At 63.5% G+C, this 55,847-nt stretch carries 54 protein-coding genes and 1 tRNA gene (1 of these 55 running past the window's edge); 35 read left to right on the top strand and 20 right to left on the bottom strand.

Translation table 11 applies throughout. The features are described 5' to 3' along the window. Positions 1-67 precede the first annotated feature (67 nt). From ACK3BK_RS01620 to ACK3BK_RS01610, 3 genes are all read left to right on the top strand, one after another. Positions 68-1,033 carry an L-carnitine dehydrogenase gene (locus ACK3BK_RS01620; RefSeq protein WP_186667459.1) on the top strand — a complete coding sequence of 322 codons (966 nt, stop codon included), beginning with the start codon at positions 68-70 and terminating at the stop codon, positions 1,031-1,033. A 10-nt stretch (positions 1,034-1,043) separates the two neighbouring features. Further along, complete coding sequence (locus ACK3BK_RS01615; protein ID WP_186710236.1) at positions 1,044-1,520, top strand: thioesterase family protein; 477 nt, start codon at positions 1,044-1,046, stop codon at positions 1,518-1,520. Between the two features lie 365 nt (positions 1,521-1,885). Further along, positions 1,886-2,143, top strand: coding sequence for a hypothetical protein (locus tag ACK3BK_RS01610; RefSeq protein ID WP_411383626.1), 258 nt, complete (start codon positions 1,886-1,888; stop codon positions 2,141-2,143). Between the two features lie 100 nt (positions 2,144-2,243). Here the strand turns inward: ACK3BK_RS01610 and ACK3BK_RS01605 are convergent, their stop codons facing one another. Together ACK3BK_RS01605 and ACK3BK_RS01600 are read right to left on the bottom strand one after the other, a co-directional pair. Continuing rightward, the gene (locus ACK3BK_RS01605; protein WP_411383625.1) at positions 2,244-3,350 is read right to left on the bottom strand and encodes a GlxA family transcriptional regulator; all 1,107 of its coding nucleotides are present in this window, start codon (positions 3,348-3,350) and stop codon (positions 2,244-2,246) included. Positions 3,351-3,740: 390 nt separating this feature from the next. Further along, positions 3,741-5,117, bottom strand: coding sequence for an L-serine ammonia-lyase (locus tag ACK3BK_RS01600; RefSeq protein WP_411383624.1), 1,377 nt, complete (start codon positions 5,115-5,117; stop codon positions 3,741-3,743). Positions 5,118-5,559: 442 nt separating this feature from the next. Between ACK3BK_RS01600 and ACK3BK_RS01595 the strand changes: the two genes are divergently transcribed. The 3 genes from ACK3BK_RS01595 (at position 5,560) to choV (ending at position 8,761) form a co-directional block, all read left to right on the top strand. Continuing rightward, on the top strand, positions 5,560-6,507 hold the full coding sequence (locus tag ACK3BK_RS01595; protein WP_151925524.1) for a choline ABC transporter substrate-binding protein: 948 nt from the start codon (positions 5,560-5,562) through the stop codon (positions 6,505-6,507). Between the two features lie 230 nt (positions 6,508-6,737). Continuing rightward, positions 6,738-7,586, top strand: coding sequence for a choline ABC transporter permease subunit (gene choW, locus ACK3BK_RS01590; RefSeq protein ID WP_186667578.1), 849 nt, complete (start codon positions 6,738-6,740; stop codon positions 7,584-7,586). Next, positions 7,583-8,761, top strand: coding sequence for a choline ABC transporter ATP-binding protein (gene choV, locus ACK3BK_RS01585; RefSeq protein WP_186667456.1), 1,179 nt, complete (start codon positions 7,583-7,585; stop codon positions 8,759-8,761). The genes choW and choV overlap by 4 nt, the downstream gene beginning before the upstream one ends. A 100-nt stretch (positions 8,762-8,861) precedes the next feature. Here choV and hisF read toward each other — a convergent pair whose 3' ends face one another. The 6 genes from hisF to ACK3BK_RS01555 all read right to left on the bottom strand — a co-directional run bounded on the left by hisF (position 8,862) and on the right by ACK3BK_RS01555 (position 13,749). Then, positions 8,862-9,632 carry an imidazole glycerol phosphate synthase subunit HisF gene (hisF, locus tag ACK3BK_RS01580; RefSeq protein ID WP_008091498.1) on the bottom strand — a complete coding sequence of 257 codons (771 nt, stop codon included), beginning with the start codon at positions 9,630-9,632 and terminating at the stop codon, positions 8,862-8,864. 10 nt (positions 9,633-9,642) lie between these two features. Continuing rightward, entirely contained in the window at positions 9,643-10,380 is a 738-nt protein-coding gene (gene hisA / locus ACK3BK_RS01575; protein WP_023382794.1) for a 1-(5-phosphoribosyl)-5-[(5-phosphoribosylamino)methylideneamino]imidazole-4-carboxamide isomerase, read from the bottom strand. A gap of 28 nt (positions 10,381-10,408) precedes the next feature. Further along, the gene (locus tag ACK3BK_RS01570) at positions 10,409-10,669 is read right to left on the bottom strand and encodes a DUF2164 domain-containing protein (protein ID WP_186667454.1); all 261 of its coding nucleotides are present in this window, start codon (positions 10,667-10,669) and stop codon (positions 10,409-10,411) included. After that, the gene (gene hisH / locus ACK3BK_RS01565) at positions 10,670-11,308 is read right to left on the bottom strand and encodes an imidazole glycerol phosphate synthase subunit HisH (RefSeq protein WP_054891709.1); all 639 of its coding nucleotides are present in this window, start codon (positions 11,306-11,308) and stop codon (positions 10,670-10,672) included. It abuts the gene before it with no gap. Beyond that, a complete protein-coding gene (gene hisB / locus ACK3BK_RS01560) occupies positions 11,308-11,901 on the bottom strand; it encodes an imidazoleglycerol-phosphate dehydratase HisB (RefSeq protein ID WP_054891708.1) in 594 nt (197 codons plus the stop codon). Before hisB ends, hisH begins: the two co-directional genes overlap by 1 nt. A gap of 189 nt (positions 11,902-12,090) precedes the next feature. Then, a complete protein-coding gene (locus ACK3BK_RS01555) occupies positions 12,091-13,749 on the bottom strand; it encodes an OFA family MFS transporter (RefSeq protein WP_411383623.1) in 1,659 nt (552 codons plus the stop codon). A 409-nt stretch (positions 13,750-14,158) separates the two neighbouring features. On the opposite strand from ACK3BK_RS01555, the gene ACK3BK_RS01550 reads away from it, so the two are divergent. From ACK3BK_RS01550 to ppk2, 7 genes are all read left to right on the top strand, one after another. After that, complete coding sequence (locus ACK3BK_RS01550) at positions 14,159-16,408, top strand: AsmA family protein (protein WP_411383622.1); 2,250 nt, start codon at positions 14,159-14,161, stop codon at positions 16,406-16,408. Continuing rightward, positions 16,405-17,472 carry an A/G-specific adenine glycosylase gene (mutY, locus tag ACK3BK_RS01545; RefSeq protein ID WP_186710232.1) on the top strand — a complete coding sequence of 356 codons (1,068 nt, stop codon included), beginning with the start codon at positions 16,405-16,407 and terminating at the stop codon, positions 17,470-17,472. Before ACK3BK_RS01550 ends, mutY begins: the two co-directional genes overlap by 4 nt. After that, complete coding sequence (locus ACK3BK_RS01540; protein ID WP_054891704.1) at positions 17,469-17,741, top strand: oxidative damage protection protein; 273 nt, start codon at positions 17,469-17,471, stop codon at positions 17,739-17,741. The genes mutY and ACK3BK_RS01540 overlap by 4 nt, the downstream gene beginning before the upstream one ends. A gap of 122 nt (positions 17,742-17,863) precedes the next feature. Continuing rightward, a tRNA-Phe gene (locus ACK3BK_RS01535) sits at positions 17,864-17,939 on the top strand. An 864-nt stretch (positions 17,940-18,803) separates the two neighbouring features. Continuing rightward, the gene (locus ACK3BK_RS01530; RefSeq protein WP_411383621.1) at positions 18,804-19,403 is read left to right on the top strand and encodes a hypothetical protein; all 600 of its coding nucleotides are present in this window, start codon (positions 18,804-18,806) and stop codon (positions 19,401-19,403) included. A gap of 451 nt (positions 19,404-19,854) precedes the next feature. Further along, positions 19,855-20,079 (top strand): hypothetical protein, encoded by a 225-nt coding sequence (locus ACK3BK_RS01525; RefSeq protein ID WP_411383620.1) that lies wholly within the window; start codon positions 19,855-19,857, stop codon positions 20,077-20,079. Positions 20,080-20,281: 202 nt separating this feature from the next. Further along, positions 20,282-21,265, top strand: a complete 984-nt coding sequence (gene ppk2, locus ACK3BK_RS01520; protein ID WP_238343321.1) for a polyphosphate kinase 2 — start codon at positions 20,282-20,284, stop codon at positions 21,263-21,265. Positions 21,266-21,319: 54 nt separating this feature from the next. Here ppk2 and ACK3BK_RS01515 read toward each other — a convergent pair whose 3' ends face one another. The 3 genes from ACK3BK_RS01515 to ACK3BK_RS01505 form a co-directional block, all read right to left on the bottom strand. Then, positions 21,320-21,517, bottom strand: coding sequence for a hypothetical protein (locus tag ACK3BK_RS01515; protein WP_186667450.1), 198 nt, complete (start codon positions 21,515-21,517; stop codon positions 21,320-21,322). A 185-nt stretch (positions 21,518-21,702) separates the two neighbouring features. After that, entirely contained in the window at positions 21,703-22,809 is a 1,107-nt protein-coding gene (aguA, locus tag ACK3BK_RS01510; RefSeq protein ID WP_186710231.1) for an agmatine deiminase, read from the bottom strand. A 197-nt stretch (positions 22,810-23,006) separates the two neighbouring features. After that, on the bottom strand, positions 23,007-25,907 hold the full coding sequence (locus ACK3BK_RS01505; RefSeq protein ID WP_411383619.1) for an aminotransferase: 2,901 nt from the start codon (positions 25,905-25,907) through the stop codon (positions 23,007-23,009). A 277-nt stretch (positions 25,908-26,184) separates the two neighbouring features. On the opposite strand from ACK3BK_RS01505, the gene ACK3BK_RS01500 reads away from it, so the two are divergent. From ACK3BK_RS01500 to ACK3BK_RS01450, 11 genes are read left to right on the top strand one after another with little or no spacing between them, the layout of a single operon-like run. Beyond that, the gene (locus tag ACK3BK_RS01500; RefSeq protein WP_411383618.1) at positions 26,185-26,937 is read left to right on the top strand and encodes a WbqC family protein; all 753 of its coding nucleotides are present in this window, start codon (positions 26,185-26,187) and stop codon (positions 26,935-26,937) included. Next, positions 26,934-27,662 (top strand): class I SAM-dependent methyltransferase, encoded by a 729-nt coding sequence (locus ACK3BK_RS01495; RefSeq protein ID WP_054891698.1) that lies wholly within the window; start codon positions 26,934-26,936, stop codon positions 27,660-27,662. Before ACK3BK_RS01500 ends, ACK3BK_RS01495 begins: the two co-directional genes overlap by 4 nt. Beyond that, positions 27,659-28,510, top strand: coding sequence for an NAD-dependent epimerase/dehydratase family protein (locus ACK3BK_RS01490; RefSeq protein ID WP_186667446.1), 852 nt, complete (start codon positions 27,659-27,661; stop codon positions 28,508-28,510). The genes ACK3BK_RS01495 and ACK3BK_RS01490 overlap by 4 nt, the downstream gene beginning before the upstream one ends. Continuing rightward, complete coding sequence (locus tag ACK3BK_RS01485; RefSeq protein ID WP_411383617.1) at positions 28,507-29,484, top strand: ATP-grasp domain-containing protein; 978 nt, start codon at positions 28,507-28,509, stop codon at positions 29,482-29,484. Before ACK3BK_RS01490 ends, ACK3BK_RS01485 begins: the two co-directional genes overlap by 4 nt. Further along, a complete protein-coding gene (locus ACK3BK_RS01480; protein ID WP_411383616.1) occupies positions 29,465-30,184 on the top strand; it encodes a metallophosphoesterase family protein in 720 nt (239 codons plus the stop codon). The genes ACK3BK_RS01485 and ACK3BK_RS01480 overlap by 20 nt, the downstream gene beginning before the upstream one ends. Further along, complete coding sequence (gene rffA / locus ACK3BK_RS01475; RefSeq protein WP_411383615.1) at positions 30,181-31,326, top strand: dTDP-4-amino-4,6-dideoxygalactose transaminase; 1,146 nt, start codon at positions 30,181-30,183, stop codon at positions 31,324-31,326. Before ACK3BK_RS01480 ends, rffA begins: the two co-directional genes overlap by 4 nt. Positions 31,327-31,350: 24 nt before the next feature. Continuing rightward, a complete protein-coding gene (gene rfbC / locus ACK3BK_RS01470; RefSeq protein WP_186667442.1) occupies positions 31,351-31,896 on the top strand; it encodes a dTDP-4-dehydrorhamnose 3,5-epimerase in 546 nt (181 codons plus the stop codon). Next, positions 31,893-32,753 (top strand): dTDP-4-dehydrorhamnose reductase, encoded by an 861-nt coding sequence (gene rfbD, locus ACK3BK_RS01465; protein ID WP_411383614.1) that lies wholly within the window; start codon positions 31,893-31,895, stop codon positions 32,751-32,753. Before rfbC ends, rfbD begins: the two co-directional genes overlap by 4 nt. Before the next feature lie 37 nt (positions 32,754-32,790). Beyond that, positions 32,791-34,605 (top strand): ATP-binding protein, encoded by a 1,815-nt coding sequence (locus ACK3BK_RS01460; protein ID WP_186710216.1) that lies wholly within the window; start codon positions 32,791-32,793, stop codon positions 34,603-34,605. Then, positions 34,602-36,005, top strand: a complete 1,404-nt coding sequence (locus ACK3BK_RS01455) for a sigma-54-dependent transcriptional regulator (protein ID WP_186710214.1) — start codon at positions 34,602-34,604, stop codon at positions 36,003-36,005. Before ACK3BK_RS01460 ends, ACK3BK_RS01455 begins: the two co-directional genes overlap by 4 nt. Continuing rightward, on the top strand, positions 36,002-36,457 hold the full coding sequence (locus ACK3BK_RS01450; RefSeq protein WP_411383613.1) for a YiiD C-terminal domain-containing protein: 456 nt from the start codon (positions 36,002-36,004) through the stop codon (positions 36,455-36,457). Before ACK3BK_RS01455 ends, ACK3BK_RS01450 begins: the two co-directional genes overlap by 4 nt. Before the next feature lie 29 nt (positions 36,458-36,486). On the opposite strand, the gene cysQ is transcribed toward ACK3BK_RS01450, so the two are convergent. Both cysQ and nudE read right to left on the bottom strand, forming a co-directional pair. Beyond that, a complete protein-coding gene (cysQ, locus tag ACK3BK_RS01445) occupies positions 36,487-37,314 on the bottom strand; it encodes a 3'(2'),5'-bisphosphate nucleotidase CysQ (protein WP_411383612.1) in 828 nt (275 codons plus the stop codon). Then, complete coding sequence (nudE, locus tag ACK3BK_RS01440) at positions 37,311-37,877, bottom strand: ADP compounds hydrolase NudE (protein WP_054891688.1); 567 nt, start codon at positions 37,875-37,877, stop codon at positions 37,311-37,313. Before nudE ends, cysQ begins: the two co-directional genes overlap by 4 nt. 65 nt (positions 37,878-37,942) lie before the next feature. On the opposite strand from nudE, the gene yrfG reads away from it, so the two are divergent. Further along, positions 37,943-38,605 (top strand): GMP/IMP nucleotidase, encoded by a 663-nt coding sequence (gene yrfG, locus ACK3BK_RS01435; RefSeq protein ID WP_411383611.1) that lies wholly within the window; start codon positions 37,943-37,945, stop codon positions 38,603-38,605. 139 nt (positions 38,606-38,744) lie between these two features. On the opposite strand, the gene lysM is transcribed toward yrfG, so the two are convergent. Further along, positions 38,745-39,185, bottom strand: coding sequence for a peptidoglycan-binding protein LysM (gene lysM, locus ACK3BK_RS01430; RefSeq protein WP_054891686.1), 441 nt, complete (start codon positions 39,183-39,185; stop codon positions 38,745-38,747). Between the two features lie 175 nt (positions 39,186-39,360). Between lysM and fdhD the strand changes: the two genes are divergently transcribed. The 6 genes from fdhD (at position 39,361) to ACK3BK_RS01400 (ending at position 45,755) form a co-directional block, all read left to right on the top strand. Continuing rightward, on the top strand, positions 39,361-40,191 hold the full coding sequence (gene fdhD, locus ACK3BK_RS01425; RefSeq protein ID WP_411383610.1) for a formate dehydrogenase accessory sulfurtransferase FdhD: 831 nt from the start codon (positions 39,361-39,363) through the stop codon (positions 40,189-40,191). Positions 40,192-40,196: 5 nt separating this feature from the next. Beyond that, positions 40,197-42,542, top strand: coding sequence for an FdhF/YdeP family oxidoreductase (locus ACK3BK_RS01420; RefSeq protein WP_186710716.1), 2,346 nt, complete (start codon positions 40,197-40,199; stop codon positions 42,540-42,542). 250 nt (positions 42,543-42,792) lie between these two features. Continuing rightward, positions 42,793-43,197 (top strand): hypothetical protein, encoded by a 405-nt coding sequence (locus ACK3BK_RS01415; protein ID WP_411383609.1) that lies wholly within the window; start codon positions 42,793-42,795, stop codon positions 43,195-43,197. Between the two features lie 281 nt (positions 43,198-43,478). Then, complete coding sequence (locus tag ACK3BK_RS01410) at positions 43,479-43,961, top strand: glycine zipper domain-containing protein (protein ID WP_186667431.1); 483 nt, start codon at positions 43,479-43,481, stop codon at positions 43,959-43,961. Positions 43,962-44,176: 215 nt separating this feature from the next. Then, on the top strand, positions 44,177-44,980 hold the full coding sequence (locus tag ACK3BK_RS01405; protein WP_186667430.1) for a CheR family methyltransferase: 804 nt from the start codon (positions 44,177-44,179) through the stop codon (positions 44,978-44,980). 118 nt (positions 44,981-45,098) lie between these two features. Then, on the top strand, positions 45,099-45,755 hold the full coding sequence (locus tag ACK3BK_RS01400; protein ID WP_186710718.1) for a response regulator: 657 nt from the start codon (positions 45,099-45,101) through the stop codon (positions 45,753-45,755). On the opposite strand, the gene ACK3BK_RS01395 is transcribed toward ACK3BK_RS01400, so the two are convergent. The 3 genes from ACK3BK_RS01395 to hslO all read right to left on the bottom strand — a co-directional run bounded on the left by ACK3BK_RS01395 (position 45,745) and on the right by hslO (position 48,945). Beyond that, entirely contained in the window at positions 45,745-46,179 is a 435-nt protein-coding gene (locus ACK3BK_RS01395) for an acyl-CoA thioesterase (RefSeq protein ID WP_411383608.1), read from the bottom strand. The genes ACK3BK_RS01400 and ACK3BK_RS01395 overlap by 11 nt on opposite strands. 139 nt (positions 46,180-46,318) lie before the next feature. Then, positions 46,319-47,866, bottom strand: coding sequence for a phosphoenolpyruvate carboxykinase (locus tag ACK3BK_RS01390; RefSeq protein ID WP_411383607.1), 1,548 nt, complete (start codon positions 47,864-47,866; stop codon positions 46,319-46,321). 179 nt (positions 47,867-48,045) lie between these two features. Further along, entirely contained in the window at positions 48,046-48,945 is a 900-nt protein-coding gene (hslO, locus tag ACK3BK_RS01385) for an Hsp33 family molecular chaperone HslO (RefSeq protein WP_186667426.1), read from the bottom strand. Between the two features lie 116 nt (positions 48,946-49,061). On the opposite strand from hslO, the gene ACK3BK_RS01380 reads away from it, so the two are divergent. Next, entirely contained in the window at positions 49,062-49,865 is an 804-nt protein-coding gene (locus ACK3BK_RS01380) for a phosphatase PAP2 family protein (protein ID WP_411383606.1), read from the top strand. A gap of 20 nt (positions 49,866-49,885) precedes the next feature. On the opposite strand, the gene ACK3BK_RS01375 is transcribed toward ACK3BK_RS01380, so the two are convergent. Further along, positions 49,886-50,287, bottom strand: coding sequence for an RNA-binding S4 domain-containing protein (locus tag ACK3BK_RS01375; RefSeq protein ID WP_186667424.1), 402 nt, complete (start codon positions 50,285-50,287; stop codon positions 49,886-49,888). Between the two features lie 109 nt (positions 50,288-50,396). Between ACK3BK_RS01375 and ACK3BK_RS01370 the strand changes: the two genes are divergently transcribed. Together ACK3BK_RS01370 and rimK are read left to right on the top strand one after the other, a co-directional pair. Beyond that, the gene (locus ACK3BK_RS01370; RefSeq protein ID WP_063542222.1) at positions 50,397-50,879 is read left to right on the top strand and encodes an ATP-dependent zinc protease; all 483 of its coding nucleotides are present in this window, start codon (positions 50,397-50,399) and stop codon (positions 50,877-50,879) included. After that, positions 50,876-51,781 (top strand): 30S ribosomal protein S6--L-glutamate ligase, encoded by a 906-nt coding sequence (gene rimK / locus ACK3BK_RS01365; RefSeq protein WP_015268602.1) that lies wholly within the window; start codon positions 50,876-50,878, stop codon positions 51,779-51,781. The genes ACK3BK_RS01370 and rimK overlap by 4 nt, the downstream gene beginning before the upstream one ends. Before the next feature lie 52 nt (positions 51,782-51,833). Here the strand turns inward: rimK and ACK3BK_RS01360 are convergent, their stop codons facing one another. Both ACK3BK_RS01360 and ompR read right to left on the bottom strand, forming a co-directional pair. After that, a complete protein-coding gene (locus ACK3BK_RS01360; protein WP_186667423.1) occupies positions 51,834-53,147 on the bottom strand; it encodes an ATP-binding protein in 1,314 nt (437 codons plus the stop codon). 98 nt (positions 53,148-53,245) lie between these two features. Then, entirely contained in the window at positions 53,246-53,986 is a 741-nt protein-coding gene (gene ompR / locus ACK3BK_RS01355; protein WP_054891673.1) for a two-component system response regulator OmpR, read from the bottom strand. Positions 53,987-54,214: 228 nt separating this feature from the next. Between ompR and ACK3BK_RS01350 the strand changes: the two genes are divergently transcribed. After that, a protein-coding gene (locus ACK3BK_RS01350; RefSeq protein ID WP_186667421.1) for a Tex family protein crosses the window boundary here: on the top strand, positions 54,215-55,847 show its 5' portion. The gene runs 692 nt beyond the window's last position; 1,633 of the gene's 2,325 nt are visible here — the first part of the coding sequence; its start codon is at positions 54,215-54,217; its stop codon lies beyond the right edge, outside the window.

The raw sequence follows: 55,847 nt of genomic DNA, 5'->3' as shown, positions 1-55,847 counted from the left end.
CCGGTGTTCGCGGGCAAGCCCGCTCCTACAGGGCCCGCGCCAACCTCAAGCACATAGAGAGACTGATATGCCTTTCATCACCCACATCAAGACCTTCGCCGCACTCGGTAGCGGCGTCATCGGCAGCGGCTGGGTCGCTCGCGCCCTGGCCCATGGCCTGGACGTGATCGCCTGGGACCCGGCGCCCGGCGCCGAACAGGCCCTGCGCAAACGCATCGCCAACGCCTGGCCAGCCCTGGAAAAACAAGGCCTGGCACCCGGCGCCGCACAAGCGCGGCTGAAGTTCGTCGCCACCATCGAAGAGTGCGTGCGCGACGCCGATTTCATCCAGGAAAGCGCCCCCGAGCGCCTGGACCTCAAGCTCGACCTGCACGCCAAGATCAGCGCCGCGGCCAAGCCCGATGCGATCATCGGCTCCAGCACCTCGGGCCTGCTGCCCAGCGAATTCTACGAGTCGGCCACCCACCCCGAGCGCTGCGTGGTCGGCCACCCATTCAACCCGGTGTACTTGCTGCCGCTGGTGGAGATCGTCGGCGGCAAGCACACCGCGCCTGAAGCCATCGAAGCCGCAAAGACCATCTACACCGCGCTGGGCATGCGCCCGCTGCATGTGCGCAAGGAGGTCCCGGGCTTCATCGCCGACCGCCTGCTCGAAGCGTTGTGGCGCGAGGCCCTGCACCTGGTCAACGACGGGGTTGCCAGCACGGGCGAGATCGACGATGCGATTCGCTTTGGCGCGGGTCTGCGCTGGTCGTTCATGGGCACCTTCCTCACCTACACCCTGGCCGGTGGCGATGCCGGTATGCGTCACTTCATGTCGCAGTTCGGCCCGGCGCTGAAGCTGCCCTGGACCTACCTGCCAGCACCAGAGCTGACCGACAAGCTGATCGACGACGTGGTCGACGGCACCTCCGAGCAACTGGGCGAACGCAGCATCGCGGCGCTGGAGCGCTATCGTGACGACACCCTGCTGGCGGTGCTGGACGCTGTGAAGAACAGCAAGGCCAAGCACGGCATGGCCTTTGGCGACTGAGGAGACTGCGATGCCCGCCCTGATCACCTACCGCACCCCGGTTCAACAGGACTGGGTCGATTACAACGGGCACCTGCGCGATGCCTTCTACCTGCTGATCTTCAGCTATGCCACCGATGCGCTGATGGAGCGCATCGGCCTGGACGCCGACAGCCGTGGCCAGAGCGGCAACTCGCTGTTCACCCTGGAGGCGCACATCAACTACCTGCACGAGGTGAAGCTCGGCACCGAGGTCTGGGTGCAGACGCAGATCATCGGCTTCGACAAGAAGCGCCTGCACCTGTACCACACGCTGCACCGTGCAGGCTTCGACGAAGCCCTGTCGGCCAGCGAGCAGATGCTGCTGCACGTGGACCTGGCAGGGCCGAAGTCGGCGCCATTCAGCGAGCGCAGTGCCGCGTTGCTGCAAGGGCTGGTGGATGAGCAGCAAGACCAGGCACCCGCCGAGTTCGTGGGCCGGGTGATCGGTTTGCCCGCACGATCCTGAGCCCGCCCAGGTCCTTGTAGGAGCGGGCTTGCCCGCGAACACGGGCTTAGCCCGTGCCAGGCAGCGCGGTGTCTTTTTCGCGGGCAAGCCCGCTCCCACAGAATGAAGTGCCCCCCCGAAAAAAACCCCGGAAGCCGTGAGCGTCCGGGGCTGAGAGCGAGCAACATCCACTGTGCGTGAAGTGAGGGTGACCAAACCCTCGGTGCCGTGAATGACTCCAGTGTGCTCACTTCCCTTCTGCCTGATTTAGCCGGGAACGACCTGTTCTTAGCCAAAGCGGCCATCGCGACGGTCTACCCTTGCGAGGTTGTCGTACTGGTCACAGAATCAGTCGTAAATCACGGCACCAGACAAGGACTACAACCATGATGCATGCGGATTTGATCGACCAGGACGACCTGCTGGGCCACCTGCGCGCACGCGGCTTCGACATTCCGGCCGGGGCCAGCGCCGAGCAGGCCTGCGAGGTGGTGGTGCGCGGGCTGACCGAGCCCAATGCCCGGGCGTTGAAGGGAATGGTGGAGCAGATGTACACCGGCAGCGCGACCATCCTCCCGGCGGTACGTCAGGCGATCGACAAGCAGCTGTTGCCAGCGTTGGCGCAGTTCAACCAGCGCGGCTGATTCTGGATCTTTACTGAATTCTTCGCGGGCAAGCCCGCTCCTACAAGGCCGATACAGGTCCTGTGGGAGCGGGCTTGCCCGCGAAGAATTCAGCGCTGCCTCAAAGTCTCACACTGGCAAAGGTCGACTCGTTGCGCGCCTGGCTCAGGGCCGCCATCGGCCCGCTGTGCGGTGACAGCGCCATGGCCTGCGGAATCGGCATCATCGCCACCTGCTGCGCGGTATTGGAGCCCACACGCTCGTCACGCGGCGGAATACCGAAGTACTCGCGGTAGCACTTGGAGAAGTGCGGCGTCGACACGAACCCGCACACCGACGCCACCTCGATGATCGACATCGGCGTCTGCTTGAGCAGCTGCCGTGCCCGGATCAGCCGCAGCTTGAGGTAGTAGCGCGACGGCGAGCAGTGCAGGTACTTCTGGAACAGGCGCTCGAGCTGGCGCCGCGACACGTTGACGTACACCGCCAGCTCGTCCAGGTCGATCGGCTCTTCGAGGTTGGCCTCCATCAGCGCAACGATTTCCTGCAGCTTCGGCTGGTTGGTGCCGAGCATGTGCTTGAGCGGCACGCGCTGGTGGTCCTGCTCGTTGCGGATGCGCTCGTAGACGAACATCTCGGAGATGGCTGCCGACAGCTCACGACCATGATCGCGGCTGATCAGGTGCAGCATCATGTCCAGGGGCGCAGTGCCACCGGAGCTGGTGAAGCGGTTGCGGTCGAGGGTAAACAGGCGGGTGCTCATGTTGACCCGCGGGAAGGCTTCCTGCATCGCTGCCAGGCACTCCCAGTGCACGCTGCAGTCGAAGCCGTCGAGCAGGCCGGCACAGGCCAATGCCCAGCTGCCAGTGCACACCGCACCAAGCCTGCGCGACTGACGCGCCTGGGCCTGCAGCCAGGTGACATGTTCACGGGTCACGGTGCGCTGGATGCCAACGCCACCGCAGACGATCACAGTGTCCACCGCCGGTGCGCTGTGCATCGCCGCGTCCGGGGTGATCTGCAGGCCATCGCTGGCCCAGACCTGGCCGCCATCGACGGTCAGCGTATGCCAGCGGTACAGCTCGCGCCCCGACAGCTGGTTGGCCATGCGCAGCGGCTCGACCGCCGAGGCGAGCGAAATCAGGGTGAAGTTGTCCAGCAGGAGAAAGCCGATGGACTGGGGTGCTGTGCGGTTCTGGGTTGGGTTCCCGGAGGTGTACGACGTCATCGCGGTTTCTCCTCACACAATGCAGGGTGTGCCTCAGGCGGGCACCGTTTCTTGTAATGGCCCCGATTCGTATGCAGGGGCTTTGCCAATCTCAACGCAATCGCCGTGCCTGAAATTGAACGGCTATCCAAAAAAACCCAAAAACGACGTTGGCGCGCGAGTTGTAGGGCTTTTCCGAGAGCGCTGGACGATCATCGCAAACAGGCGTGCCAGCGCCTCTGCGTGTAACGGCTGAGCAGTTCGGTAGCACTTGTGGGAAGGCTGCCCAGAAGCGACATTCATAAGTGTCACCGACAATGACACCACTGGTAGCGACAGCCGACAGCCGGTCGGAACCGGCTGCTGCACAATAATGCGGCACAACCGCCGCAGGAGGGCCAGATCAGCGCATCAGCATTCGATGACGCTGACTGCCAACCCGCCGCGAGAAGTTTCCTTGTACTTGTCGTGCATGTCGGCGCCGGTGTCGCGCATGGTGCGGATCACCTGGTCGAGGGAGATGAAGTGCTCGCCGTCACCACGCAGGGCCATCTGTACGGCGTTGATCGCCTTCACCGCAGCGATGGCGTTACGTTCGATGCAAGGCACCTGGACCAGGCCTCCGACCGGGTCGCAGGTCAGCCCGAGGTTGTGCTCCAGGGCGATTTCAGCAGCGTTTTCCAACTGTGCCGGCGTGGCCCCCAGCACTTCGGCCAGACCCGCTGCAGCCATGGCGCAGGCCGAGCCGACCTCGCCCTGGCAGCCCACCTCGGCGCCGGAGATGGAAGCGTTCTTCTTGCACAGGATGCCTACCGCCGCTGCACCGAGGAAGAACTCCACCACATTGGACTCGTCCACCGCGTCGGAGAAGCGCATGTAGTAGTGCAATACCGCCGGGATGATGCCGGCCGCGCCGTTGGTGGGTGCGGTGACCATGCGCCCACCGGCGGCGTTTTCTTCGTTGACCGCCAGGGCGAACAGGTTCACCCACTCCATGGCACTCATGGTCGAGCCGATCACGTTGGGCTTGCCGATCTCCTGCAGGCTGCGGTGCAGCTTGGCTGCGCGGCGCCGCACATTGAGCCCGCCGGGCAAGATGCCTTCGTGCTTGAGGCCGTTGTTCACGCACTCCTGCATGGCGCCCCAGAGCTTGAGCAGACCGGCGCGAATCTCGGCTTCGCTGCGCCAGACCTTCTCGTTCTCCATCATTAATTGCGACACGCGCATGTCGTTTTGCTTGCACAGGCGCAGCAATTCGGCGGCGCTGTTGAAATCGTAGGGCAGCACCGTCTGGTCGGCGTCCAGTACGCCGCTCGCGGCCTGCGCGGCATCGACCACGAAGCCGCCACCCACCGAGTAGTAAGTGTCGCGATGCAGCTCGCCCTCGGCACCTTCGGCCACCAGGGTCATGGCATTGGGGTGGTAGGGCAGGTTCTCGTCGAGCAGCAGCATGTCGCGGGCCCAGATGAATTCGATGGGCAGGCGGCTGTCGAGCTGCAATATGCCGGTTTCGCGCAGGTCGGCAATGCGTGGGGTCATCTGCGTCGGGTCGATTGCGTCGGGCCATTCGCCCATCAGCCCCATGATCGTGGCGTTGTCGGTGCCGTGACCGATGCCGGTGGCCGACAACGAGCCGTACAAACGCACCTCGATACGCCGAACCCGCTCCAGCTCGCCGCGCTCGCGCAGGCCCTGGACGAACAGCGCTGCGGCGCGCATGGGGCCGACGGTGTGCGAGCTGGAAGGCCCGACGCCGATCTTGAACAGGTCGAACACGCTGATGGCCATTGTCGAATCACCTCTTGATGGGCTTGTCTCTGCGCGCCATGTGGCGGCGCAGCCAGCTGCTAGGCTGATAGCGGCGAGTTGCCGCGAATGCACGCATCATCGGGCTTTTACCCCACCCCTCGCCGTCTGCAACCGACGTACTTTTGTCCGGCAGCGCCCTGTTGCGACAGCCATCATTTCGCCGCTTTCAGGCGAACCGGTGACGCAAAGACACGGGCCGAGGTGTGGAAAAATCCGTAAGCGACATTGCCCGTACTGGATGCGACCTGTCCTGCACTGGTTACGACTCCACCAGTAGGCGATTGCCGAACGCTGGGGGATTATCGAAAGCGACTCGTATTGCACGGCCACGCAACCTGCCCTCTGCAGGCCAGATCGATCGACGCCCCAGAATGCGACGACGATTACGCGAACCCGAAGAAAAAATCACAGGAGTCCACCCATGAAAGGTTCACCCTCGCTGTTGTTGGTTGCGTTGCTCGCAGCACCTGTGTTCGCCCAAGCGGCCGAACCCGAACAGTGTCAAACGGTTCGCTTCTCCGATGTCGGCTGGACCGACATCACCGTGACCACGGCAACCACCAGCGTTGTCCTCGAAGCGCTGGGCTACAAGACCCACACCACCATGATCTCGGTGCCGGTGACCTACAAGTCGCTGGCCACCGGCAAGGACCTCGACGTTTTCCTCGGCAACTGGATGCCGACCATGGAAAACGACATCAAGCAGTACCGCGACGCTGGCACCGTCGAGACGGTCCGCGCCAACCTGGAAAACGCCAAGTACACCCTGGCAGTGCCCCAGGCGCTGTATGACAAGGGTCTGAAGGATTTCAGCGACATTCCCAAGTTCAAGAAGGAACTGGACGGCAAGATCTACGGCATCGAACCGGGCAACGATGGCAACCGCACCATCCAGAGCATGATCGACAAGAACGCATTCGGCCTGAAGGACGCCGGTTTCAAGATCGTGCAGTCGAGCGAGGCCGGCATGCTGTCGCAGGTCGATCGGGCGCAGAAGCGCGGCGAGGCCATAGTGTTCCTGGGCTGGGAACCGCACCCGATGAATACCCGCTTCAAGATGCAGTACCTGACCGGGGGTGATGAGTTCTTCGGTCCAGAATTCGGCAAGGCCACCGTACTGACCAACACCCGCAAGGGTTATGCGCAGGAATGCAGCAACGTCGGCCAGCTGCTGAAGAACCTGGTGTTCGAGCTCAAGGATGAAAGCACCATGATGGGCTATGTCCTGGACGACAAGATGAAGCCCGAGGCGGCCGCCAAGAAGTGGCTCAAGGACAACCCCGGCAAGCTGGAGACCTGGCTGGCCGGCGTCACCACCGTGGATGGCAAACCAGGCCTGGAGGCAGCCAAGGCCAAGTTGACGCAGTAGCTGTCGGCTCTGGATGAACAGTCTTGAGACGAAGGTCAGGCAAGGCGAAAACAGCCGAGGAACGGCCGGGGTCGCGCTCGACTTTACGGGTTTCAAATGGGTACTCCGAGGCTGTTTTCAACGCAGCATCACCGAGTATCAAGGCTTTTCATCCAGAGCCTAGGCACTACCTCGGGGTGGGACCGTGCTCACCCCGGACTGATTTCAATCATTGCAGGTGGAAGCTCGCTATCATGCTTATCGATCAAAAAATACCTCTGGGGCAGTACATCGCCTCATTTGTCGAATGGTTGACCCAGAACGGCGCCAACTACTTCGACGCTATCGCCCAAGGCCTGGAGTTCATGATCCATGGCGTCACCAGTGCCCTGACCTGGTTCAACCCCTTCGTTCTCGTCGCCCTGTTCGCCGCCCTCGCGCACCTGATCCAGCGCAAGTGGGCGCTGACCGTCTTCGTCGCCCTGTCGTTCCTGTTGATCCTCAACCTCGGCTACTGGCAGGAAACCATGGAAACCCTGGCGCAAGTGAGCTTCGCCACGGTGGTCTGCGTGGCCATCGGTGTGCCGCTGGGCATCATTGCCGCGCACAAGCCGATGTTCTATACCGCTATGCGTCCGGTGCTCGACCTGATGCAGACCGTCCCCACCTTCGTCTACCTGATCCCGACCCTCACCCTGTTCGGGCTGGGCGTGGTTCCGGGGCTGATCTCCACCGTAGTGTTCGCCATCGCGGCCCCTATCCGCCTCACCTACCTGGGCATCTGTGATGTGCCCCAGGAGCTGATGGACGCCGGCAAGGCCTTCGGCTGCTCGCGTCGCCAACTGCTGACGCGCATCGAACTGCCGCACGCCATGCCGAGCATCGCCGCAGGCGTTACCCAATGCATCATGCTGTCGCTGTCGATGGTGGTGATCGCCGCCCTGGTCGGCGCCGATGGCCTGGGCAAACCGGTGGTCAACGCCCTCAATACCGCCGACATTTCGCTCGGCTTCGAAGCGGGCCTTGCGATCGTGTTGCTGGCGATCATGCTCGACCGTATCTGCAAGCAACCGGAACTGCCGGCAAGGAGTGAAGCATGAGCATCATTCGCTTCGAAGATGTCGACGTCATCTTCTCCAGCAAGCCGCGCGAAGCGCTGTCGCTGCTCGACCAGGGCAAGACCCGCGAGCAGATCCTCAAGCAGACCGGCCTGGTGGTCGGCGTCGAAAAGGCCAACCTGGACATCGAGAAAGGCGAGATCTGCGTGCTGATGGGCCTGTCGGGCTCGGGCAAGTCGAGCCTGCTGCGCTGCATCAACGGCCTGAACACCGTCAGCCGCGGCAAGCTGTTCGTCGAGCACGAAGGCAAGCATATCGACATCGCTCACTGCTCCCCGGCAGAGCTGAAGATGATGCGCACCAAGCGTATCGCCATGGTGTTCCAGAAGTTCGCCCTGATGCCATGGCTGACCGTGCGCGAGAACATCAGCTTCGGCCTGGAAATGCAGGGTCGCCCCGAGAAGGAGCGGCGCAAGCTGGTGGACGAGAAGCTCGAGCTGGTGGGCCTGACCCAGTGGCGCAACAAGAAGCCGGACGAGCTGTCCGGTGGCATGCAGCAACGCGTGGGCCTGGCCCGGGCGCTGGCGATGGACGCCGACATCCTGCTGATGGACGAACCCTTCTCCGCGCTGGACCCCCTGATCCGCCAGGGCCTGCAGGACGAACTGCTGGAGCTGCAGCGCAAGCTGAGCAAGACCATCGTCTTCGTCAGCCACGACCTGGACGAGGCCCTGAAGCTGGGTAGCCGCATTGCGATCATGAAGGATGGCCGGATCATCCAGTACAGCAAGCCGGAAGAGATCGTGCTGAACCCGGCCGACGAATACGTGCGCACCTTCGTCGCCCACACCAACCCGCTCAACGTCCTGTGCGGCCGCAGCCTGATGCGCAGCCTGGACAACTGCAAGCGGATCAACGGATCGGTGTGCCTGGACCCGGGTGGCGACTCGTGGCTGGACCTGGGCGAAGGCGGCTCGATCAAGCGCGCGCGTCAGGGGCAGAATGGGCTGGACCTGCAGAACTGGGTGCCGGGGCAGGATGTGGAAAGCCTGGGCCGTCTGCCAACGCTGGTGCACGCCGATATCGGCATGCGCGAAGCACTGCAGATTCGTTATCAGACCGGCAACAAGCTGGTGCTGCAGGAGAACGACAAAGTGGTCGGGATTCTGGGCGACAGCGAGCTGTATCACGCGCTGCTGGGCAAGAATCACGGCTGAAACCATCGCGGGGCAAGCCCGCTCCTACAAAATACTACGCGGCCTTTGTAGGAGCGGGCTTGCCCCGCGATTGGGCCGCATAGCGGCCCCCTTCACTGATTCAGCGCACCACGATCCCGCGCGACGCCATGTAGGCCTTCGCCTCTGGCACCGTGTACTCACCGAAGTGGAAGATGCTCGCCGCCAGTACCGCACTGGCATGCCCTTCCAGAATCCCGTCGGCCAGGTGCTGCAGGTTGCCCACGCCACCGGAGGCAATCACCGGAATCCCCAGCGCGTCGCTGATGGCACGGGTCACGCCCAGGTCGAAGCCATTCTTCATACCGTCCTGGTCCATGCTGGTCAGCAGGATCTCGCCGGCGCCCAAACCTTCCATCTTCTTCGCCCACTCCACCGCATCCAGGCCGGTAGGCTTGCGCCCGCCATGGGTGAAGATTTCCCAGCGCGGCGTTTCGCCTGGGCCGGAGACTTTCTTGGCGTCGATGGCCACGACAATGCACTGCGAACCGAAACGGTCGGCAGCTTCACCGACGAACTCCGGGTTGAACACCGCGGCGGTGTTGATCGAAACCTTGTCGGCACCAGCGTTGAGCAGGTTGCGGATATCCTGCACGGTACGCACGCCACCCCCGACGGTCAGCGGGATGAACACCTGGCTGGCCATGCGCTCGACGGTATGCAGGGTGGTATCACGGCCATCGACACTGGCGGTGATGTCCAGGAAGGTGATCTCGTCGGCGCCCTGCTCGTTGTAGCGACGGGCGATTTCCACCGGATCACCCGCATCACGGATGTTCTCGAACTTGACGCCCTTGACCACCCGGCCGTTGTCCACGTCCAGGCAAGGGATGATGCGCTTGGCCAGTGCCATGGTTCAGTCCTCAGCCTTGGTAGTTGTCGCAGAAGGCCTGGGCCTCGGCGACATCGAGGGTGCCTTCGTAGATGGCACGCCCGGTAATGGCGCCGATGATGCCCGGGGCCTTGGCGTCCAGCAGGGCCTTGATGTCACCCAGATTATGAATGCCTCCCGAGGCGATCACCGGGATCGAGGTGGCTTCGGCCAGGGCCTTGGTGAAGGGCACGTTGCAGCCCTGCATCATGCCGTCCTTGGCGATGTCGGTGTAGACGATCGCGGAGACGCCGTCGGCCTCGAAACGCTTGGCCAGGTCGATGACCTGCACCGAGCTCACTTCGGCCCAGCCGTCGGTGGCGACGAAGCCGTCCTTCGCGTCCAGGCCGACGATGACCTTGCCCGGGAACGCCTTGCAGGCCTCGGCGACGAACTCAGGCTGCTTGACCGCCTTGGTGCCGATGATCACGTAGCTGACACCAGCCTTGACATAGTGCTCGATGGTTTCCAGCGAACGGATGCCGCCGCCGATCTGGATCGGCAGGTTCGGGTAGCGCTTGGCGATGGCGGTGACCACTTCGCCGTTGACCGGCTGGCCCTCGAAGGCGCCATTGAGGTCGACCAGGTGCAGGCGGCGGCAGCCACCCTCCACCCACTTGGCAGCCATGCTCACCGGGTCGTCGGAGAATACCGTCGAGTCTTCCATGCGGCCCTGGCGCAGGCGCACGCAGGCACCGTCCTTCAGATCGATAGCGGGGATAATCAGCATCTTGGAAACCTGTTCTAATCGGTGGAGTTCAGGGCTTCTCGAGCGCCCACAGGTCGCTTTCGATGCTCTCGAACCGCTCCTTGAGGTGCAGTTGAACATCGGCAATCGCCCTGTTGTAGTAATGGGGTGCAATTTCCTTGCTGAACAACTCGAGGACCTCGGCCACCTCGAACGAACCAAGCGTCAGCTCGAAGCGCTCTTCAAGGAAGCGCTTGAGCACATCGAGCGCCTCGCGCTCCTGCTCGGGGGCCAGGGTGATGACCGGGGCCTTGGTCTTCGACCTGCTCATTTACCAGCGCCCGTCCCAGGCGACGAAGTTCTGCAGCAGCTGCAGGCCGTGCGTGTGGCTCTTTTCCGGGTGGAATTGCACGGCGAAGCGCGAGCCGTCGGCCAGCGCAGCGGCGAAGTCGACGCCATAGTGGCCACGACCGACCACCTGGCCCGGCTTGCCGGCATTGATGTAGTAGCTGTGCACGAAATAGAAACGCGCGCGGTCCGGGATGTCGTGCCACAGCGGGTGGTCGATGCACTGGCTGACCTCGTTCCAGCCCATGTGCGGCACCTTCAGGTGCTCGCCGTCTTCCTCCAGGCCTTTGCCGAAGAAGCGCACCTGGCCGGGGAACAGGCCGATGCAGTCGACGCCTTCGTTCTCCTCGCTGTGCTCGAGCAGCGCCTGCATGCCGACGCAGATGCCGAGGAAGGGGCGGTCCTGGCTGACTTCACGCACCAGGCTGTCGAAGCCCAGGCGACGGATCTCGGCCATGCAGTCGCGGATCGCGCCGACGCCTGGAAACACCACGCGATCGGCTTCGCGGATCACCGCAGCGTCGCTGGTGACCAGCACCTTGCCAGCGCCCACATGCTCGAGGGCCTTGGCCACCGAGTGCAGGTTGCCCATGCCATAGTCGATGACGGCGACAGTCTGCATCACAGGCATCCCTTGGTCGACGGCATCTGGCCGGCCATGCGCTCATCGAGCGTCACGGCCATGCGCAGGGCGCGGCCGAAGGCCTTGAACACGGTTTCGATCTGGTGGTGGGTGTTGTGACCGCGAATCGTGTCGATGTGCAGGGTCACCAGGGCGTGGTTGACGAAGCCCTGGAAGAACTCCTGGAACAGGTCGACGTCGAAACCGCCCACCGAGGCGCGGGTGAACGGCACATGCATCTGCAGGCCGGGACGGCCGGAGAAGTCGATGACCACGCGCGACAGCGCTTCGTCCAGCGGCACGTAGGCGTGGCCGTAGCGGAAGATGCCCTTCTTGTCGCCGATGGCCTTGGCGAAGGCCTGGCCGAGGGTGATACCGACGTCTTCGACGGTATGGTGATCGTCGATATGCAGGTCGCCCTTGCATTCGATGTCCAGATCGATCAGCCCGTGCCGGGCGATCTGGTCGAGCATGTGTTCAAGGAAAGGCACACCGATATCGAATCGGGCCTTGCCGGTGCCATCCAGGTTGATCGAGGCCTTGACCTGGGTTTCCAGGGTATTGCGCTCGACGGAAGCCTTACGTTCGACCATCACCAGCTCCGCAAAATCATTGGGCGAAAAGGGCTCCATTATAGGCCCAGAATGCGCCGGCTTGAAACGCGGATGACGTGTGGCAGCACAAAGCATTCGCGGGCAAGCCCGCTCCCACAAGGGCAACATCACCTTGCAGGAGCGAGCTTGCCCGCGAAAGGGCCCTTTCAGGCCCGGCAAATCAGTGCATCAGTGGAACAGCACTGCCGTCTTCTGCAGAGTGATCCACACGCCCCAGGCCAGCGGAATAACCACCACGGCCCAGGCCAGCAGCACCAGCGGCAGGCTGCCCGGAGCGGCATGCCACTCCAGCGCCTGCGCGCCATCGGCGCCCTTGTCGTGGCTCAGCGCGCGCTCGGCAGCGAGCTCGGCGTCGGTCATGAAGTACTTGTCGGCCACCGGGCGCACCAGCAGGTTGCAGATGAAGCCCAGCACCAGCAGGCCGGCGAGGATGTACAGGGTCATGTCGTAGGCTGCCGCGCGCGGCACACCTGCCGCCAGCTGCGATTCGCGCAGGTAGGTGATCAACACCGGGCCCAGCACGCCGGCCGCAGCCCACGCGGTCAGCAGGCGACCGTGGATGGCGCCGACCATCTGCGTGCCGAACAGGTCGGCCAGGTAGGCTGGAACGGTGGCGAAACCGCCGCCGTACATCGACAGGATGATGCAGAACGCCGCCACGAACAGCGCCACGTTGCCGATATGGCCCATGTTCGGCACCAGGGTGTAGAGGCCCACACCGATGGCGAAGAAGGCGAAGTAGGTGTTCTTGCGCCCGATATAGTCGGAGAACGACGCCCAGAAGAAACGCCCGCCGATGTTGAACAGGCTGAGCAGGCCGGTGAAGCCGGCAGCGATGGCAGCGATCTGCGCCAGTTGCGCGGCGTTCAGCTCGCTGAAGCTCAGGTCGTTGCCCAGCAGCTTGCCGCCGAACACTTCCTGCAGCAGCGGCGAGGCCATGCCGAGGATGCCGATACCGGCCGAGACGTTCAGGCACAGGACCAGCCAGACCAGCGCAAACTGCGGGGTCTTCCAGGCTACGCTGACGTGCACGTGGCGGTCGGTGACCATGGCGTTGGCCTTCTTCGCCGGCGGCGTCCAGCCTTCAGGCTTCCAGCCGGTCGGCGGCACGCGGTACGCCAGGGCGCCAGCGGTCATGAACACGAAGTAGATGGCCGCCATGGCGACGAAGCTCTGCCATACGCCGACTTCCTGGCCGTTGGCGAAGTGCCCCATCAGCGCAGTGGCCAGCGGTGCACCGACCATGGCGCCGCCGCCGAAGCCCATGATCGCCATGCCAGTGGCCATGCCGCGCTTGTCCGGGAACCACTTGATCAGCGTGGAGACCGGCGAGATATAGCCCAGCCCCAGGCCGATGCCGCCGATCACACCCGAACCCAGCCACATCAGCCACAGCTGATGGGTCTTCACCCCGATTGCCGAGATCAGCAGGCCACCGCACCAGCACAGCGCCGATACCAGGCCGGCCTTGCGCGGGCCGGCGTGTTCCAGCCAGCCACCCAGCACGGCGGCCGAACAGCCGAGGAAGACGAAGAACAGGGTGTAGATCCAGCTGAGCATCGAGATCTGCCAGTCGCAGTCGGCGCTGAACAGGCGGGCGATGAAGCCCATGTCAGGCGAGCAAGCGACCGGTGCGGTGATGCCGATGGCCTGGGACAGGGGCAGCCAGAACACCGAGAAACCATAGGCCATGCCGATGCACAGGTGAATGGCCAGGGCGGCCGGTGGAACCAACCAGCGATTGAACCCCGGCCGGGCGATGATGCGCTCCTTGGACAGGAAGCCCGGCGCGCTCGCCACTGCTCCTGCCGTAATGCTGCTATTCATGGATTCGATCCTTTTATAGGTAGACTGCGCTTTCGGACCGGATCCTTGGCTTTTTCGCGGCACACAAGGCGAAATTGGCACCGTTTTCGGCGTCGTTGCCCCGCGACAATAGGTCGCGGTCACTCCGGAAGCTGCGCAAGGTTACCAGCATAAGATGACGGTGAGATCAATCTGACATCGTTATTTTTCATAAAACTGAACCGGTACAGGTCGGATGCGCAACCGTTTGCGATCTGCAGCGACCTTTTCGTAGGCTTCCATGGGAGCGGGCTTGCCCGCGAATGAGGCCAAAGCAGACCCAAGCGTGGAACTGCCCTGACCATAACTGTCGAAGCGATACTCAGAAGCGATGGTCACGGCGCTATACTCTGCCGCTTGAATTCACCTATCGGACTACAAGGACTCGCCCATGAAAGCGTTCGGCAAATTCCTGGGGCTGGGACTTCTCGGGTTGTTGCTGATCATCGTGGCGCTGGGCTTCGCCCTGACCCACCTCTTCGATCCCAACGACTACAAAGACGAAATCCGCCAGCTGGCCCGCAACAAGGCCCACGTCGAGCTCACCCTCAACGGTGACATCGGTTGGAGCCTGTTCCCATGGCTGGGCCTGGAACTGCACGAGGCGAGCATCGCCACGCTGAACAACCCCAAGCAGCCGTTCGCCGACCTGCAGATGCTCGGCCTGTCGGTGCGCGTACTGCCGCTGCTGCGCCGCGAGGTGCAGATGAGCGATGTGCGCATCGAGGGCTTGAACCTTACGCTGCTGCGCGACGAACACGGTCATGGCAACTGGGAGGATATCGGCAAGCCGCTCCCCGACCCGAACGCCAGCCCTGATGCGCCGACCCCGGCTGCCGATGGCACCCCGACAGCGACCCAAGCGCAAGCCAGCAACGAACGCACGGTGAAACTGGACATCGACAGCCTGACCGTCAACAACGCTCGGGTGCAGTTCACCGACGAGCAGAGCGGCAAAAGCTATGGCGCCGAAAGCATCCAGTTGAGCAGCGGCCCCATCCACGACGGGGTCAACACCCCGATCAAGGCCAGCGCCTTCCTCAGCGCCAGCGAGCCGAACATCAAGGCCCGTACCGAACTGGTCGGCGATCTGCGCTTCGACCGCAAGCTCAAGCGCTACAGCCTCGAAGACATGCGCCTGTCTGGCGAAACCTCGGGCGAGCCGACCGCTGGCAAGACCGTGACCTTCGCCGCCCAAGGCCAGGTGCTGGTCGACCTGGGCGCCAACGTCGCGTCCTGGAGCGGCCTGAAGGTCTCGGCCAACCAGCTGCGCGCCCTCGGCGAGCTGAGCCTGCGCGACCTGGACAAGGCACCACAACTCAGCGGCGGGCTGTCCATCGCCCAGTTCGACCTGCGCACCTTCCTCGACGGCATCGGCCATCCGCTGCCGGCAACCGCCGACCCGACCGCCTTCGCCAAGCTGGAATTGGTCGGCCGCCTGCAAGGCACCCAGAACTCCATCGCCATGGAAGACCTGGCGGTGAAACTCGACCAGAGCACCTTCACCGGCCGCGTCGCCGTCGAAGACTTCGCCAAGCAAGCCTTGCGCCTCCAGCTCAAGGGCGACACGCTCAACGCCGATCGCTACCTGCCGGCCAAGAGCGAAGAAGCCAAGGGTGCCAAGGCCGCACGCCAGGCCGAGGTCAAGCAGCAGGAGGCCAGTGCGATCGCAGGTGCCGGTACCTCGCCACTGCCCAGCGCCCCCACTCAAGTAGCCTGGAGCACCGACAAGCTGCTGCCGGTCGATCGCCTGCGCGCCCTCGACCTGCAGGCCGACCTGTCGTTCGGCACCCTGACCCTCGACAAGCTGCCGATCACCGATGCACAGCTCAAGGCCAACGGCCAAGGCGGCCTGGTCACCCTGGAGACCCTGCGCGGCGGCCTGTACAACGGCACCTTCGAGGCCAAGGGTACGGTCGATGTGCGCCCTGCCGTGCCGCAACTGGGGGTGAACACCCGCATCAACCGGGTGCCGGTCGAGCACTTCATCAAGCGTGAAAGCCCCGATCAGGCGCCGCCGGTCAAAGGCCTGCTGACCTTGTCGAGCGACCTGACCGCCACCGGCAACAGCCAGAAGGCCCTGATCGACACGCTCAACGGCAACGCCAGCTTCACCATCAACGACGGTGTGCTGGTCAACGCCAACCTCGAACAGCAGTTGTGCCAGGCTATCGCCACCCTCAACCGCAAGCAGCTCAGCGGCGAGCCACGGGCCAAGGACACGCCCTTCCAGGAGCTGCGCGGCACGCTGGTGGTGCGCAATGGCGTGGCCAGCAACCCCGACCTCAAGGTGCGCATCCCGGGCCTGACCGTGAACGGACAGGGCGATCTGGACCTGCGCGTGCTGGGCATGGACTACGGCGTCGGCGTGATGGTCGAAGGCGACCAGCGCGCCATGCCCGACCCGGCCTGCCAGGTCAATGAGCGCTATGTCGGCGTCGAAGTGCCGCTGCGCTGCCGCGGCCCGCTCGAGCTGGGGGCCAAGGCCTGCCGCCTGGACCAGGACGGCCTGGGCAAGGTTGCCGCAAAACTTGCCGGCAACCGCCTGAAAGACAAGATCGACGAAAAGCTCGATGAAAAACTCGGCGACAAGGTGAGCCCAGAATTGAAAGATGCGCTCAAGGGGCTGTTCAAACGATGAGCCCCCAGCAGTTCTCCAGCGCCGTGCTGACGTGGTTCGATCAGCACGGCCGCCACGACCTGCCCTGGCAACAGGGCATCACTCCCTACCGGGTGTGGGTGTCGGAAATCATGTTGCAGCAGACCCAGGTCAGTACCGTGCTCAACTACTTCGACCGCTTCATGCAGGCCCTGCCCACCGTGCAGGCTCTGGCCGAAGCGCCGGAGGACGAAGTACTGCACCTGTGGACGGGCCTGGGCTACTACACTCGCGCGCGCAACCTGCAGAAGGCGGCGAAGATCGTCGTCGCCCAGCATGACGGCGAGTTCCCACGCAGCGTCGAGGCCTTGACCGAGTTGCCCGGTATCGGCCGCTCCACCGCAGGCGCCATCGCCAGTATCAGCATGGGCATCCGCGCGCCGATCCTCGACGGCAACGTCAAGCGCGTCCTGGCGCGCTTCACCGCCCAGGCCGGTTACCCCGGCGAGCCCAAGGTGGCCAATGCGCTGTGGGCCGCAGCCGAGCGCTTCACGCCCATGACCCGGGTCAACCACTACACCCAGGCGATGATGGACCTGGGCGCCACGCTGTGCACCCGCAGCAAGCCCAGTTGCCTGATCTGCCCGCTGCAACAGGGTTGCGAGGCGCACCTGCTCGGCGACGAGAAACGCTACCCAGAACCCAAGCCGCGCAAGGCCCTGCCCCAGCGCAAGACGCTGATGCCGCTGCTGACCAACAATGAAGGCGCCATCCTGCTCTACCGCCGCCCCTCCAGCGGTCTGTGGGGTGGCCTGTGGAGCCTGCCGGAGCTCGACAGCCTGGCGCAGCTCGACGACCTCGCCTACCAGCACGGCCTGCGCATGACCCAAAGCCAGGCGCTGCAAGGCCTGACCCACACCTTCAGCCACTTTCAGCTGGCGATCGAGCCGTGGCTGGTGCGTGTCGACCCGCTCGGCTCGCACGTGGCCGAGCCCGACTGGCTCTGGTATAACCTCGCCACCCCGCCGCGCCTGGGCCTCGCAGCCCCGGTCAAGAAGCTGCTCGCACGCGTGGCCGACGAATTGACTGCAGGAGACCCCCGATGACCCGCACCGTGAAGTGCCGCAAGTACAACGAAGAACTGCCAGGCCTGCCACGCCCGCCCTACCCCGGTGCCAAAGGCCAGGACATCTACGAGCACATCTCGCAGAAGGCCTGGGACGAGTGGCAGAAGCACCAGACCATGCTGATCAACGAGAAGCGCCTGAACATGATGAATGGCGAAGACCGCAAATTCCTCCAGGCGGAAATGGACAAGTTCTTCGCCGGCGAGGACTACGCCCAGGCCGAAGGCTACGTTCCACCCAGCGAGTGAACCCGATCAGGACGGTTGGCTGTACAAAAAACAGCCAACATGCGTAAGCGACGGAATTAATTTAAAAAATTTTCAAAAAGTCGTTGACGCAAGGTCTGAAAACCTTTTTAATTCGCCCCGTCGCCCAGATAGCTCAGTCGGTAGAGCAGAGGATTGAAAATCCTCGTGTCGGCGGTTCGACTCCGTCTCTGGGCACCACCATTAAGCATCGGGTGGTTGCAAAGTTACCCGAAGCGACACAAAAAACCCGCCTAGTGCGGGTTTTTTGTTGCCTCAATTTTGGCTTACGTCCATTTTTTGCACACAGCATGGCTGTCCTGCCTTAAGAACAAGGCTGTATTTGACCGCCGAGTGAGTCGCCTCCCCCCTAGCAGCACAACCTCGCCCAGTTGGCTCACTCGATCAATGAATCAATTTCTTCGACGTCGAGCCGAGCGACAACCAGGGATGTCAGCACCTAACAAGCCAGTCTCAACGCGACGGATAGCCCCATGTAAGAGAAGGCTTACATCACGTAGGAATATCGCCGTAGCCAGCATGGTGGCATTTAGCTAACGTTCGCAAAAAATCGAGGAAAAGCTTGATGAGCCGGCAGGGAGCAAAGGAACACGTTCGGCAACTGGAGGAGGAGCTAGCACGATGCAAGACCAGTTGTCGGAACCATTGGGGCGGAAAGATAGTCACTCAGATGGGGCGAATCGGCTTGGCCGCAGTAATTATGGGAGGCGGCTATCTGATGATAGGAGAATTGGCAGGCAAAACCACCAAAGCCGATATCCAAGTGAACGGTAAAGTTTCCGCTAGCGGAAACATCGGGGCAACCAAAGCTGATCAGGGTCTTCCTAGCCAAATGGGCGCAACTGAGACTTTCCCTGGCTGGCTTAACTTGATGGGGCTATCGGTTGGGGTGGCAGGGCTCCTATTTGGCCTTTATCAGGCAAGGCTGCGACGTGACTACATTCAGCTATACTCGCCATTACATGCGGAGCTGGAGAAACGGAAAGATCCAAACCGCAGTAGCAGCCACATTACTGCTAGAGGCATGACCAGACAGGAGGACGTATGACTCAGTTACAATTCGTTGCACTGATGTTTACGACTACAGTCGGCCTGGGCTTCATCATTTATATTGAATGGAAAAAGTACAGGCTCGACAAACTCAGATTTGAACTCTTCAGGATTCGCGACGAGCTTTTTGTTAGTGCCGAAGAAGGAAAGCTTTCATTTGAGGATGAGAGCTATAAAATTACCCGAGCCAGCCTTAACGGGATGATTCGATACAGCCACGACCTCTCATTTATGGACGTCTTTCTTGTAACTCGGGCAGGAAAGCAGCCATATTACGCAGCTAGGCGAATGGAACATGAAAAGCGCGCAAGGGATGCTTACTCTCAATTAGGGCGCGAGGGCAAAGCTGCAATCAAGAAAGCGATGAAATCCATGCACATAGCTGTCTTTTCACACATTGCTTTCAACAGCATTGGCGCGATTATCATCACCAGCACTCTATTCTTTATGTTTGTAGTTGAGCTATTGGTAGCAAAGGCGTCCAAGAGGACAAAGTCAGTAGCGATTCAGAACAGTCAGTCCTTCAGTGAAATTTCCGAGCGTATAAATGCGCTAGACACAGAGGCTTACGAAATCGGAAGATGCGCTGCATAGTAAATTTGGCCGCTACACAGCGGCCGCTCTTTCTATAGATTATTAGAGCTCATCAACTTCATGCGAAACTAGCAAGAGACGTTGCGAACCTCTTAACGAAAATGTATGGTGTCGATAGTCGCTCAAAACCAGCGACCAGGCTTGGCGGCCTGAAGAGTACAAGGCGCAGCAGCGCCCCCATCACAGTTGCCGGCGCTTTTTTTGTGCCTGGCAATCCTGTGTCATGGCGGGTTGCGCAGGAGCACCTTCGGGTGCGCCGGTTTCCTTGTACGCCGGTCCGCCAATCCTGTGCAATCCGCCACCCATACTGCTTGGCGGCAGTGGGTGGCGGTAAACAGTACAAGGAGTTCAACCAATGCCAATAGCATCCTACCCATCACCCCCGACCGAATTCACCCTCTCTTCCGGGCATCGATTCTGCCCCACCGGCACCCTTTCAAAGGACCGCCACTTGTTCACCGTAACACCCGGCATACCGGTTCAAGACGCAGCAAGAACACTCTGCGAGCTTCTGGACGCGCTGGACGAGCCGATCTATGCCACCGCCATGAGCGAACGGGAATTTTCCAGCCGGGATGCGTGGCTGGCGAAGTACACTCTGGATGCTGCCAAAGCTGTTGCAAGTGCCATTGCGGAGTCGCTGGAGCAAGCTGAACGGACGCCAGCCAACCCGTAAATCGACATCTCTGCGATCAGATTCTGGTTTTTGCAGAACCGGGGCCGCTGCGCGGCCCAATCGCGGGACGAGCCCGCTCCCACGGCGGTGTACTACCGCGAAATGGTCTTGCCTAACCGGCCATCATTGACCAGCATCAAAAAGCCACCAACCGCACCGCCCTAAACTGCGCCATGGACACCCGATCCCCGAAAGGACCTCCATGAGCGACGATTCTCCCCTCCCCCTTGCCAACCCCGTCGAAGCTGCCCCGGCTACGCCACTGCGTACGCCGCGCCCTCGCAAGCGCAAACCGCAAGCATCCATCACCCGGATCAGCCAGCAACCTGCCGCCCTGGAAGTCGCCAGCGCCCGTAAAGGCAGCAACGAAGACAGCACCAGCGCGCGCCTGCCGGCCAGCTACCCCTATCGCACACGCATGCGCCGCCAGGAGTACGAAAAGGCCAAGCACGCGCTGCAGATCGAGCTGCTGAAGGTGCAGAGCTGGGCGAAAGATACCGGCCAGCGCATCGTGGTGCTGTTCGAGGGGCGCGATGCGGCGGGCAAGGGCGGCACCATCAAGCGCTTCATGGAACACCTGAACCCGCGGGGAGCCCGGATCGTCGCGCTGGAGAAGCCGTCCGAGCAGGAAAAGGGCCAGTGGTACTTCCAGCGCTACATCCAGCACCTGCCTACGGCGGGCGAAATGGTGTTCTTCGACCGCTCCTGGTACAACCGCGCCGGGGTCGAGCGGGTCATGGATTTCTGCTCACCGTTGCAGTACCTGGAGTTCATGCGCCAGGCACCTGATCTTGAGCGGATGCTGTGCAACAGCGGCATCCTGCTGTTCAAGTACTGGTTCTCGGTGAATCGCGAAGAACAGCTGCGCCGCTTCATCTCCCGGCGGGACGACCCACTCAAGCACTGGAAGCTGTCGCCAATCGACATCAAGTCACTGGACAAGTGGGACGACTACACCGCCGCCAAGGAGGCGATGTTCTTCCACACCGACACCGCCGATGCACCCTGGACAGTGATCAAGTCCGACGACAAGAAGCGCGCCCGGCTCAACTGCATCCGGCACTTCCTGCACTCGCTGGATTACCCAGGCAAGGATCACTGCGTCGCCCACGCGCCAGACCCGCTGCTGGTGGGTCGTGCCGCTCGCGGGTTCGAGGAAGAGGAGGCCACGGAGCTGGCCAGCTGAAACAAAAACGCCACCGTCGATACGGTGGCGTTTTCGTTGTGCGATGCCTTGCCTTCAGCGCCAGACAGCAACCAGAGCCTCGAGCTCCGCTTCGCTAAGCAGGCCTTGAGGGTAGCGACCATCCAGAAGGCGGCGCGTATCGGTCTTCCTGACCCGGATGTTTCCATGGTGCTTCAACCATTGCGCCAGCACCTTGAGCGATTCGTGATTGATCGCCATTGGAGACAAAGCCGACTCACTTGCTGCATTCATTTCGACACGTACTCCCCGGGGCCGTGAGCGGCTAAATTACTGTGGGATTGTTACAGAACAGCGTGGACCGCCGCCCCGAAACACCCCAGGGAAATGCAATACAAGAGCTGTGCCAGCGCGTGGAAAAATCGTTCGCGCAAACAAAAAGGGCCTGTCGTTCGACAGGCCCTTCCAGTGTTCGGCGATCAGCGCTTGACCGGTGCCGGTTGCTGCTGGGTGAGGCAGTGGATGTTGCCACCGCCCAGCAGCAGCTCGCGACCTGGGATCATCACCACTTCATGGTCCGGGAAGACCTTGGCCAGAATCGCTCTAGCCTGGGCATCTGCCGGGTCGTCGAAGCTGGGCGCGATGATGCCGCCGTTGACGATCAGGAAGTTCACGTAAGAGCCGGCCAGGCGCACCGACGGGTCACGCTCCTGGCTGCCGGCGACCTGGTCGACCCCGGCGCATTCTTCCTCGGTGGCGAACAGCGGCCCGGGAATGGGCATCTTGTGCACCACGAACTCGCGTCCCTTGGCATCACGGGTGTTTTTCAGCACCTCGTAGGCGGCGTGGCAGCGTGCATAGTTGGGGTCGTTGGAATCATCGGTCCAGGCCAGTAACACTTCGCCCGGGCTGACGTAACAGCAGAAATTGTCGACGTGGCCGTCGGTTTCGTCGTTGTACAGGCCGTCGGGCAGCCAGACGATGGTCTCCACTGCCAGATGCTCGCGCAGCACGTCCTCGATCTGCTCACGCGTGAGGTGCGGGTTGCGGTTGCGATTGAGCAGGCACTCTTCGGTGGTGATCAGGGTGCCTTCGCCGTCCACGTGGATCGAACCGCCTTCGAGCACGAAGCCTTCGGTGTGGTAGCGCTGGCAGCGTTCCATTTCCATGACCTTGGCGGCCAGTTCTTCGTCACGGTTCCAGGGCGCGTACAGGCCGCCGTCGAAACCGCCCCAGGCATTGAAGCCCCAATCCACGCCGCGCACTTCGCCGTGATCGTTGATCACGAAGGTCGGGCCGGTGTCGCGGACCCAGGCGTCGTCGTTGCTGATCTCAACCACGCGGATATTGGGCAGGTCGAGCTGGCGGCGGGCGTTTTCGTACTGGCCCGCAGATACCGCCACGGTGACCGGCTCGAAGCGGGCGATGGCCTTGGCCAAGGTGACGTGTGCCGCCTGCGCGGGCTTGCCGCCCAGGCGCCAGTTGTCCGGGCGCTCCGGCCAGACCATCCATACCTGGGTTTGCGGAGCCCACTCCGCAGGCATGTGGAAACCGTCGGCGCGGGGAGTCGAGTTCAGGGTCTTCATGAGTAGCCTCTGGATGGCCCGGCAGGCTGGTGCCAGGGTTGGTTGTTCAGGTGTCTGCAGGGCCCCTTCGCGGGCAAGCCCGCTCCCACAGGGGCAGCGAATACGACCAATCTAACCGATAGATATCGACTTTTAAAGCCTGAAATAAAATCGAAATAGATATTTCAGGAAATTTAATCGATATAAATCGGTTTAAATCAACTCAGCTCCGTCAGGACACGATCCACGCAATCGACGAAGTAGTCCACGCTCTGGCGCGTGGTGCACATCGGCGGCTTGATCTTGAGGATGTTCAGGTAGTCTCCCGTGGGCTGCATGAAGATCCCCAGGTCGCGCAGGCGATCGCACAGGACCATGGTCTCCTCGGTCGCCGGTTCCAGTGTCTGGCGGTCACGCACCAGTTCCAGCCCCAGGTAGAAGCCCGAGCCGTGGGCGGCACCGGCAAGCGGATGTTTATCGACCAGCGCTTGCAAGCGCGCCTTGAAGTGGCGGCCAACATCGCGGGCGTTGTCCCACAGCCCTTCGTCGCGCATCACATCCAGCACCGCCATGCCGATCCGGCAGCTCACCGGGCTGCCGCCGGCCGAGGAGAAGAAATAGCCCTCGGCCTCCAGCGCCTCGGCGATGTCGCGGCGGGTGATCACCGCACCCAGCGGCTGGCCATTACCCATGCCCTTGGCCATGGTGATGATGTCCGGCACCACGCCCTGCTCCTCGAAGCCCCAGAAGTACTCGCCCAGGCGACCATAGCCCACCTGCACTTCATCGGCGATGCACACGCCGCCGCGCGCCCGCACCTTGGCATAGGCCTCGCGCAGGTAGCCCTTGGGTAGCGAGATCCCGCCGGCATTACCGTACACCGGTTCGCAGATCATCCCTGCCAACTGGCGGCCACGGGCATCCAGGTCGGCGAGCTTGGCGTCGACATCGCGCAGGTAATCGCTGGCGCTGTCGGCGCCGCGGTAACGGCCGCGGAACGTATTCGGCGCCTCCACCGGATGGACCCAGTCCGGCCGGGTTTCCAACGCCTGCGGATTGTCGGCGATCGAGGTGGAGATGGCATCGGTGGCCACCGACCAGCCGTGATAGGCCTCCAGCACGCTGAGCAGGTCACGCCCGCCGCTGTAGGCCCAGGCCAGACGAATCGCCAGGTCGTTGGCCTCGGTGCCGCTGTTGACCAGGAACACCCGGTCGAAGCCTTCCGGCGCCAGCTCGAGCAGGCGCTCGGAAAACTCGGCGATGGCCGCGTAGTGGAAGCGCGAGTTGGTATTGACCAGCGACCACTGCCGCGCCGATTCGGCGACCATGCGCGGATGCCCATGCCCGAGCACCGCCACGTTGTTGAGCATGTCCAGGTAGGAACGCCCCTGCATGTCGATCAGGTAGTTGCGCCAGCCGCGCTCGATATGCGGCGGCTGGGCGTAGTAGTGCTTCTGCGAGCGGGCGAAGCTGGCATCGCGCCGCGCCAGCAGGGCCTGGGCGTCCACCAGTGGCTCGGCATCGCAATCGAAGCCCAGCAGTGCCGTCGGCGACGGGCAAAGCGCCAGCCAGGCCTTTGCCTGGGACGGTTTGGCAAAGAACGGCGGCGCAATGTTGGGGTCCAGGCACAACTGCACGCTCAGGAAGCCACAGGTCGACCCCAGCACCTGCCCCTTGTGCACCGATTCGCCATCCTCCGGCGCCTGCTCCAGGCCGCTCAGCCACAGCCCCCAACCGGCGATGCTCAGACACCCGCGGCCATCCCCCGTGCTCAGCCAGATACCGGTTTGCGGCGCGTGCAACACCGTACCGCTCGGCAGGTTCAGTTCCACGCCCAAGGCACAGGTGGCAGGCTCGTCCGGGCGGTCAAAATGGGTTTGCGACAGACGGTACTGCCCATGCAGCGTGGTGGCGGGAGCCGGCTGGGCAAGCAACAGATGCTGGTCGAATCCGGCCTGCTGCCAGTTTCCAGCCTCGCAGTGCGGGCTCAGCACACCGAGATCGAGCCGACCCACGGTCTGGCCGGCCAGGCTCGGCAGCAGTGCTGCGCAGTCGCCGAGGTCCAGGGTGTCGGGGGCAAAACCTGCTGTCTGCAGGATCGCCGCTTCCATCAATGCGGCAGGCACCGCAGTGGCGGTATCGAAGATTTCCCACTCATGGGCGATGTTGTCGCGGGTGTACTGGTTGTCCGGATCGACAGTGAGTTGCTGCTCGCTGCTCAGCACCAGCACTGCGGAACGGTTGAGCACCAGCGGCCACAGGGCGCGCAATTCGGCTTCGCTCAGCGGATTGACCGCCTGGTAGGCCGCAACCACCGGCAGGATGCGCAGCGGATCGCCTTCGGCATGGTGCAGCAAGGCTGCGCAGGTGACCGAGAGGTCGGCGATACGCCAGGTGTGTGACAGATCGCCGAAATCGATCACACCTTGCGCCTGCCACAGACGGTGCTCGTCAAGCGACCAGACCACGTTGTCATCGGTGATGTCCAGATGCACCGCCTGCGTCGGAAGCTGTCCGACCAGCGGCTGCAGACGCGCCCGCGCCTGACTGGCCACACCCTCGACGCGCTCGCGCCGGGCCTCGTCCTTGATGACCGGCAGCAGGTGCTCGATCAACGCCTCGGCATGCCGCGGATCCCACTGCAGCGTGCGCTCCAGCCCCGGGTGCTCGAAGCCGACCAGGGCCTTGTCGAGTTGCGCGCACAGCGCCCCCAGCTCGGCCATCAGCCTATCCGGCATATGCTTCAGACGGGTCAGTGGCTGGCCGTCGATGTATTCGAGCACGCGGCAACGCAGGGCCTGGCCGCCGATCTCCAGCGCCAGCAAGCCCTCGCCACCCAGCGCTGCACGCACCGCAGGCACCGGCAGGCCCTGGGTGCGCAGGTAGGCCAGCGCGGCATGCTGCGCTTCGAGCTCTACCTGGGCATAGCTGCCATGGCACAGCTTGAAGACGAAGCGCCCCTGCTCGCTGTCCAGCCGGTAGTTCACGTCCTGCTGGCTGCCGAGGGGCACCAGCGCGCCGTGCAGGCCGTAATACGCCTGCAGGGCATGGCTGGCCTGCGCCTCGGAAACCTCGGGACGTGGAAGGCTGGAGCGGTGGATCAGGGTGTGCAACGGCATGGTGCGAACCTCGGCCTCTTTTTTGCTTATATCGCCATTACCACTGCCCGGAAGCAAGGGGGTGAGACGCAGACAGTCGTTGCCAACCTGCAACGATCATTGCCAAAGCCGCGCCCCAGAAGGCCTGGTATCGCCCGCTGTCCATCAGGAGCTCGATGTCGATGTCCGCTGCACCACTGTTGTTGTCGCCCCTCCCGCACCGGCTCCTTGACGCCGGGGCATCGTCGCGCAGGCTGCATGCGTCAGAAGTTCGTCACAAACGCGCGGGGGCATACGCATGAAGAAGGTCGCCATCCTGCAGTCGAACTACATCCCCTGGAAAGGTTATTTCGACCTGATCGCCGCCGTGGACGAGTTCATCCTTTACGACGACATGCAATTCACCCGACGTGACTGGCGCAATCGCAACCAAATCAAGACTCCCCAAGGCGTGCAATGGCTGACCGTGCCGGTTCAGGTCAGAGGGCGCTACCACCAGGCGATCCGCGAAACACGGATCGACGGGCACGACTGGGCCGCCAGTCACTGGCGGTCCCTGGAAGCGAACTACAAGCGTGCGCCGTATTTCGACGAAATCAAACAGTGGCTGCGACCGATCTATCTCGAAGAGCAGTTCGACCATCTCAGCCCGCTGAATCGTAGGCTACTCCAGGCCGTCTGCCACTACCTGGGCATCGGCACACGCATCAGCCACTCCTGGGACTATCGCCTGGGTGAAGGCAAGAGCGAACGCCTGGTCGACTTGTGCCTGCAAGCCGGTGCCAGCGAATACCTTTCCGGCCCGGCCGCACGCGACTATCTGGACGAAAGCCTGTTCGCCGCACAGGGCATCGCCGTCAGTTGGTTCGACTACAGCGGCTACCCCCAATACCCGCAGCAGTGGGGTGATTTCACCCATGGCGTGAGCATCCTCGACCTGCTGTTCAACTGTGGCCCGGACGCACCGCGCTTCATGAAGCACATACGGTCATCGGCTCCTGAAGCCACCGCGCCGACGGGCGCAGCACCCGACATGCGAGTCTCCCCATGAGCAATGCACTAGACAGCTACATCGGCGCCTACAGTGATCGTTTCGGCTTCGCTTTCGACAACGACATCATGCTCAACTGGTATCCCCAGCGGATCATGAAGCTGTGTCAGGAGCACCACTCGATTCTGGAACTGGGCGTCGGCCACGGTTTCTCGACCAACCGCTTCTCGCGCTTCTTCGCCTCGCATACGGTGATCGACGGATCGCCCTCGGTCATCGCCCAGTTCCGCGAAAACTACCCCGACAGCCCGGTCGAGATCGTCGAAAGCTATTTCGAGCATTTCGACACCGAGCGGACCTTCGACCTGATCGTGATGGGCTTCATCCTCGAACACGTCGACAACCCGCAGCAGGTCCTGGAACACTTCCGCCGCTTCCTCGCGCCTGGCGGCCGGCTGTTCGCCCTGGTGCCCAATGGCGAGTCGCTGCACCGGCGTATCGGCCATGCGGCAGGCAAGCTCGACGACATGATGAAGCTGGGCCAGGGCGATCTGGAACTCGGTCACCAGCGCACCTACTCGGTCAGCCGCCTGACCGATGAGCTGGAGCAGGCCGGCTATCGCATCGTGCGCAAGGAAGGGGTGTTCCTCAAGCCGCTGATGACCTCGCAACTGCAGCCACTGGGGCTGTCCAACGAGATCATCGAAGGGATGTGCACGGTCGGCATCGACTACCCCGAGCTCTGCTGTGCACTGATGTTCGAGGCCCAGGTCGAGCCGACATGAGAAGCCTGTTGATCGGCAGCACCTCGGTCATCGGCCAGGCCATCGCCGCCCGGCTTGCCACGCTGGGCGAAGTCAGGACTGCGGGGCGTCGCGAAGCGGACTTCCCGTTCGATCTGGAGCAGGCAGACAACCCGCCCTTCGCTGGCGGGCACTTCGATACCGCGGTGCTGGTGGCCGCCGCCTTCGGCGGGACCTCCAGCCAAGCGCTGATCCAGGCCGAGCAGGTCAACGCGGTCGGTACCCTGCGCGCTTGCGAGCTTGCTGCGCAGAGCGGCGCCCGGCACTTGATCCTGGTGTCTTCGGTGTTCGCAGGCTTTAGCGCCGACGACCCTCACTACAACATCTATTCGCTGTCGAAGCGCCATTCCGAGGAGCTTGCACAGCTGTTCTGCAAGCAACGCGAAATCGCCCTGACCATCCTGCGCCCCAGCCAGGTCTACGATGCAGCCGGTGCCTGCCGCAAACACCAGGGGCTGCTGTACGTCATCGCCGAAACGGCGCGTGCAGGCAGGACAGTGCAGCTGTATGGCAACAACGATGCGCAGCGCAACTACCTGTTTCTGGACGACCTGGCCGAGATCGTGAAACGCGTGGCGCAGCGCACGGTGGTCGGTCGCTTCGACTGCGTGCACCCGCACAGCCCCAGGCTGTCCGAGATCGCCGAAGCGGCCTTTGCTGCCTGCGCCCGCCCTGCCGAAATCCACTTCCTACGGGACAAGCCGGACATCGCCGATATGCCGGCCATGCAGGCCGATGCGCAACTGCACCAGGCCATCGACTATTGGCCAGCCACTGACATCCGTACCGGCCTGCAACTGATGCAGGCTCATCAGGAGACCCAGCAATGACCACGGCAATGGTCACCGGCGTCGGCGCGATCATGGGCTATGGCCTGCTGAAATCGCTGCGCGCCGCCGACCCGACACTCACGTTGCTGGGCACCGACATCTACGACGATGCGGTCGGCCAGGCCTGGTGCGACCACTTCGAACAGGCACCGCTGACCGCCGACCCCAGATATCAGGACTGGCTGCTGCGGATGATCGAGCAGTATCGGGTCGAGCTGCTGATTCCCGGCATCGAGCAGGATGTGCACTGGCTCGACGAACACCGTGACGTGCTGGCTGCCAGCGGCTGCCGGATTGTGCTCAACGACGCCCGACTGATCAGCCTGTCGCGCGACAAGTACGCCATGGACCAGGCCCTGCTGGCACTTGAAGACGACGCCCGCATCCCCAGCCATCTGACCGGCGACTTCGCCTCGCTTTCGCAGCAACTCGGCCTTCCGTTCCTGCTCAAGCCGCGACGCAGCTATGCCTCCAAGGGCCTGGTGTGGGTCCGCGAAGAGCGCGATTTCATACCCTGGGCACCCCTTCTCGGGGAGGTGCTGATGGCCCAGCCGATCATCGGCAGCGCCAGCCAGGAGTACACCGTGGCGGTGTTCGGTGACGGCCAGGGCGGCATCTGCGCCGCGATCACCTTCCAGCGCAGCCTGGCCTCTGACGGCTCCACAGCCAAGGCCAAAGTGCGCCACGACGCCAGCCTGGATGCCGTGGTGCTGCGCCTGTGCCAGCACTTAAAACCGGTCGGGCCCACCAATCTGCAGTTCCGCCGGGCAGACGACGGCACCTGGAAGCTGCTGGAGATCAATCCACGGATCTCTTCCACCAGTTCCATCCGCACCGCTTTCGGCTACAACGAGGCCGCCATGTGCCTGGCCTGGTATCTCCAGGGCGAGAAGCCCCGGCAACCAGAGGTCCGCGCAGGTTTTGCGGTGCGCTACATCGAGGACTACGTGGTTCATGATCGGGATCATTTCTGACATCCACGGCAATTTCGCCGCGCTGTCCACTGTTCTCGCCGAGCTCGACCGGATGGGTGTGGACGAGATCATCTGCCTGGGCGACACCGCCGGTTACTACAGCCAGATCAACGAGTGCTGCGATACCTTGCGCGCTCGCGGGATCTTCTCGCTGATGGGCAACCACGATGCCTACATCGCACTCAACCAGCCCTGCCCACGCTCCAACAGCGCCAATGCCTGTCTGGACTACCAGCGTGAGGTGCTCAGCGCCGACAACCGCCGCTGGCTCGAAAGCCTGCCGGAGCGCGCCAGCCTGCACGGCCTTGAGCTGATCCACGGCGGCTGGAACGACCCACTGGACGAGTATCTCGAGCCCAGCGAGGCCTACTTCGCCGAACGCCCGGGGCGCTACTTTGCCTCCGGCCACAGCCATGTGCAGTACCTCTGGCAAGGCCGCGAAAAGGCCTGGTGCAACCCTGGCTCGGTCGGCCAGCCCCGCGACGGCGACCCTCGGGCCGCCTTCGCCACCTGGGATGGCCAACGCTTCACGCTCTATCGCATCGCCTACGACATCGAGGCCGCGCAACGCGCCATGGCACATGCTGGCTTCACCGAGTACTTCTACGAAAACCTTGCCAAGGGCACGCAGATCGGCGGGCGCATCAGCGCGATCCGCAGCGACCTTCCGCCCGCGAACGCTGCAGGAAACCGCCCATGAGCCTGGAAAAGATCCCCTTCAACCGCCCCTACATGACTGGCAAGGAGTTCCACCATATTGCCGAGGCCAACCTGGGCCAGATGCTTGCCGGCGACGGACCGTTCACCAAGCGCTGCCATGCCTGGCTCGAGGAACGTACCGGCAGCGGCAAGGCGCTGCTGACTCACTCCTGCACCGCGGCACTGGAAATGTGCGCGTTGCTGCTCGACATCCAGCCCGGCGATGAAGTGATCATGCCGTCCTACACCTTCGTCTCCACCGCCAATGCTTTCGTCCTGCGCGGCGCGGTGCCGGTGTTCGTCGACATCCGTGAAGACACGCTCAACCTCGACGAACGCCTGATCGAGGCCGCCATCACCCCCCGCACCAAGGCCATCGCCGTGGTCCACTACGCCGGCGTCGCCTGCGAGATGGACACCATCCTGGCCATCGCCCACAGGCACGGCCTGAAGGTGGTAGAGGATGCCGCGCAGGGCGTCATGTCCAGCTACAAGGGGCGTGCGCTGGGCAGCATCGGTGATCTGGGCGCGTTCAGCTTCCATGAAACCAAGAACGTCATCAGCGGCGAGGGCGGTGCCCTGCTGGCCAACGATCCAGAGCTGGTGATGCGCGCGGAAATCATCCGCGAGAAGGGTACCGACCGCAGCCGCTTCTTCCGCGGTCAGGTCGACAAGTACACCTGGCAGGAGGTCGGATCGTCGTTCCTGCCCGGCGAGCTGACCGCTGCCTTCCTCTGGGCACAGTTGCAGGAAGCCGAAGCGATCACCAACAGCCGCCTGGCTACTTGGGCGCGCTATCATCACGCCCTCGCCGGCCTCGAGGCGGACGGCCTGCTGCGTAGGCCGATCATCCCGCAGGACTGCCAGCACAACGCCCATATGTACTATGTGCTGCTCGCCCCGGGCATTGACCGTCAGGCTGTGTTGCAGAGGATGCGAGACGAAGAGGTGTACGCCGTGTTCCACTATGTGCCTCTGCATTCCTCGCCCGCCGGCGAGCGCTATGGGCGTGCACATGGCTCGATGCAGATCACCGACGAACTGTCAGACCGCCTGATACGCCTGCCGCTGTGGTGCGGCCTGGGCGATGAGCGCCAGGATCGGGTGATTTCAGCCCTGAGTACCGCGCTTGCGCGCCGTTGAACCTATTATCGACCCAAAACACTCATGAACATTATTCACACCGACATTCCCGATGTACTGATCATCGAACCGAAAGTATTCGGCGACAGCCGCGGCTTCTTTTTCGAGAGCTTCAATGCCCGCGACTTCGCGGCAGAGGCCGGCTTCGATGCCCATTTCGTCCAGGACAACCACTCGCGCTCCCAGCACGGTGTACTGCGTGGCCTGCATTACCAGATCGACAATCCCCAGGGCAAACTGGTGCGGGTGGTCCAGGGTGAAGTACTGGACGTCGCGGTGGATATTCGCCGCAGCTCGCCGACCTTCGGCAAATGGGTCGCGACACGCCTGAGCGCTGAAGACCATCGACAGTTCTGGATTCCACCAGGCTTCGCCCACGGTTTCGTGGTGCTAAGCGAGTCGGCCGACTTCCTGTACAAGACCACCGACTATTACAACCCCGCAGCCGAGCGCTGCATTCGCTGGGACGATCCGCAGTTGGCCATCGACTGGCAACTTGAGTCGGAACCGCTGCTGTCAGCCAAGGACCAGGCTGGGGTGCTGCTGCGGAACGCGGAGCTGTTCCCATGAAGATCCTCGTCTGCGGCCGCAACGGCCAGGTCGCCCAGGCCCTTCAGCAGGCGCTGGCCGGGCTTGGCGAACTGCACCTGCTCGGCCGCGACCAGCTCGACCTGGCTCAACCCGAGGCCATGCGTGAGCCTCTGCGCCAGCTCGCCCCCGACCTGATCATCAACGCCGCGGCCCACACCGCGGTGGACCAGGCCGAGAGCGAAGCGCCGCTGGCCTACGCGATCAACGCCGAAGGTCCGCGCGTGCTGGCCGAGGAAGCCGCACGCCTGGGTACGCCGCTGATCCACTACTCCACCGACTACGTGTTCGACGGCAACAAGACAATGCCCTATGTCGAGGACGACCCGGTGCATCCGCTGGGTGTCTACGGCCAGAGCAAGCTCGCAGGCGAGCAGGCGATTGCCGCAGTGGGCGCCCAGCACCTGATCCTGCGCACCAGCTGGGTGTACTCGCTGCATGGACGCAACTTCCTGCTGACCATGCAACGCCTGCTGCAGGAGCGCCCGCAGCTGAAAGTGGTCGACGACCAGATCGGCGCACCGACCTGGGCCGGGACGATCGCCGCCAGCACCCGCGCCTTGATCGAGCGCTGGCAGGCCGGCCAGGCGGGTGCGTGGGGGACCTATCATCTGACAGCCCAGGGCGAAACCTCCTGGTTCGGCTTCGCCGAGGCCATCGCCGCGCAGTTGAAGGCCCGCGGCCTGCCCTGCGCCGAACTGCTGCCAATCCCCAGCAGCGAATACCCGACCCCGGCCCGCCGCCCGCTCAACTCACGCCTGGACTGCTCACGCCTGGCCCGCGAATGGCAGGTCAGCCAGCCGCATTGGCAGCAGGCGCTGATCGACTGCCTGAAGTAGCGCATAATTGCGCCAGTTCATTCTGGCGCACTTGGCGATGACCTCGACTTCAATCACTTCGCAACGACCCCGCTGGCGCAGCCTGGCCCTGCTGGCCCTGTGCCTGGCTCCGCTGCTGTGGCCGCTGCATCATCTTGCCGAGCGCTACTACCAGGACCAACTGGCCTCGCAGAACCGCCAGACCCTCGACCTCTACGTCGCCAACCTGCTCGGCACCCTTCACCGCTACGAGACCCTGCCGCAGATCCTCGGCGACCTGCCGGCCCTGCGCGGCGTGCTGGCCGACCCGTTCAGGCTGGAGGCGGTGACCAACGCCAATCGCCTGCTGCGCGAGATCACCCAGCAGACCGGCGCCGAAGTGATGTACCTGATGGACGTCAGCGGCAATACCCTGGCCGCCTCCAACTGGGACAAGCGCGACAGCTTCGTCGGCCGCAACTTCGCCTTCCGCCCCTACTTCATCGAGGCGATGGAAGGGCGCCTGGGCCGCTTCTTCGGCCAGGGCACCACCTCGGCCAAGCGCGGCTACTTCTTCGCGGCAGCGGTGCGTGACGGCGAACGTGTAGTCGGCGTGCTGGTGGTCAAGGTCGACCTCGACCACACCGAAACCCTCTGGGGCCGCACCCCGGAACAATTGCTGCTGACCGACCAGTACGGCGTGGTGGTGCTCACTTCGCGCCCGGAATGGCGTTTCCGCGCTACCCGTGTACTGAGCGAAGCAGAACGCAAGGCGATGATCGCCATCCAGCCCTACCCGACCCAGGCACCGCAGCCGCTGCGCCTGGAACCCGACGCCTGGCTGACCCAGACCCGCGATATCAAGGAGACCGGCTGGCAGGTGAGCATCCTTGCGCCGCGCATCCTGGTCGATCGCTCGGTGCAGACCGTCATGGCCATCGGCGCCGGTGCGCTGTTGGTGACCATGCTCCTGGCCGGGCTGGTGATGCAGCGCCGCCGCCACTACATGGATCGCATCGAACTGGAGGCTCGTGGCCGCCAGGAGCTGGAAAACCGCGTGGTGGCGCGCACCGCCGACCTCGAATGGCTGAACAATCGCCTGAAGAACGAAGTGCTGGAGCGCGAGCAGGCGCAGCAGGAACTGGTACGCGCCCAGGACGAGCTGGTCCAGGCCGGGAAACTGTCGGTGCTGGGCACCATGTCGGCGAGCATCAGCCACGAGCTCAACCAACCGCTGGCGGCGATCCGCAGCTACGCCGAGAACGCCGAGATCCTGCTCGACCACCAGCGCACCGAGGATGCCCGCGGCAACCTCAAGCTGATCGGCGAGCTGACCGGGCGCATGGCCTCGATCATCGCCCACCTGCGCGCCTTTGCCCGCCGCGACCGCCATGCCCCGGAAAGCGTGGCCCTGCAACCGGCGCTGGACGATGCCCTGGCCTTGCTGGCCAAGCGTCGTCGGGCCATGGCGGTGGAACTGATCCGCGATCTGCCGGATGCCACCTTATGGGTCCAGGCCGGTGAAACCCGCCTGCGCCAGGTGCTCGGCAACCTGCTGGCCAATGCCCTCGACGCACTCACGGAAAAAGCCAACCCTCGCCGCCTCTGGCTGAGTGCCGAGACGCGCGACGACTGCGTCTACCTGTACATTCGCGACAACGGCCCGGGCTTTACCCGGCAAGCGCTGGAGCACGCCAAGGAACCCTTCTTCACCACCAAGACCCGTACCCAGGGCCTTGGCCTGGGCCTGGCGATCTGCGAGAGCCTGATGCGTGCGCTCGGTGGCGAGTTGCTGATGGGCAACCACCCGGAAGGGGGCGCCCTGCTCACCCTGCAACTGCGCATGGCAGCACCCGGTGCCAACCTGAAACCTTCGGAGGATTCCTCGGCATGACCGAGACACTGATCGACAGTCAAACCCAGGTCATCCTGGTCGATGACGATCCGCACCTGCGCCAGGCCCTGAGCCAGACCCTGGACCTGGCAGGCCTCAAGGTTGCTACCCTGGCCGACGCCCAGGGCCTGGCCGAGCGCATCGAGCCCGACTGGCCCGGCGTGGTGGTCAGCGATATCCGCATGCCGGGTATCGACGGCCTGCAACTACTGGAGCAACTGCACACACGGGACAGCGAACTGCCTGTGCTGCTGATCACCGGCCACGGCGACGTGCCGCTGGCAGTCCAGGCGATGCGTGCCGGGGCCTATGACTTCCTGGAAAAGCCCTTCGCCAGCGACGCCCTGCTCGACAGCGTGCGCCGGGCCCTGGCGCTGCGCCGCCTGGTGCTGGACAACCGCAGCCTGCGTCTGGCCCTGAGCGATCGCCAGCAGTTGTCGACACGGCTGGTCGGCCATTCACCGTCGATGCAGCGCCTGCGCGAACAGATCGGCGCCCTGGCCGGCACCCGCGCCGACGTGCTGATCCTCGGCGAGACCGGCGCCGGTAAAGAGGTGGTCGCGCGTGCCCTGCACGACCTGTCGAGCCGTCGCGACGGCCCGTTCGTGGCCATCAATGCCGGCGCCCTGGCCGAGTCGGTGGTCGAGAGCGAGCTGTTCGGCCATGAACCCGGCGCCTTCACCGGTGCGCAGAAGCGCCGTATCGGCAAGTTCGAATTCGCCAACGGCGGCACGCTGTTCCTCGACGAAATCGAGAGCATGAGCCTGGACGTGCAGGTCAAGCTGCTGCGCCTGCTGCAGGAGCGGGTGGTCGAGCGCCTGGGTGGCAACCAACTGATCCCGCTGGATATCCGCGTGATCGCCGCGACCAAGGAAGACCTGCGCCAGTCGGCCGACCAAGGGCGTTTCCGCGCCGACCTCTACTACCGCCTGAACGTCGCACCGCTGCGCATCCCGGCCCTGCGCGAACGCGGCGACGACATCCTGGTGCTGTTCCAGCACTTCGCCGATGCCGCCAGCCAACGCCACGGCCTGGCACCGCACACCTTGCAACCGGCGCAGCGGGCCATGCTGCTGCGTCACGAATGGCCAGGCAACGTACGCGAGCTGCAGAACGCGGCAGAGCGCTTCGCCCTGGGCCTGGAGCTGGCCCTGGACGGCCAGGTGCCCCCTGCCACCGACAGCGCCGAACCGGCACGTGTCGGCAACCTCAGCGAGCAGGTCGAGCAGTTCGAACGCTCGCTGATCGCCGCCGAACTGAACCAGCCGCACAGCTCCATGCGCAGCCTCGCCGAAGCCCTCGGCATCCCGCGCAAAACGTTGCACGACAAGCTGCGCAAGCACGGCCTGAGCTTCGCCGACGGCAGCAGCCATGACGATCACGAGGAGCCGCGGCCATGACCACCGACAGCCAGTACCTGCAGGCAGTCCTGCACAGCGATATACCGCTGACTCGGGAAATGGGCATGCAAGTCATCGACTGGCGCGAGCAGTGCCTACGCCTGCAATTGCCGCTGGCGCCCAACGTCAACCACAAGAGCACCATGTTCGGCGGCAGCCTCTACTGCGCCGCCGTGCTGGTCGGCTGGGGCTGGCTGCACCTGCGCTTGCGTGAGTTGGGGATCGATGACGGGCACATCGTCATCCATGAAGGGCAGATCAGTTATCCATTGCCGGTGACAGGCACGGCGGTAGCACGCTGCCCGGCGCCGGACGAAAAGGCCTGGGAGCGCTTCCTGACGATGTACCAGCGCCGCGGCCGGGCGCGCCTGACCCTGGAGACGATGGTGAGCAATGCGGGGAGTGAAGAGGCGGCAGTGAGATTCAGCGGGCAGTATGTGCTGCACCGCTGATCAGGCGAGGAGAGAGGCGGCTTCGGTAATTACTGCCCGATAGCCGCTGCAATGACTTTTTGCCGCCATGGTGCCTTGGCCGGCAGCGCCAGGAAGAACGGATTGAGCAGCGACTCCCGCGCCGGATAGCGGAACGCCTGGCCATCCAGCCCGATCACCTCGCCCCCTGCCCCTTCGACCACCCCCTGCGCCGCCGCCGTATCCCACTGCGAGGTCGGCGCCAGGCGCGGGTAGAAATCGGCAGCGCCCTCGGCCAGCAGGCAGAACTTCAGCGAGCTGCCGATATTGGCCAGTTCCAGTTCGCCGACCTCGGCACCGAGCCCAGCCAGCAGGGCTTCCTGCTCGGGGCTGGTATGACGACGGCTGGCAACGACCGTGAAACGCCCATCGGCAGGTGGCGCGTTGCGCACGTGAATCGGCCGGGCGTCACCCTGGGGCTCGACGCGCCATGCACCCAACGCCCGGCCACCGAAGTAGCAGCGGCCATTGGTCGGCATCGACACCACACCGAACACCACCTCACCGTTCTCGATCAGGGCGATGTTGACGGTGAATTCCTCGCTGCCGGCGATGAACTCCTTGGTGCCGTCCAATGGATCGACCAGCCACCAGCGCGTCCAGGCTTGGCGTGTCGCCAGCGGGATGTTGCAATCTTCCTCCGACAGCACCGGAATCTGCGGCGCCAGCGCTTGCAGGCCGTCGGCGATGACTCGGTGAGCAGCCAGGTCGGCGGCGGTCACCGGCGAGTCGTCGGCCTTGTTGGTGACTGCGACGCCAGAGCGCCAGATTGGCAGGATCGCCTCGCCCGCCAGTTGAGCGAGCTTGACCACTTCATGCATCAGTTGCAGGTCGTTCATGCGCTCAGCAGCCCCCGCTGGATCAGCAGGTCACGCGCCAGGTACAACGCCGCCAGCGCCCGGCCTTCACTGAACTGCGGGTGCATGGCCAGGGCCGAGAGCTCGCGCAGGTTGACCTTGTCGACGCGCATCGGCTCAGGCTCGTCGCCCTCCAGGCGCTCTTCGTACAGGTCGCTGGCCAGCACCACCTGGATCTTCTGGCTCATGTAGCCGGGCGACAGCGACAGCTCGGTGAGGTGCTCCAGTTGCCGTGCCCCGAAACCGGCTTCTTCCTTGAGCTCACGATCAGCGGCGGCCAGCACGTCCTCGCCCGGCTCGATCAGGCCCTTGGGCAGCGACAGTTCGTATTCATCGGTGCCGCCGCAGTATTCCTCGACCAGCACCGCATGCTCGGCGTCGAGCATCGCCACGATCATCACCGCACCATAACCGTTGCCCCGACCGACCAGGCGCTCGTAGGTGCGCTCGTTGCCATTGGAGAAGCGCAACTGCACCGCCTCGACCCGGAACAGGCGGCTGCTGGCGACGATCTCGCGACTGAGGACGGTGGGTTTCTGGCGCATGGGTGCGGCTCCTTGGCGTGAACGGGTTACTATACCGTGGCTTGCCGACCGATCGAGAAATTCCAATGCCTGTTCTGCCCTGGTCCACCATCGATACCGTCCTGCTGGACATGGACGGCACCCTGCTCGACCTGCACTACGACAATCGCTTCTGGCTCGAACACCTGCCTCAGCGCTACGCCGAGCTGCATGGCGTGAGCCGCGCGATGGCCGAGCTGGAACTGCGGCCGCTGTTCGAGCTTCATGCCGGCACCCTGAACTGGTATTGCCTGGACTTCTGGAGCCGCGAACTGCGCCTGCCGATCCGCGAACTCAAGCGCGAGATCGCCGACCTGATCGCTCTGCGCCCGAACGCCGACACCTTCCTTGCCGCCATCGGCAAGGCCGGCAAGCGTGTGGTGATGATCACCAACGCCCACCGTGACTCACTGTCGCTGAAACTCGAAAAAGTGCAGCTTGCGCCGTATTTCGAACGGCTGATCAGCTCGCACGACTATGGCTACCCGAAAGAGAGCCCGCAGTTCTGGGATGCCCTGCGCGCCGATATCGGCTTCGAGCCCGCGCGCAGCCTGTTCATCGACGACACCCTGGCGATCCTGCGCAGTGCCCAGCGGTTCGGGGTGGGGCATCTACTGGCAGTGCGGCAGCCCGATAGCCGGGCGGATGTGCGCGATACGCAGGAGTTCGCGGCGGTCGAGGATTACCGGGAATTGTTGCTGGGACTTTGAGGGCCTCATCGCGGGACAAGTCGGAGCGCCGAACCGCCGCTCCCACAAATATCACCCGGGTTTCAGGCGGGGGAGATATCCCTGTGAGAGCGGCGGTTAGGCGCTCCGACTTGTCCCGCGATGAGCGCAACACCGATCCTCAGTCCGGAATGCGCAGCACCTGCCCCGGATAGATCTTGTCCGGGTGTGACAGCAGCGGCTTGTTGGCCTCGAAGATCTTCTGGTATTTGCTGGCATCGCCATACTCAGCCTTGGCGATCGCACTCAAGGTGTCGCCCTTCTTCACCGTGACGAATCGAGCCGCCTGCGCCACCGGCCCGGTGACGGTGATCTGGTCATCCACCGAAGCCACCCCTGCGATGTTGCCTGCCGCCAGGATGATCTTCTCCTTCTCCTCCTGACTCGCCACCTCGCCCTTGAGGATGACCTTGTCACCCTCTACGGTGGCCGAAATATTCGGATTGCCCAGGCCCACGCTCTCCACGTGCTTCTTCAACTGCTCCTCGGCATTCGCGTTGCCGGGGGTCAGCAGATCGATCAACTTCTCGCCGGCTTCCTTCACGAAACTGAACAGGCTCATGACGCGCTCCTTGTTGATGATTCCTCGGAACCTGAGAGTCTAGGCCAGGAATCCGCGGCCCGCTCCCCTGCGACCAATCGACGCGGTCTATCACGGCATCGACCCTAGCGATTAGACGCGGCGCGCCCACAAGCCTAGGCTTGTGCTAGTAAAAAGCCGCCGGTAATCCGCCCCGATGAACAGCAAGCCTCCGGTCTGCGCGGCATCAGCACCTCTGTCACTGCCTGCCGCCAGCAACACCTACGACTACGTGCAGCTCTGCGACCATGCGAGCGACAGCACGCCCCTGGCCGAAGAAGTCGCCCTGGCGATCGTCTACAACGGCCTGAACCAGGCGGTGATGCTGGTCAGCCCGACCGACCTGGAAGACTTCGCCGTCGGTTTCAGCGTCGGCAGTGGCATCGTTTCCAGCACCGAAGAGATCTATGACGTAAAGCTCTCCGGCAGCGGCTCGGCGCTGTATGCCGACCTGGAGATTTCCAGCCGCGCGTTCTGGAACCTCAAGGACCAACGGCGTCAGATGGCCGGCACCAGTGGCTGCGGCCTGTGTGGTGTAGAGGCTCTGGAACAGGCATTGCCCGAGCTCGCGGCACTGCCCGGCGCGCCCCTGCCGCCGGTGGAGTGGCTCAAGGACCTGCGCCAGCGCATCGACGCCTTCCAGCCCCTGGGCCAGCACTGCGGCGCTGTGCATGCGGCGCTGTTCATGGACCGCAACGGCGAACTGCTGCTGGGCCGCGAAGACATCGGCCGGCACAACGCCCTCGACAAGCTGATCGGCGCCTTGCTGCGCCAGCGCATCGACATCTCCGGCGGCCTGGCCATCGTCACCAGCCGCTGCAGCCTGGAGCTGATCCAGAAAGTCCTGCGTGCCGGCATCCAGACCCTGGTCAGCCTGTCGGCACCGACCGGCCTTGCCCTGCAATGGGCACGCAAGCACAACCTCAACCTCATCCATCTGCCCAAACACAGCGCACCGCGGGTATTCAGCCCAGCGGCGGAGTCGTAAAAGCCGTGACCTCCTTCGAGAAACTTCCAGACAACGCCCCCGCTTCCACCCCACGCTACAAGCCCTATCACGGCCCAGCCGGCGGCTGGGGCGCGCTGCGCAGCGTGGCCAAGGCCTGGGTCGGCAGCGACAACGCGCTGAAGAACCTGCGTGCACTCCTCAAGACCAACCAGAACGGCGGTTTCGACTGCCCTGGCTGCGCCTGGGGCGACTCGCCCGAGAGCGGCATGGTCAAGTTCTGCGAGAACGGCGCCAAGGCCGTCAACTGGGAGGCCACCAAGCGTCGCGTCGACGCCGCCTTCTTCGCCCGCTACAGCGTCAGTGCGCTGCTCGAGCAGAGCGACTACTGGCTCGAGTACCAGGGCCGCCTGACCGAGCCGATGGTCTATGACCCGGCCAGCGACCGTTACCAGCCGATTGCCTGGGATGCAGCCTTCGAGCTGATCGCCAGCCACCTCAAGGCGCTGGAGTCGCCAGACCAGGCCGAGTTCTACACGTCCGGCCGGGCCAGCAACGAAGCGGCCTATCTGTACCAACTGTTCGTACGCGCCTTTGGCACCAACAATTTCCCCGACTGCTCGAACATGTGCCACGAGGCCAGCGGCGTGGCCCTGGGGCAGAGCGTCGGCGTCGGCAAGGGCACCGTCACCTACGACGATTTCGAACATGCCGACGCGATCTTCGTCCTGGGCCAGAACCCCGGCACCAACCACCCGCGCATGCTCGACCCCCTGCGCGATGCAGTGAAGCGCGGCGCCCAGGTGGTCTGCGTCAACCCGCTGAAAGAGCGCGGCCTGGAGCGCTTCCAGCACCCGCAACATCCACTGGAGATGCTGCTCAACAGCGACCGGCCGACCAACACCGCGTTCTTCCGCCCGGCACTGGGTGGCGACATGGCGCTGCTGCGCGGCATGGCCAAGTTCCTCCTGCAGTGGGAGCGCGAGGCTCAGGCCAAGGGCGAGCCGGCGATCTTCGACCACGTGTTCATCGCCGAGCACGGCCAGGGCGTGAACGAGTACCTGGCAGTGGTCGATGCCACACCGTGGGAGCAGATCGTCGAACAGTCCGGCCTGACCCTCGACGATATCGAGCTGTCGGCGCGCATGTACTGCAAAGGCAAACGCGTGATCATGTGCTGGGCGATGGGTATCACCCAGCACCGCCACTCGGTGCCGACCATCCAGGAAATCGTCAACCTGATGCTGCTGCGCGGCAACATCGGTGTACCTGGCGCCGGCCTGTGCCCCGTTCGCGGCCACAGCAACGTGCAGGGTGACCGCACCATGGGCATCAACGAACGCCCGCCGGTAGCCCTGCTCGATGCCATCGAGAAGCGCTTCGGCTTCCCGGTGCCACGCAGCAACGGTCACAACACGGTCGAGGCGATCCACGCCATGCTCGAAGGCCGGGCCAAGGTGTTCATCGGGCTGGGCGGCAACTTCGCCCAGGCTACCCCGGATACCGAGCGCACCGCCCAGGCCCTGCGCAACTGTGCGCTGACCGTGCACATCAGCACCAAGCTCAACCGCAGCCACCTGATCCATGGCCAGCAGGCATTGATCCTGCCGTGCCTGGGCCGCACCGATATCGACCTGCAGGCCGAAGGCCCGCAGGCGGTCACGGTGGAGGACTCGTTCAGCATGGTCCACGCCTCCAACGGCCAGTTGCGCGCACTGTCCAAGCAGATGCGCTCGGAGCCTGCGGTGGTCGCCGGCATCGCCGCCGCCACCCTGGGCAACCATCCTGTGGACTGGAACTGGGTGGTGGCCGACTACGACCGGATTCGCGACCTGATCGCCGATACCATCCCCGGTTTTGCCGACTTCAACCAGCGCCTGAACCTGCCGGGTGGTTTCTACCTGGGCAACAGCGCCGGCAGCCGCCAGTGGAAGACCGCGAGCGGCCGTGCCAACTTCAAGCCCAACCTGCTGCCCGACACCTTGCTCGACGAGCGCGTGCGCGCCAGCGGCCAGGTGCCTGACCTGATCATGCAGTCGATGCGTTCGCACGATCAGTACAACACCACCATCTACGGCCTGGACGACCGCTACCGCGGCGTGCGGGGCCAGCGCGAGGTGCTGTTCGCCAACGAGGCCGACATCATTCGCCTGGGCTTCCAGCCAGGGCAGAAGGTCGACATCGTGTCGTTGTGGGGCGATGAGCACGTGCGCCGGGTGGAGGGTTTCACCCTGCTGGCCTTCGACATTCCGGCGGGGCAGGCAGCCGCCTACTACCCAGAGGTGAACCCGCTGGTACCGCTGGAGAGCATCGGCGACGGCAGCCACACGCCAACCTCGAAGTTCATCGCCATCAAGCTGGAAGCCGCGCGCGGGGACGGTCGTATCATCTGATGCCACCACCGCTCCCATGCGGGAGCGGGTTCGTCCCACGACGGGACAACCCATACAAGAAAACCCGGCCAATCAACCGGGTTTTTTTGTACTTCCGATAATCTCAGGCCTGCACATTTATCACTGACGTAATGGTCAGCATAAGTTCGCTGCGCGTTTCAACTGATAAAGTTGCCAGTTGTGCAGCAACCAGCAAGGACACAGAGTCAAGGCTCCAAAAAACATCGACGCCAGTCGAGAGGGGATATCTGTGAGCACTGTGATCGACGAGTTCAATGATCTGCCGCTAGGCCAGGTATACGTCAAAGGCGATGTCATCGAACGCCCAAGATTTGGCTACAAGCTGAAAGTCATCAACGAACTGAAATGGACGGTAAAGCAGGAGAACGGCAAAAAGCTTCTGGAGGGCGAAGGGACCGACCGCGATCATCAACCGGGAGACACGCTGATAACGCTTGATGGGACGGCAAGCCGCATCAAGGTTGTCAAAGAAGGCACATTCGAACAGTTTGTCGTGAAGAATGCCAATGGCCAGGTAGTGGGCACAACCGCAGAAGTCATTCACCCAGGCATCAAGAGTGTCACGCTCATCCGCTCCATCGACCATAACAGCGCGCACACCAAATTGAAGTCTTTCGAATACGACCCAGAGTGACAGGGCATGGCGTTGCGGACTTGAGCCCGCTACCCTGTTCACTTCCTGTGGGAGCAGGCTCGTTTTGCGATAAAGCCATCACCCAACAAAAAGCCCCGAGCAAACGACCGGGGCTTTTTTTCATCTCAAGTAATCTCAGACCAGCAAAAACAGAGAAAGTTTCACAGCAAAATCAGCAAGTTAGGAAATTGTGTACAACTCGTGCTACTCGTCGGATTTCCATTGCCAGCCGCTTCGCTGAGCCTCAAATTCCGCCTCGTCATCCCTCTGAGGCTCTCTTGATGAAGAAGTACTCCTCGATTCTGTTGTTGTCTTTTGGTCTGCTCAGCGGCGCTGCCATGGCAGGCGGCACCACCGAGGCCGGCATTGGCGGCGCATTGGGTGGGGTACTGGGCTCGGTGGTCGGCCAGTCCATCGGCGGCAACACCGGCTCGGCCATCGGCGCAGGTCTGGGTGGCGCGGCGGGCAGTGCCGTCGGTGCCGACAAGCGCCAGCGCGGTGAAGCCGCCATTGGCGGTGCGCTGGGCGCGGCGGGCGGCAACGTCGTCGGCCGTCAGGTCGGCGGCAGCACCGGTAGCCTGATCGGCGCAGCCGCAGGTGGCGGTGCCGGTGGCGCACTGGGTAACTACATGGGCAACAAGGCCGACGAAGACGATCGCCACGACCGCGATCGCGATCGGCGCTACCGCCGCGACGACCGTCGCCATTGGGACCACGGCCATCACTACGGCCATCGCAAGCACAAGCGCCACTGGCGTGACTGATCGGCGTCCACTCACCTACGCCTGATACCTAAGGCCCCGCCCTCACCCGGCGGGGCCTTTGTATTCCGACAGGTCGAGGGCGTAAGGGACACCCCGATATGGAGGCAGGTAGCCACTAGCTATCATTTCCCACCGCCATCACAACAGGGGACGCAGGGAATGCGCACGAGCCTCGTCGATCCAACACGCCAGCCCGAATCCGGGGAGGCAGAAGGATGACGGACGATACGCGCCCGCCACACCTCGACCACGCCTGCTTCCTGCGCATCCGCCGACGGGTTTCCCAGGCCACCGGCCTGCAACTGGCAGACGATCGCCAGAGCATGGTTGCCCATCGCCTGCACGCCCGCTTGCGCTTCCACCGGCTGGCAAGCTTCGAGGCCTACCTCGACCTGATCGATGCACACCCCGGCGAACAGACGCACCTGCTGCACCTGCTCATTGCCCGGGACACCTACTTCTTTCGCGAGCATCGCCACTTCGAACAGTTGCAACGCTGGCTCCCCAGGCTCGCTCACCCGGTACGCCTGTGGAGTGCGGCCTGTGCCAGCGGCGAAGAGGCCTGGAGCCTGGCCATGGTCGCGCAACAGAGCACATCCGCCGGCTGGCAGGTGCTGGCCAGCGACTACGACAGCGCCCTGCTGCGACAGGCTGAGGCCGGTGTCTACGACATCGCCCAGGCCCGCTACTTTCCCCACGGCTGGCTGGACTGCCATTGCCTGTGTGGCGCCGACGAAGCAGCCGGTCGTCTACGTATCGCACCGAGCCTGCGCGACCGGGTACGCTTCGAGAAGATCAACCTGATCGAGCCGCTGCCGACCGATCTGGGCGAGTTCGATGTAATCCTGCTGCGTAACCTGCTCGCGGGTTTCGACGCGCGGTGCAAGGCCGATGTCCTGCTGCGCCTGATGCCACACCTGCGTCCGGGCGGGCTGTTGATGATCGGCCACAGCGAGAGCATTCACGGCCTGGACCTGCCCCTGCGGCCACTACTGCCGTCGGTGTTCGAACGCCTATGATGAATAGCACTGCCGCATCGAACGGCAGACAAGGACTGGTCGCGCCCCCGCGCGGCAGTGCGCTTGTGGATCGAGCAGGCCTGCCGCCCCCCTTCCCTTGCGAAACAGGCCTTGACCCATGCCCTGCCGAATCCTGCTTGCCGACGACTCGCCACTTTTCCGCGCCGGCCTGCGCGCCCTGCTCGAACAGAAGAAGGAATACACCGTGGTCGGAGACACCAGCGACGGCATGAGCGCCGTGAGTCTGGCGGAAAAGCTGCGGCCCGAGATCGTCGTGCTCGACATGAACAGCGATGCACTGGATTGTCAGCAGGTGCTGCAGGAACTGTTTATCCGGGTTCCGGCCACACGCGTGCTGATGCTCTCGACACGCTCGGAACTGGAGCATGTGATGAGCTGCCTGCAACTCGGCGCCCAGGGCTTCCTGCTCAAGAGCGCCACCGTGGCAGAGTTCGAGCAGGCGTTGCAGACTTTGCGCAGCGGCGGTCAGTACCTGTCGTCGACGGTGCTGCCGATGGTCATCGGGCAGGCCCTCAAGCACAGTCGCAAGCGCACGCCCAGCCCCGCACAAGCGCCGCTGACCACCCGTCAGCTGGAAATCCTGCGCCTGATCGCCCGCGGCGAGAGCACCCGCTCCATCGCCGAGGGGCTGGGGCTGAGCATCAAGACCATCGAGGCCCATCGCTCGCAGATCATGCACCGCCTGCAGATCCACGATGTCCCGGGGTTGGTGCTGTTTGCCGTGCGCGAGGGGATCATTCGCCTCAACGATTGAGCGACAGCCCCGCCAGGATCAGTTGCAGGGTTTCCGGCAACACCGCCGGGTGCCCCGTGGCGCGTTCGATGAATACGTGCACCACAGTGCCCGCCGCACAGGGCTCGGCCTCGCCCGGCCGGTACAACGCCAGGCAAAACTCCACCGTGCTGCCAGACAGCCGCGTCACCCCCAGGCCGACCTCCAGCACATCGGGAAATCCAGGCAGGGCATAGAAGTCCGCGGCAGAGCTGACCACGAAACCCGCCAGCTCACCGTCGCGCAGGTCCAGTTCAGCCTGTTCGACGAGAAACGCCTGGATGGCCGTCTCGAAGAAGGCATGCACCGTGGAACCGGCAAGGTAGCCGTTGTGGTCGTTGTCCTGCGGGCGGGTGAGGATGGGGTGGAAATGAGAAAAGGCACTGCGCTTGATGGTCTCGGGCATGGGGTATCCAAGGCGGGTGGCAGGAAAGGAAAGCTTCCCACATCTGATCTGGAAAACCATAGACGCAAACACAGCCCTTGATCGCCAGACATGAAAAAGCCGCCCCGAAGGGCGGCTCTTTCAGTGCGGCCAGTACAGCTTACAGCTGTGGGCCAGCGGCCTTGATGGCGTCGGAAACTTCAAACTTCTTGAAGTTTTCGATGAACAGCTTGGCCAGGCCTTTGGCGGCCTCGTCGTAAGCGGCCTTGTCAGCCCAGGTGGCGCGCGGGTTGAGCAGCTCGGTGTCGACGCCTGGAACGGACTTCGGTACGTCCAGGTTGATGATGTCCAGGTGTTCGGTTTCAGCACCGACCAGAGCACCGCTCTGGATCGCGGCGATCACACCACGGGTGGTCGGGATGCTGAAGCGCTTGCCGACACCGTAGCCACCGCCGGTCCAGCCGGTGTTGACCAGGTAAACCTTGGAGTTGAAGCCATTGATGCGCTTGATCAGCAGCTCGGCGTACTCGCCTGCAGGACGGGCGAAGAACGGCGCGCCGAAGCAGGTGGAGAAGGTCGACTTGATGCCGCCGCCCGAACCCATTTCGGTGGAACCGACCAGCGCGGTGTAGCCCGACAGGAAGTGGTAGGCCGCCTGCTCGTTGTTCAGGATCGACACCGGAGGCAGAACGCCAGTCAGGTCGCAGGTCAGGAAGATGACCGCGTTCGGCTCGCCACCCAGGTTGGCTTCGGCGCGCTTGGCGACGTGCTCCAGCGGGTAGGCGGCACGGCTGTTCTGGGTCAGGCTGACATCGGTGTAGTCGGCTTTGCCGGTTTTGTCGATAACGACGTTTTCCAGCACCGCACCATGCTTGATGGCTTTCCAGATGACCGGCTCGTTCTTCTCGGACAGGTCGATGCACTTGGCGTAGCAACCACCTTCCATGTTGAAGACGACACCTTCGCCCCAACCGTGCTCGTCGTCACCGATCAGGTAACGGCTTTCGTCGGCGGAGAGGGTGGTCTTGCCGGTGCCGGACAGGCCGAAGAACAGGGTCACGTCGCCTTCTTCGCCGATGTTGGCCGCGCAGTGCATCGGCAGCACGTCGACTTCCGGCAGCAGGAAGTTCTGCACCGAGAACATGGCCTTCTTCATTTCGCCGGCGTAGCGCATGCCTGCGATCAGCACTTTCTTCTGGGCGAAGTTGAGGATGACGCAACCATCGGAGTTGGTGCCATCACGCTCTGGAACGCACTCGAAGTTGGCGACGTTGAGGATCTGCCACTGATCGCGGCCGGCCGGGTTGAACTGGCCTTTTTCCGGATTGATGAACAGGCAACGGCCGAACAGGTTCTGCCAGGCGGTCTGGGTGGTCATCTTCACCGGCAGGTAGTGCTCGGCTGCAGCACCAACGTGTACGTAGGAGACGAAGTGTTCCTGGGCGTTGTTGAACGCCTCGACGCGGTCCCACAGGGCATCGAACTTGTCGGCTGGGAACTTGCGGTTGATCGGGCCCCAGGCGATGGCGGCAGAGGTGCTCGGCTCATCGACGATGAAACGGTCAGCGGGCGAACGGCCAGTACGGTGACCGGTTTTCACGACCAGTGCGCCAGTATCGGCCAGCACGCCTTCACCGCGTTGCAGCGCATGTTTTACCAGCTCGTCGACGGTCAGGTCGGTGTACACGGTGTTGTTGGCTTGCGTCATGAGATACCCCATCCGGCCCGAGGCCGAGTGCTCCAAACGTTTTGTAGTGGCCTGTTTCAAACTACTACAGCGAAAAAAGTGGCCGGATTATGCCAGAAACGCCCAAAAAAAGTAGGCCCCTCCTGTCGTAACTGCGCTTTTACGCAATTAGACAGGAGAATCTCCTGTAGTGAAGCGTTTCAGTGGCGAGTTTCTGACGCTTCGTCCGTGCCACCACCCGCAAACAATTGCGCTACATCGGTGGCATCGAAGAAATACCGCTCGTTGCAGAACTGGCAATCGATCTCGACCTTGCCACCACATTCCTCGACCAGCGCCTTGGCATCCGCCTCGCCGAGACTGACCAAAGCGTTGCCGGAACGCTCACGCGAGCAGCTGCAGTGGAAGCGCAGCGGCTCGATGTCGAAGAGGCGTACGGCGTCCTCGTGATAGAGGCGGTGCAGCAGGGTTTCGTTGCCTTCGGCCCACTCTTCGGGCTTCAGCGTGCTGGCCATGGCCACTACGTGTTGCCAGCTGTCTTCGCGCTCTTCTTCATCACGCTGGCGGTCGACCGGCAACTGCTGCAGCAGCAGGCCACGGGCCTTGCCCGCCGAGGTGTCGAGCCAGAAGCGCGTGTTGAGCTGCTGGGATTGCACGAAGTAGTTGGTGAAGCATTCGGACAGGTTGGCGCCATCGAGGTCGACGGTGCCCTGGTAGCGCTGGCCCTTGACCGGGTCGATGGTCAGCGTGAGGTGGCCACCAGGCATCAGGTCCGCCAGGGTGGCGTCAGCGGCGATCTGATCGGCCTCGTAACGTGCCATGCCGCGGATGTCGCGCTGGCTCGAGCACTCCACCATCAGCAGCGGGATCGGCCCTTGCGAGCGCGCCTGCAGAATCAGCAGGCCATCGAACTTGAGTGCGCCGACCAGCAGCGAGGTGGCAGCCATCAGCTCACCCAGCAGAGCGGCAACCGGCTGCGGATAAGGGTGACGGGCAAGCACTTCGCGGTAGCTCTTGTCGAGCTCGACCCATTCGCCGCGCACATCGCGCTCTTCGAACAGGAAGCGTTGGGTGAAATCGGTATCCGGTAAATCGCTCATGGTTTTGGCTATCTGAAAATTCTGAAAAGGGTGACAAAATGATTACAGGAGCTTACAAAGGCCCGTCGTAAAGCGCGTCCGACGCGCAGAATTTCAGCTGGCAATCGAGGTATTTTATGGATAATCGACCACTGTTCCAGGAAAAGTGGTCCTGGGGACCTCTGGCAGCCTGCACGTTACTGCCCGTCGCTCTACTGTGTTTCTGGTTGTGGCCGTTTGGCCAGATCCTGTTCCTGACTTTCGACGAGTGGCTATTCCGTGCACTCAACGGCCCGCTGGCAGACAACACCACCTGGCGCTACATCTGGACCTTGGGCAGCCTGCGTCCCTTCGACATCGTCGTCGGCCTGATCCTGCTCCTGCTGCTGATCAAAGGCGACTGGGTGTTCAAGGCCGTACAGGTCCGACAGGCATTCTTCGGCTTTTTCGTCAGTCTGCTCCTCTTAGTGGTGGTTCGCGCGCTGTTTTCCAAGTGGGTGGATGCATCTGGATGGCAACATGACAGCCCGTCGATCGTATTCGACGACGCCGTGCGCCTGAGCCACTACTACCCGAACCTCGAAGCCCACTGGGAGCTCAAGGACCGTTCCAGCAAGAGTTTCCCGGGCGATCACGCCTCGGTACTGCTGCTCTGGGCCCTGTTCATGAGCCTGTTCAGTCGCCGACTGGTACAGAGCCTGGTGATCTGGGGGCTGGCCGTGTTGTTCATGCTGCCGCGTCTGGTTGCTGGTGCGCACTGGGGACAGGATGACTACATCGGCGGTCTGGGGATGGCATTACTGGCCCTGGGCTGGACCGTGCATACCCCGCTGGCGGCCAAGGCCAGCGCGGCACTGATGCGCTGGACCTCACCGCTGTTCAGGGTACTCGGCAAGTTGCCGCTGATCGGGCGCATGAGTGTGATGCGCACGGCCTCTTAAGCGCAACTGAAGGCGCAGGTCTACTCGAAACTGCCATGCAACTGGTGGATCTGCCGCCGTTGCTTCTTGTTTGGCCGGCCGTCGGTGGTCACCCCCATCGCCCCGGCCTTGCGCAGTTCGGCGGCCTGTTCGCGGCGCTTCACGCTGTCGGCGGTTTCCTCGTAGAGGGTCTGCGCCTCGGGCGCCCCGCGACGCACCACCGACAGCGCCTTGACCACCACGGTCTTCTCGTCGAAACCGGTGCGCAGCACGAACTCATCGCCTACCCGCGGCTCCTTGCCCGGTTTGCAGCGCTCACCACGGCAATGCACCTTGCCACTCTCGATCGCCGCCTTGGCCAACGCACGCGTCTTGTAGAAGCGCGCCGCCCACAGCCACTTGTCCAGGCGGACCTTATCGTCGTCTTCTGGTTTCTGTGCCATCCCTCTACCTCGAATTCTGTCTTTAACGGAACTGTACTACCGTAACTGTCGGATGCAAAAAGTCCGCGCCATGCTTACAGTTCACCACCTCATTCGCAGGGTGTGCTTCGTGAAAACATTTGACCATCTGACAGTGATCGGCCTGCGCGAGTGGATCGCCCTGCCCGACCTCGGTCTCGCCGGGCTTCGGGCCAAGATCGACACCGGCGCCAGCACCTCCAGCCTGCACGCCACCGACATCGAACCCTTCGAGCGCGACGGCCAGTCGTGGGTGCGCTTCACCGCACACCTGGGTTCGGTGGTGCAACTGCGCCATCGCCGCTGCGAGGCGCCGCTGGTTACCATGAAGACCATCAAGAGCTCCAACGGCCACGCCCAGACCCGCTACGTGATCCGCACGCCGCTGGCGTTGGGCGACCGGGTCTGGGAAGTGGAATTCACCCTGGCCTGCCGCAAGAGCATGCGCTATCGGTTGTTGCTTGGATCGAAAGCCTTGGTCCACGGTCAACTGGTCGTCAACCCCGGCCTCAAGTACGTTCAGGACAAACCGGCCTTCCCGGCCACTCTCTCCCCTGTCACAGGTGCTGCATGAAGATCGCCGTGCTTTCGCGCAACCCGCGTCTGTATTCCACCCGCCGCCTGGTCGAAGCCGGCACACAGCGCGGCCATGAAATGGTCGTGATCGACACCCTGCGCGCCTACATGAACATCGCCAGCCACAAGCCGCAGATCCACTATCGCGGCAAACCGCTGGAAGGTTTCGATGCGGTGATCCCACGTATCGGCGCCTCGGTGACCTTCTATGGCTGCGCCGTGTTGCGTCAGTTCGAGATGATGGGCGTCTATCCACTCAATGAATCGGTGGCCATCGCCCGCTCGCGGGACAAGCTGCGCTCTCTGCAACTGCTGTCACGCCGCGGCATCGGCCTGCCGATCACAGGCTTCGCTCACTCGCCGGATGACATTCCCGACCTGATCCAGATGGTCAACGGCGCACCGCTGGTGATCAAGGTGCTCGAAGGCACCCAGGGCATCGGCGTAGTGCTGTGCGAAACGACCAAGGCTGCCGAGTCAGTCATCGAAGCGTTCATGGGCCTGAAGCAGAACATCATGGTCCAGGAGTACATCAAGGAGGCCGGCGGCGCCGATATCCGCTGCTTCGTGGTCGGCGACAAGGTCATCGCCTCGATGAAGCGCCAGGCCAAGCCCGGCGAATTCCGCTCCAACCTGCACCGCGGTGGAGTGGCCAGCCTGATCAAGATCACCCCCGAGGAACGCATGACGGCCATTCGTGCGGCCAAGGTCATGGGCCTTAGCGTGGCCGGGGTGGATATCCTGCGATCCAATCATGGCCCGCTGGTGATGGAAGTGAATTCGTCGCCGGGGCTGGAGGGTATCGAGGTCACCACCGGCAAGAACGTCGCCGGGATGATCATCGAACATCTGGAGAAGAACGGCGGGCCGAACCAGACTCGGACCAAGGGCAAGGGCTGATTCGAAACCGTTGCGGCCTCTTCGTGGCTATCCACGAAGAGGCCGCAGAACCTCACACCGCATCGCGCGGCAGCAACAACCCCAGCGGCAGGCGCACCCGCGCCTCGATCCCGCCACCGGAGCGGTTGCGCAACTCGACATTGCCGCCATGCTGGGCGGCGATACGTTTGACGATCGCCAAGCCCAGCCCGGTGCCCTTGCCCCCACGCGCGCGGTCGCCGCGAATGAACGGGTTGAAGATGGTCTCAAGTTCCGATTCATCGATCCCCGTGCCCCGGTCGAGCACGCTGAGCACCACATACGGCGCGCCCTGCTCACCTGATACATAAGCCGCCACCTCGACGCCCTTGCCCGCATGGTGCAGGGCATTGCCGATCAGATTGCCCAGCATGCGCTTGAGCGATACACGTCGTAGCGGGAAGGGTGGAATAGGCTCCAGGCACAGGCGCACGCGCTCTTCGGGCTGGTTATAAGGCGCCACCACCTCGCGAATCAGATAACCCAGGTCGACTTCTTCCACCGGCTCGTCGCGGCCATCGCGGATGAAGGCCAGGAACTGGTCGAGAATGGCGTCCATGTCTTCGATGTCGCGCACCATGTCGTCGCTGAGCTCGCTTTCGTTACCCATCAGCGACAGCGACAGCCGTAGCCGGGTCAGGGGCGTGCGCAGGTCGTGGGAGACCCCCGCCAGCATCAGCTCGCGCTCGCGCCCGGCCTGCTCGACATCCTCGGCCATCTGGTTGAACGCCCGGTACACCTCGGTCATCTCGCTGGGCGTATCGCTGATAGGCAGGCGCACACTGCGCCCCTGCCCGAGCTGACGGGCAGCGAACACCAGGCGCTTGAGCGGCTGGTTGAGCTGGCGCACGAAGATCCAGGCCGACGCGGTGGACAGCAGGCCGATGGCCAGGAACCAACCGAGCACGTTCCAGATCTTCTGCCCCCGCAACGGGTGCGGGTACAACGGCACCTTCAACCAACCCGGCCCTAGGCTCGGCGCATTGACCCACAGTGCCGGCGGCGCGTGGATGCGCAGGCGCACCTCGGTATCCTCGCCCAGCTCGGCCTGCATCTGGCGCTGGTAGATCTCGCTGTACGGCCAGTGCTGCTCACCCTCAGGAACACCCGAGCCGGTCACGCGGATCAGGCCGGCCGCCTCGGCGATCTGGTCCCGGTTCTCTTCATCGGCCGCCCAATAGGCACGCAAGGTCAGCGCCACACCGTGGCTGTACTGGCGGTCGACCAGCACATCCTCGTTCATCAGCAGGTACACCAGCGTCAGCGCCTTGGAAAACAGGACGACGATCAGCACCAGCCACAGGGTGCGGGCGAAGAAGCTTTGCGGAAACCAGAGAGGCGTTTTCATTGGCGACGATTACTGCACGGCGGGGACAAGCATGGCGGGGACCACAGACGAAAACAGGGCGACCCTTGCGGGCCGCCCTGCCGTGTCATGGCAGCGGTTCATTTACCGGCATTTCCGTCCGGCACGAAGACATAACCCACACCCCAGACCGTCTGGATGTAGCGAGGCTTCGATGGATCGGGTTCGATCATCCGGCGCAGGCGCGAGATCTGCACGTCGATTGAGCGCTCAAGGGCATCCCACTCGCGGCCACGGGCCAGGTTCATCAGCTTGTCACGGGTCAGCGGTTCGCGAGCATGCATGACCAGTGCCTTGAGCACGGCGAACTCACCGGTGGTGAGCATGTGCACTTCATCGCCGCGCTTGAGTTCGCGGGTGGCCAGCGACAGTTCGTAGTCGCCGAAGGTGACGGTCTCTTCCTCGCTGCCCGGAGCGCCAGGAACGCTCGGGGCCTGGCGCCGCAGCACGGCCTTGACCCGCGCGACCAGCTCGTCGGGGTTGAACGGCTTGGCGAGATAATCGTCAGCGCCCAGCTCGAGGCCCTTGATGCGGCTGAGCTCGTCGCCCTTGGCGGTGAGCATGATGATCGGGATCTGGTTGTTCGCCGCGCGCAGGCGGCGGCAGGCGGAGAGGCCGTCTTCACCCGGCAGCATGAGGTCGAGCACCACCAGGTTGAACACTTCGCGGGCCAGCAGGCGGTCCATCTGCTCGACGTTCGGCACGGCGCGGGCACGGAAGCCCTTGCTGGTGAAGAAACGTTCCAGCAGGCTGCTCAGCCCTGGATCGTCGTCAACGATGAGAATCTTTTCGCCTTCAGCAATGTTTGCGGTGCTGGTCATCAATAACTCCTCTGATATCGCGGCGCATTATGGCGTAGCCATTGCGATGCGTGCCGTGTGCATTGTTAGCAGATTTTTCCCCGGGTGCCACTTCCCGCACCAGGAGCATGGCCAAGCGCCATCACCGCAAGCCGGACGCGATGGGTATAATGCGCGGCTTTCATCCAGTGCCGCCGGGCCTGAACCCCCACTGCGGCCCTAGTATTCACTATTTGTCAGGTGGTTCTCATGGACAGCATCAACAGCCGTATCGCCGAGGAACTGGGCGTGCGCCCACAGCAGGTCGAGGCGGCCGTGGGCCTGTTGGACGAAGGCTCGACCGTGCCCTTCATCGCCCGTTACCGCAAGGAAGTGACCGGCAGCCTGGACGATACGCAACTGCGCCACCTGGAAGAGCGCCTGCGTTACCTGCGTGAACTCGACGAGCGCCGCGCCAGCATCCTGGCCAGCATCGAGGAGCAGGGCAAGCTGACCCCGGAACTGGCCCGCGAGATCAAGCTCGCCGACACCAAGACCCGCCTCGAAGACCTTTACCTGCCCTACAAGCAAAAGCGCCGCACCAAGGGCCAGATTGCCCTGGAAGCCGGCCTGGGCGAACTGGCCGACGGCCTGTTCGACGACCCGCAGCGCGACCCTGAAAGCGAAGCCGCGCGCTTTGTCGACGCCGACAAAGGCGTCGCCGACGTCAAGGCCGCCCTCGAAGGCGCCAAGTACATCCTCATGGAGCGCTTCGCCGAAGACGCCGCCCTGCTCGAAAAGCTGCGCGGTTTCCTCAAGCAGGAAGCGGTGCTCACCGCGCGCGTGGTACCGGGCAAGGAAGAGGAAGGCGCCAAGTTCCGCGACTACTTCGCCCATGACGAACTGCTGCGCAACGCCCCGTCGCACCGCGCCCTGGCGATCTTCCGCGGTCGCAACGAAGGCGTGCTGAGCGCTTCGCTCAAGGTCGGCGAGGAACTACCAGGCACCCTGCACCCGTGCGAGCTGATGATCGCCAGCCACGTTGGCATCGAGAACCGCAGCCGCCCGGCCGACAAATGGCTGGGCGAGGTGGTGCGCTGGACCTGGAAGGTCAAGCTCTACACTCACCTGGAAACCGACCTGTTCGGCGAGCTGCGCGACAACGCCGAAGGCGAGGCGATCAACGTCTTCGCCCACAACCTGCACGACCTGCTGCTGGCCGCCCCGGCCGGCCCGCGTGCCACCCTGGGCTTCGACCCCGGCCTGCGCACCGGCTGCAAGGTCGCGGTGGTCGATGCCACCGGCAAGCTGCTGGACTACACCACCGTCTACCCGCACGCGCCAAAAAACGACTGGGACCGCACCATCTCCGTGCTCGCCGCCCTGTGCGCCAAGCATTCGGTGGAGCTGATCGCCATCGGCAACGGCACCGCCAGCCGCGAAAGCGACAAGCTGATCGGTGACCTGGTGAAAAAATACCCGGCGCTGAAGATCACCAAGGTCATGGTCTCCGAAGCAGGCGCCTCGGTGTACTCCGCGTCCGAGCTGGCTGCCCGCGAATTCCCGGATCTCGACGTCTCGATCCGCGGCGCGGTGTCGATCGCCCGCCGCCTGCAGGATCCGCTGGCCGAACTGGTGAAGATCGATCCGAAGTCCATCGGGGTGGGTCAGTACCAGCACGATGTGTCGCAGGTGAAACTGGCGCGCGGCCTGGACGCGGTGGTCGAGGACTGCGTGAACGCCGTGGGCGTGGACGTCAACACCGCCTCGGTGGCCTTGCTGACCCGTATCTCCGGCCTGAACGCCACACTGGCACAGAACATCGTCGCCCACCGCGACGCCAACGGCCCGTTCGCCACCCGGGCGGCGCTGAAGAAGGTCAGCCGCCTCGGCGAGAAGACCT

Source organism: Pseudomonas sp. L7 (genome assembly GCF_046605565.1).
Classification (GTDB): domain Bacteria; phylum Pseudomonadota; class Gammaproteobacteria; order Pseudomonadales; family Pseudomonadaceae; genus Aquipseudomonas; species Aquipseudomonas wayambapalatensis.
This window is presented reverse-complemented; position numbering and strand designations above follow the sequence as displayed.

Excerpts from the sequence above, each read along its gene's own strand:
- ACK3BK_RS01620 (WP_186667459.1), top strand. The coding sequence starts at position 68 with ATGCCTTTCATCACCCACATCAAGACCTTCGCCGCACTCGGTAGCGGC.
- ACK3BK_RS01615 (WP_186710236.1), top strand. The coding sequence starts at position 1,044 with ATGCCCGCCCTGATCACCTACCGCACCCCGGTTCAACAGGACTGGGTC.
- ACK3BK_RS01610 (WP_411383626.1), top strand. The coding sequence starts at position 1,886 with ATGATGCATGCGGATTTGATCGACCAGGACGACCTGCTGGGCCACCTG.
- ACK3BK_RS01605 (WP_411383625.1), bottom strand. The coding sequence starts at position 3,350 with ATGACGTCGTACACCTCCGGGAACCCAACCCAGAACCGCACAGCACCC.
- ACK3BK_RS01600 (WP_411383624.1), bottom strand. The coding sequence starts at position 5,117 with ATGGCCATCAGCGTGTTCGACCTGTTCAAGATCGGCGTCGGGCCTTCC.
- ACK3BK_RS01595 (WP_151925524.1), top strand. The coding sequence starts at position 5,560 with ATGAAAGGTTCACCCTCGCTGTTGTTGGTTGCGTTGCTCGCAGCACCT.
- choV (WP_186667456.1), top strand. The coding sequence starts at position 7,583 with ATGAGCATCATTCGCTTCGAAGATGTCGACGTCATCTTCTCCAGCAAG.
- hisF (WP_008091498.1), bottom strand. The coding sequence starts at position 9,632 with ATGGCACTGGCCAAGCGCATCATCCCTTGCCTGGACGTGGACAACGGC.
- hisA (WP_023382794.1), bottom strand. The coding sequence starts at position 10,380 with ATGCTGATTATCCCCGCTATCGATCTGAAGGACGGTGCCTGCGTGCGC.
- ACK3BK_RS01570 (WP_186667454.1), bottom strand. The coding sequence starts at position 10,669 with ATGAGCAGGTCGAAGACCAAGGCCCCGGTCATCACCCTGGCCCCCGAG.
- hisH (WP_054891709.1), bottom strand. The coding sequence starts at position 11,308 with ATGCAGACTGTCGCCGTCATCGACTATGGCATGGGCAACCTGCACTCG.
- hisB (WP_054891708.1), bottom strand. The coding sequence starts at position 11,901 with ATGGTCGAACGTAAGGCTTCCGTCGAGCGCAATACCCTGGAAACCCAG.
- ACK3BK_RS01555 (WP_411383623.1), bottom strand. The coding sequence starts at position 13,749 with ATGAATAGCAGCATTACGGCAGGAGCAGTGGCGAGCGCGCCGGGCTTC.
- ACK3BK_RS01550 (WP_411383622.1), top strand. The coding sequence starts at position 14,159 with ATGAAAGCGTTCGGCAAATTCCTGGGGCTGGGACTTCTCGGGTTGTTG.
- mutY (WP_186710232.1), top strand. The coding sequence starts at position 16,405 with ATGAGCCCCCAGCAGTTCTCCAGCGCCGTGCTGACGTGGTTCGATCAG.
- ACK3BK_RS01540 (WP_054891704.1), top strand. The coding sequence starts at position 17,469 with ATGACCCGCACCGTGAAGTGCCGCAAGTACAACGAAGAACTGCCAGGC.
- ACK3BK_RS01530 (WP_411383621.1), top strand. The coding sequence starts at position 18,804 with ATGACTCAGTTACAATTCGTTGCACTGATGTTTACGACTACAGTCGGC.
- ppk2 (WP_238343321.1), top strand. The coding sequence starts at position 20,282 with ATGAGCGACGATTCTCCCCTCCCCCTTGCCAACCCCGTCGAAGCTGCC.
- ACK3BK_RS01515 (WP_186667450.1), bottom strand. The coding sequence starts at position 21,517 with ATGAATGCAGCAAGTGAGTCGGCTTTGTCTCCAATGGCGATCAATCAC.
- aguA (WP_186710231.1), bottom strand. The coding sequence starts at position 22,809 with ATGAAGACCCTGAACTCGACTCCCCGCGCCGACGGTTTCCACATGCCT.
- ACK3BK_RS01505 (WP_411383619.1), bottom strand. The coding sequence starts at position 25,907 with ATGCCGTTGCACACCCTGATCCACCGCTCCAGCCTTCCACGTCCCGAG.
- ACK3BK_RS01500 (WP_411383618.1), top strand. The coding sequence starts at position 26,185 with ATGAAGAAGGTCGCCATCCTGCAGTCGAACTACATCCCCTGGAAAGGT.
- ACK3BK_RS01495 (WP_054891698.1), top strand. The coding sequence starts at position 26,934 with ATGAGCAATGCACTAGACAGCTACATCGGCGCCTACAGTGATCGTTTC.
- ACK3BK_RS01490 (WP_186667446.1), top strand. The coding sequence starts at position 27,659 with ATGAGAAGCCTGTTGATCGGCAGCACCTCGGTCATCGGCCAGGCCATC.
- ACK3BK_RS01485 (WP_411383617.1), top strand. The coding sequence starts at position 28,507 with ATGACCACGGCAATGGTCACCGGCGTCGGCGCGATCATGGGCTATGGC.
- ACK3BK_RS01480 (WP_411383616.1), top strand. The coding sequence starts at position 29,465 with ATGATCGGGATCATTTCTGACATCCACGGCAATTTCGCCGCGCTGTCC.
- rffA (WP_411383615.1), top strand. The coding sequence starts at position 30,181 with ATGAGCCTGGAAAAGATCCCCTTCAACCGCCCCTACATGACTGGCAAG.
- rfbC (WP_186667442.1), top strand. The coding sequence starts at position 31,351 with ATGAACATTATTCACACCGACATTCCCGATGTACTGATCATCGAACCG.
- rfbD (WP_411383614.1), top strand. The coding sequence starts at position 31,893 with ATGAAGATCCTCGTCTGCGGCCGCAACGGCCAGGTCGCCCAGGCCCTT.
- ACK3BK_RS01460 (WP_186710216.1), top strand. The coding sequence starts at position 32,791 with ATGACCTCGACTTCAATCACTTCGCAACGACCCCGCTGGCGCAGCCTG.
- ACK3BK_RS01455 (WP_186710214.1), top strand. The coding sequence starts at position 34,602 with ATGACCGAGACACTGATCGACAGTCAAACCCAGGTCATCCTGGTCGAT.
- ACK3BK_RS01450 (WP_411383613.1), top strand. The coding sequence starts at position 36,002 with ATGACCACCGACAGCCAGTACCTGCAGGCAGTCCTGCACAGCGATATA.
- cysQ (WP_411383612.1), bottom strand. The coding sequence starts at position 37,314 with ATGAACGACCTGCAACTGATGCATGAAGTGGTCAAGCTCGCTCAACTG.
- nudE (WP_054891688.1), bottom strand. The coding sequence starts at position 37,877 with ATGCGCCAGAAACCCACCGTCCTCAGTCGCGAGATCGTCGCCAGCAGC.
- yrfG (WP_411383611.1), top strand. The coding sequence starts at position 37,943 with ATGCCTGTTCTGCCCTGGTCCACCATCGATACCGTCCTGCTGGACATG.
- lysM (WP_054891686.1), bottom strand. The coding sequence starts at position 39,185 with ATGAGCCTGTTCAGTTTCGTGAAGGAAGCCGGCGAGAAGTTGATCGAT.
- fdhD (WP_411383610.1), top strand. The coding sequence starts at position 39,361 with ATGAACAGCAAGCCTCCGGTCTGCGCGGCATCAGCACCTCTGTCACTG.
- ACK3BK_RS01410 (WP_186667431.1), top strand. The coding sequence starts at position 43,479 with ATGAAGAAGTACTCCTCGATTCTGTTGTTGTCTTTTGGTCTGCTCAGC.
- ACK3BK_RS01405 (WP_186667430.1), top strand. The coding sequence starts at position 44,177 with ATGACGGACGATACGCGCCCGCCACACCTCGACCACGCCTGCTTCCTG.
- ACK3BK_RS01400 (WP_186710718.1), top strand. The coding sequence starts at position 45,099 with ATGCCCTGCCGAATCCTGCTTGCCGACGACTCGCCACTTTTCCGCGCC.
- ACK3BK_RS01395 (WP_411383608.1), bottom strand. The coding sequence starts at position 46,179 with ATGCCCGAGACCATCAAGCGCAGTGCCTTTTCTCATTTCCACCCCATC.
- ACK3BK_RS01390 (WP_411383607.1), bottom strand. The coding sequence starts at position 47,866 with ATGACGCAAGCCAACAACACCGTGTACACCGACCTGACCGTCGACGAG.
- hslO (WP_186667426.1), bottom strand. The coding sequence starts at position 48,945 with ATGAGCGATTTACCGGATACCGATTTCACCCAACGCTTCCTGTTCGAA.
- ACK3BK_RS01380 (WP_411383606.1), top strand. The coding sequence starts at position 49,062 with ATGGATAATCGACCACTGTTCCAGGAAAAGTGGTCCTGGGGACCTCTG.
- ACK3BK_RS01375 (WP_186667424.1), bottom strand. The coding sequence starts at position 50,287 with ATGGCACAGAAACCAGAAGACGACGATAAGGTCCGCCTGGACAAGTGG.
- rimK (WP_015268602.1), top strand. The coding sequence starts at position 50,876 with ATGAAGATCGCCGTGCTTTCGCGCAACCCGCGTCTGTATTCCACCCGC.
- ACK3BK_RS01360 (WP_186667423.1), bottom strand. The coding sequence starts at position 53,147 with ATGAAAACGCCTCTCTGGTTTCCGCAAAGCTTCTTCGCCCGCACCCTG.
- ompR (WP_054891673.1), bottom strand. The coding sequence starts at position 53,986 with ATGACCAGCACCGCAAACATTGCTGAAGGCGAAAAGATTCTCATCGTT.